This window comes from Sphingomonas lenta (genome assembly GCF_002288825.1).
GTDB classification, from domain to species: Bacteria; Pseudomonadota; Alphaproteobacteria; order Sphingomonadales; family Sphingomonadaceae; genus Sphingomonas; species Sphingomonas lenta.
Window position 1 is genome coordinate 122501 of record NZ_NSLI01000004.1, and the last position, 55983, is coordinate 178483.

57 protein-coding genes and 1 pseudogene (1 of these 58 running past the window's edge) are annotated in these 55983 nt (G+C 70.2%); 36 read left to right on the forward strand and 22 right to left on the reverse strand.

Annotation, left to right across the window (positions count from 1 at the left end):
- Positions 1–246: the start of a phytanoyl-CoA dioxygenase family protein gene (locus tag CKY28_RS12795; protein WP_095998768.1), read on the reverse strand. Its footprint begins 504 nt before the window's first position; 246 of the gene's 750 nt are visible here — the first part of the coding sequence; it begins with the start codon at positions 244–246; its stop codon lies off the left edge, out of view.
- Positions 247–826: 580 nt separating this feature from the next.
- Between CKY28_RS12795 and CKY28_RS12800 the strand changes: the two genes are divergently transcribed.
- Positions 827–2020, forward strand: coding sequence for an MFS transporter (locus tag CKY28_RS12800; RefSeq protein ID WP_176473084.1), 1194 nt, complete (start codon positions 827–829; stop codon positions 2018–2020).
- Between the two features lie 656 nt (positions 2021–2676).
- Positions 2677–2979, forward strand: coding sequence for an acetate and sugar kinases/Hsc70/actin family protein (locus tag CKY28_RS12810; protein WP_141243927.1), 303 nt, complete (start codon positions 2677–2679; stop codon positions 2977–2979).
- A gap of 130 nt (positions 2980–3109) precedes the next feature.
- On the opposite strand, the gene CKY28_RS12815 is transcribed toward CKY28_RS12810, so the two are convergent.
- Positions 3110–5830, reverse strand: a complete 2721-nt coding sequence (locus CKY28_RS12815; protein WP_095998772.1) for a TonB-dependent receptor — start codon at positions 5828–5830, stop codon at positions 3110–3112.
- A 257-nt stretch (positions 5831–6087) separates the two neighbouring features.
- Here CKY28_RS12815 and CKY28_RS12820 point away from each other — a divergent pair, with 257 nt between their 5' ends.
- From CKY28_RS12820 to CKY28_RS12855, 8 genes are all read left to right on the forward strand, one after another.
- Positions 6088–7941, forward strand: a complete 1854-nt coding sequence (locus CKY28_RS12820; RefSeq protein ID WP_141243928.1) for a hypothetical protein — start codon at positions 6088–6090, stop codon at positions 7939–7941.
- Positions 7938–9314: a glycoside hydrolase family 125 protein gene (locus tag CKY28_RS12825; protein ID WP_217989588.1), complete on the forward strand. Its 1377-nt coding sequence runs from the start codon at positions 7938–7940 to the stop codon at positions 9312–9314. The genes CKY28_RS12820 and CKY28_RS12825 overlap by 4 nt, the downstream gene beginning before the upstream one ends.
- 8 nt (positions 9315–9322) lie before the next feature.
- Positions 9323–11758, forward strand: a complete 2436-nt coding sequence (locus CKY28_RS18965) for an FAD-dependent oxidoreductase (RefSeq protein WP_095998774.1) — start codon at positions 9323–9325, stop codon at positions 11756–11758.
- A 196-nt stretch (positions 11759–11954) separates the two neighbouring features.
- On the forward strand, positions 11955–12731 hold the full coding sequence (locus CKY28_RS12835) for an IclR family transcriptional regulator (protein ID WP_095998775.1): 777 nt from the start codon (positions 11955–11957) through the stop codon (positions 12729–12731).
- 441 nt (positions 12732–13172) lie between these two features.
- On the forward strand, positions 13173–14852 hold the full coding sequence (locus CKY28_RS12840) for a glycoside hydrolase 5 family protein (protein ID WP_141243929.1): 1680 nt from the start codon (positions 13173–13175) through the stop codon (positions 14850–14852).
- A 180-nt stretch (positions 14853–15032) separates the two neighbouring features.
- A complete protein-coding gene (locus CKY28_RS12845) occupies positions 15033–16139 on the forward strand; it encodes a glycoside hydrolase family 26 protein (protein WP_176473085.1) in 1107 nt (368 codons plus the stop codon).
- A 177-nt stretch (positions 16140–16316) separates the two neighbouring features.
- Positions 16317–17501: a cellulase family glycosylhydrolase gene (locus CKY28_RS12850; RefSeq protein WP_095998778.1), complete on the forward strand. Its 1185-nt coding sequence runs from the start codon at positions 16317–16319 to the stop codon at positions 17499–17501.
- A gap of 464 nt (positions 17502–17965) precedes the next feature.
- Complete coding sequence (locus CKY28_RS12855) at positions 17966–18334, forward strand: hypothetical protein (protein ID WP_141243930.1); 369 nt, start codon at positions 17966–17968, stop codon at positions 18332–18334.
- Here CKY28_RS12855 and CKY28_RS12860 read toward each other — a convergent pair.
- Entirely contained in the window at positions 18308–18529 is a 222-nt protein-coding gene (locus CKY28_RS12860; RefSeq protein ID WP_095998780.1) for a response regulator, read from the reverse strand. The two genes, CKY28_RS12855 and CKY28_RS12860, sit on opposite strands and share 27 nt — an antisense overlap.
- Positions 18530–18706: 177 nt before the next feature.
- Positions 18707–20173, reverse strand: coding sequence for a helix-turn-helix transcriptional regulator (locus CKY28_RS12865; RefSeq protein ID WP_095998781.1), 1467 nt, complete (start codon positions 20171–20173; stop codon positions 18707–18709).
- A gap of 347 nt (positions 20174–20520) precedes the next feature.
- On the opposite strand from CKY28_RS12865, the gene CKY28_RS12870 reads away from it, so the two are divergent.
- Positions 20521–20790: a GlsB/YeaQ/YmgE family stress response membrane protein gene (locus tag CKY28_RS12870; RefSeq protein ID WP_095998782.1), complete on the forward strand. Its 270-nt coding sequence runs from the start codon at positions 20521–20523 to the stop codon at positions 20788–20790.
- A 317-nt stretch (positions 20791–21107) separates the two neighbouring features.
- On the opposite strand, the gene CKY28_RS12875 is transcribed toward CKY28_RS12870, so the two are convergent.
- Positions 21108–22070: a helix-turn-helix domain-containing protein gene (locus CKY28_RS12875; protein WP_095998783.1), complete on the reverse strand. Its 963-nt coding sequence runs from the start codon at positions 22068–22070 to the stop codon at positions 21108–21110.
- A 227-nt stretch (positions 22071–22297) separates the two neighbouring features.
- On the opposite strand from CKY28_RS12875, the gene CKY28_RS12880 reads away from it, so the two are divergent.
- The 6 genes from CKY28_RS12880 to CKY28_RS12905 all read left to right on the forward strand — a co-directional run bounded on the left by CKY28_RS12880 (position 22298) and on the right by CKY28_RS12905 (position 27455).
- Entirely contained in the window at positions 22298–23641 is a 1344-nt protein-coding gene (locus CKY28_RS12880) for a flavin-containing monooxygenase (protein ID WP_141243931.1), read from the forward strand.
- Complete coding sequence (locus tag CKY28_RS12885; protein WP_095998785.1) at positions 23638–24123, forward strand: hypothetical protein; 486 nt, start codon at positions 23638–23640, stop codon at positions 24121–24123. The genes CKY28_RS12880 and CKY28_RS12885 overlap by 4 nt, the downstream gene beginning before the upstream one ends.
- A 280-nt stretch (positions 24124–24403) precedes the next feature.
- A complete protein-coding gene (locus CKY28_RS12890) occupies positions 24404–24622 on the forward strand; it encodes an AbiV family abortive infection protein (protein WP_095998786.1) in 219 nt (72 codons plus the stop codon).
- A 9-nt stretch (positions 24623–24631) separates the two neighbouring features.
- Entirely contained in the window at positions 24632–25009 is a 378-nt protein-coding gene (locus tag CKY28_RS12895; RefSeq protein ID WP_095998787.1) for a hypothetical protein, read from the forward strand.
- Positions 25010–25470: 461 nt separating this feature from the next.
- Positions 25471–26136, forward strand: a complete 666-nt coding sequence (locus CKY28_RS12900; protein WP_245841836.1) for a L,D-transpeptidase family protein — start codon at positions 25471–25473, stop codon at positions 26134–26136.
- Between the two features lie 107 nt (positions 26137–26243).
- A complete protein-coding gene (locus tag CKY28_RS12905; protein WP_095998788.1) occupies positions 26244–27455 on the forward strand; it encodes a Gfo/Idh/MocA family protein in 1212 nt (403 codons plus the stop codon).
- Between the two features lie 44 nt (positions 27456–27499).
- Here the strand turns inward: CKY28_RS12905 and CKY28_RS12910 are convergent, their stop codons facing one another.
- The 6 genes and pseudogenes from CKY28_RS12910 to CKY28_RS18760 all read right to left on the reverse strand — a co-directional run bounded on the left by CKY28_RS12910 (position 27500) and on the right by CKY28_RS18760 (position 32293).
- The gene (locus CKY28_RS12910) at positions 27500–27844 is read right to left on the reverse strand and encodes a PilZ domain-containing protein (protein WP_095998789.1); all 345 of its coding nucleotides are present in this window, start codon (positions 27842–27844) and stop codon (positions 27500–27502) included.
- 293 nt (positions 27845–28137) lie between these two features.
- Positions 28138–28470, reverse strand: a complete 333-nt coding sequence (locus tag CKY28_RS18750; protein ID WP_176473086.1) for a hypothetical protein — start codon at positions 28468–28470, stop codon at positions 28138–28140.
- Positions 28471–29001: 531 nt separating this feature from the next.
- Positions 29002–29403 (reverse strand): annotated as a pseudogene (locus tag CKY28_RS12920) (TPM domain-containing protein); the annotation flags it as partial.
- A 291-nt stretch (positions 29404–29694) separates the two neighbouring features.
- Entirely contained in the window at positions 29695–29952 is a 258-nt protein-coding gene (locus CKY28_RS12925) for a hypothetical protein (RefSeq protein WP_141243932.1), read from the reverse strand.
- A 9-nt stretch (positions 29953–29961) separates the two neighbouring features.
- Positions 29962–30342, reverse strand: coding sequence for an SseB family protein (locus tag CKY28_RS18755; RefSeq protein ID WP_176473087.1), 381 nt, complete (start codon positions 30340–30342; stop codon positions 29962–29964).
- A 1-nt stretch (position 30343) separates the two neighbouring features.
- Positions 30344–32293, reverse strand: coding sequence for a cell envelope integrity protein TolA (locus CKY28_RS18760; protein WP_176473088.1), 1950 nt, complete (start codon positions 32291–32293; stop codon positions 30344–30346).
- A 27-nt stretch (positions 32294–32320) separates the two neighbouring features.
- On the opposite strand from CKY28_RS18760, the gene CKY28_RS12935 reads away from it, so the two are divergent.
- On the forward strand, positions 32321–33070 hold the full coding sequence (locus CKY28_RS12935; protein WP_176473089.1) for a hypothetical protein: 750 nt from the start codon (positions 32321–32323) through the stop codon (positions 33068–33070).
- A 199-nt stretch (positions 33071–33269) separates the two neighbouring features.
- Here the strand turns inward: CKY28_RS12935 and CKY28_RS12940 are convergent, their stop codons facing one another.
- Together CKY28_RS12940 and CKY28_RS12945 are read right to left on the reverse strand one after the other, a co-directional pair.
- Complete coding sequence (locus CKY28_RS12940) at positions 33270–34142, reverse strand: hypothetical protein (RefSeq protein WP_095998794.1); 873 nt, start codon at positions 34140–34142, stop codon at positions 33270–33272.
- A 74-nt stretch (positions 34143–34216) separates the two neighbouring features.
- Positions 34217–34729 carry a hypothetical protein gene (locus tag CKY28_RS12945; protein ID WP_095998795.1) on the reverse strand — a complete coding sequence of 171 codons (513 nt, stop codon included), beginning with the start codon at positions 34727–34729 and terminating at the stop codon, positions 34217–34219.
- A gap of 383 nt (positions 34730–35112) precedes the next feature.
- Between CKY28_RS12945 and CKY28_RS12950 the strand changes: the two genes are divergently transcribed.
- The 6 genes from CKY28_RS12950 (at position 35113) to CKY28_RS12965 (ending at position 37662) form a co-directional block, all read left to right on the forward strand.
- On the forward strand, positions 35113–35715 hold the full coding sequence (locus CKY28_RS12950) for a hypothetical protein (protein ID WP_095998796.1): 603 nt from the start codon (positions 35113–35115) through the stop codon (positions 35713–35715).
- Between the two features lie 92 nt (positions 35716–35807).
- Positions 35808–36095, forward strand: coding sequence for a hypothetical protein (locus tag CKY28_RS18320; protein WP_141243933.1), 288 nt, complete (start codon positions 35808–35810; stop codon positions 36093–36095).
- A gap of 26 nt (positions 36096–36121) precedes the next feature.
- Positions 36122–36388 carry a hypothetical protein gene (locus CKY28_RS18325; RefSeq protein WP_176473090.1) on the forward strand — a complete coding sequence of 89 codons (267 nt, stop codon included), beginning with the start codon at positions 36122–36124 and terminating at the stop codon, positions 36386–36388.
- Positions 36389–36397: 9 nt separating this feature from the next.
- The gene (locus CKY28_RS12955) at positions 36398–36694 is read left to right on the forward strand and encodes a hypothetical protein (protein WP_141243935.1); all 297 of its coding nucleotides are present in this window, start codon (positions 36398–36400) and stop codon (positions 36692–36694) included.
- Between the two features lie 384 nt (positions 36695–37078).
- Entirely contained in the window at positions 37079–37369 is a 291-nt protein-coding gene (locus CKY28_RS12960; RefSeq protein WP_095998798.1) for a hypothetical protein, read from the forward strand.
- Entirely contained in the window at positions 37369–37662 is a 294-nt protein-coding gene (locus tag CKY28_RS12965; RefSeq protein ID WP_095998799.1) for a hypothetical protein, read from the forward strand. The genes CKY28_RS12960 and CKY28_RS12965 overlap by 1 nt, the downstream gene beginning before the upstream one ends.
- A gap of 11 nt (positions 37663–37673) precedes the next feature.
- Here CKY28_RS12965 and CKY28_RS12970 read toward each other — a convergent pair whose 3' ends face one another.
- Genes CKY28_RS12970 through CKY28_RS13000 form a run of 7 tightly spaced genes read right to left on the reverse strand, consistent with a single transcriptional unit; the run spans position 37674 to position 42219 of the window.
- On the reverse strand, positions 37674–38042 hold the full coding sequence (locus tag CKY28_RS12970) for a LuxR C-terminal-related transcriptional regulator (protein ID WP_245841837.1): 369 nt from the start codon (positions 38040–38042) through the stop codon (positions 37674–37676).
- On the reverse strand, positions 38039–38818 hold the full coding sequence (gene sctT / locus CKY28_RS12975; RefSeq protein WP_095998800.1) for a type III secretion system export apparatus subunit SctT: 780 nt from the start codon (positions 38816–38818) through the stop codon (positions 38039–38041). The genes CKY28_RS12970 and sctT overlap by 4 nt, the downstream gene beginning before the upstream one ends.
- Positions 38815–39087: a type III secretion system export apparatus subunit SctS gene (sctS, locus tag CKY28_RS12980; protein ID WP_095998801.1), complete on the reverse strand. Its 273-nt coding sequence runs from the start codon at positions 39085–39087 to the stop codon at positions 38815–38817. The genes sctT and sctS overlap by 4 nt, the downstream gene beginning before the upstream one ends.
- 15 nt (positions 39088–39102) lie before the next feature.
- Positions 39103–39768, reverse strand: a complete 666-nt coding sequence (gene sctR / locus CKY28_RS12985; RefSeq protein WP_095998802.1) for a type III secretion system export apparatus subunit SctR — start codon at positions 39766–39768, stop codon at positions 39103–39105.
- Complete coding sequence (locus tag CKY28_RS12990) at positions 39768–40754, reverse strand: FliM/FliN family flagellar motor switch protein (RefSeq protein ID WP_095998803.1); 987 nt, start codon at positions 40752–40754, stop codon at positions 39768–39770. The genes sctR and CKY28_RS12990 overlap by 1 nt, the downstream gene beginning before the upstream one ends.
- Entirely contained in the window at positions 40751–41077 is a 327-nt protein-coding gene (locus CKY28_RS12995; RefSeq protein ID WP_095998804.1) for a FliO/MopB family protein, read from the reverse strand. The genes CKY28_RS12990 and CKY28_RS12995 overlap by 4 nt, the downstream gene beginning before the upstream one ends.
- Positions 41077–42219, reverse strand: a complete 1143-nt coding sequence (locus CKY28_RS13000) for an EscU/YscU/HrcU family type III secretion system export apparatus switch protein (protein WP_095998805.1) — start codon at positions 42217–42219, stop codon at positions 41077–41079. The genes CKY28_RS12995 and CKY28_RS13000 overlap by 1 nt, the downstream gene beginning before the upstream one ends.
- Before the next feature lie 425 nt (positions 42220–42644).
- Here CKY28_RS13000 and CKY28_RS13005 point away from each other — a divergent pair, with 425 nt between their 5' ends.
- From CKY28_RS13005 to CKY28_RS13060, 12 genes are all read left to right on the forward strand, one after another.
- Positions 42645–43385: a lytic transglycosylase domain-containing protein gene (locus CKY28_RS13005; protein WP_141243936.1), complete on the forward strand. Its 741-nt coding sequence runs from the start codon at positions 42645–42647 to the stop codon at positions 43383–43385.
- A gap of 10 nt (positions 43386–43395) precedes the next feature.
- The gene (locus tag CKY28_RS13010; RefSeq protein WP_095998807.1) at positions 43396–45378 is read left to right on the forward strand and encodes a flagellar biosynthesis protein FlhA; all 1983 of its coding nucleotides are present in this window, start codon (positions 43396–43398) and stop codon (positions 45376–45378) included.
- Between the two features lie 26 nt (positions 45379–45404).
- Positions 45405–47354: a type III secretion system outer membrane ring subunit SctC gene (sctC, locus tag CKY28_RS13015; protein WP_176473091.1), complete on the forward strand. Its 1950-nt coding sequence runs from the start codon at positions 45405–45407 to the stop codon at positions 47352–47354.
- Complete coding sequence (locus CKY28_RS13020; RefSeq protein ID WP_095998809.1) at positions 47351–48472, forward strand: SctD/MshK family protein; 1122 nt, start codon at positions 47351–47353, stop codon at positions 48470–48472. The genes sctC and CKY28_RS13020 overlap by 4 nt, the downstream gene beginning before the upstream one ends.
- A 46-nt stretch (positions 48473–48518) precedes the next feature.
- Complete coding sequence (locus CKY28_RS13025; protein ID WP_095999216.1) at positions 48519–48833, forward strand: hypothetical protein; 315 nt, start codon at positions 48519–48521, stop codon at positions 48831–48833.
- A 14-nt stretch (positions 48834–48847) separates the two neighbouring features.
- Complete coding sequence (locus CKY28_RS18765; RefSeq protein WP_176473092.1) at positions 48848–49243, forward strand: hypothetical protein; 396 nt, start codon at positions 48848–48850, stop codon at positions 49241–49243.
- A 173-nt stretch (positions 49244–49416) separates the two neighbouring features.
- Positions 49417–50244 (forward strand): type III secretion system inner membrane ring lipoprotein SctJ, encoded by an 828-nt coding sequence (sctJ, locus tag CKY28_RS13035; RefSeq protein WP_217989589.1) that lies wholly within the window; start codon positions 49417–49419, stop codon positions 50242–50244.
- Complete coding sequence (locus tag CKY28_RS13040; protein ID WP_141243937.1) at positions 50241–50789, forward strand: hypothetical protein; 549 nt, start codon at positions 50241–50243, stop codon at positions 50787–50789. The genes sctJ and CKY28_RS13040 overlap by 4 nt, the downstream gene beginning before the upstream one ends.
- Entirely contained in the window at positions 50786–51397 is a 612-nt protein-coding gene (locus CKY28_RS13045; RefSeq protein ID WP_095998812.1) for a FliH/SctL family protein, read from the forward strand. Before CKY28_RS13040 ends, CKY28_RS13045 begins: the two co-directional genes overlap by 4 nt.
- A complete protein-coding gene (locus tag CKY28_RS13050) occupies positions 51387–52706 on the forward strand; it encodes a FliI/YscN family ATPase (RefSeq protein WP_095998813.1) in 1320 nt (439 codons plus the stop codon). Before CKY28_RS13045 ends, CKY28_RS13050 begins: the two co-directional genes overlap by 11 nt.
- Positions 52703–53161: a hypothetical protein gene (locus CKY28_RS13055; RefSeq protein WP_095998814.1), complete on the forward strand. Its 459-nt coding sequence runs from the start codon at positions 52703–52705 to the stop codon at positions 53159–53161. The genes CKY28_RS13050 and CKY28_RS13055 overlap by 4 nt, the downstream gene beginning before the upstream one ends.
- On the forward strand, positions 53128–53787 hold the full coding sequence (locus CKY28_RS13060; RefSeq protein WP_141243938.1) for a hypothetical protein: 660 nt from the start codon (positions 53128–53130) through the stop codon (positions 53785–53787). The genes CKY28_RS13055 and CKY28_RS13060 overlap by 34 nt, the downstream gene beginning before the upstream one ends.
- Before the next feature lie 4 nt (positions 53788–53791).
- On the opposite strand, the gene CKY28_RS13065 is transcribed toward CKY28_RS13060, so the two are convergent.
- Entirely contained in the window at positions 53792–54676 is an 885-nt protein-coding gene (locus tag CKY28_RS13065) for an ankyrin repeat domain-containing protein (protein ID WP_141243939.1), read from the reverse strand.
- A 40-nt stretch (positions 54677–54716) separates the two neighbouring features.
- The gene (locus CKY28_RS13070; protein WP_141243940.1) at positions 54717–55562 is read right to left on the reverse strand and encodes a Tle-like phospholipase domain-containing protein; all 846 of its coding nucleotides are present in this window, start codon (positions 55560–55562) and stop codon (positions 54717–54719) included.
- Between the last annotated feature and the right edge of the window lie 421 nt (positions 55563–55983).

Genomic DNA, 55983 nt, shown 5'->3' on the forward strand with positions numbered 1-55983 from the left:
CGGCTCGATCAGGTCAAGCACTTCGTCGTCCAACAAGAAATCCAGCAGGCGAGGTTCGCGGAAATGCGGCACGTCCAGGTCGTCGGATCCGTATCGTTCGAGAAGCTCCTCGAACAAGGACTTGAGTGCCTCGAATTTCCCCGGCTGCAGTATCGGGCGATGTATCTGGAGAAAGCCGTCCCGCTCGTACCGGGCCACCTCGTCGGCCGAAAGCCGGTTACGCTGAAGAGGATCTGGTTGGTCCACACAAGCCTCCAACGGACAAAGGCGCGTTCCGATCGTCCGGTACGGTGTAGGCGAAGGTGATCGGGATCTCCCGCATAGTCACCCGCCGACCGCAACGTATCCACTGCACTTCTTGGCACTTATGTAGTTCCGCTTCTGCGCGGTCAACCACGCATATGCGGATGGCTGGATAGCGCTACACGACGAAACGCTTTGCGCCGCTGTTACGCGGTCGAAGGCATCGGGGCTGTGTACGACTCCAAGGCAGCTTCCGCTCGGAGCGGGCCGGCCCCGCTCGCGCGCGGTGAGACGGATTACACCTTGACCCCACGCCGAATCGGCACTCATCTAGCGCCAAGTCGCTGCACGGCGATTATCGGAGGAGGAGATGGAACGATGAACTCTGTTCGGGGCACGAGGCAGCGTCGGGGCTATCGCGGTTATCGTCCGGCCTCTATCCGAAACCCGCGGCCTGCGGTCGCTTACCACCTCGCTGATTGTGCCCTCATCAAGCGTACCGCATCCTGCACGACCGCCGCCGAGTTCTGACGTGCCTACGCCCGGCGCGCCGCTTCCACGCAAGGTCTGGTTAATCGTAGCCTTGCTCTTCTGCACCGGCTTCCTGAACTACCTGGACCGGCAGACACTCTCCATCCTGAAGGCGACGCTCAAGTCGGTCTTCGATTTCGACGACTCCGGCTACTCCACGCTGATTGCGGCGTTCATGGTGCCCTACATCATCATGTACGTGGTAGGCGGCCGGATCGTGGACCGGTTCGGCAGCCGGCTCTCCATGACCGTGTTCATCGCGAGTTGGTCGGTCGCGAACGCGCTGGGAGGCCTCGCCCAATCGCTTGGACAGCTCGGTGGCGCCCGAGCACTGCTGGGAGCTGCCGAGGCGGGGACCTTTCCCGCATTCCAGCGTGCGATCATCTCCTGGGTGCCATCGGAGCGCAGAGCGTTCGCCATGAGCTTGGTCGCGCCGAGCACGACGCTGGGTGCCGTGGCGGCGCCGCCGCTGATCGCGGCGCTCACGCTGCATCTGAGTTGGCGTGGCGCTTTCATCTTGCCCGGCGTGCTGGGACTGCTCCTCGCGCTGGCCTGGTGGTTCGCCGATCGCGGGGCTCCCGCCGAGGCGGAAATCCGCGAGTCGGGCGCCGCCTCCTTCGGCGAGGTGCTCCGCGAACGTCGCTTATGGGGAGTGGTCGCCGCCCGAGGCCTGAGCGATCCGGTCTGGTACTTCCACCTTTTCTGGATCCCCGGTTACCTGCAGGAGCGTCTAGGGCTTTCCCTAGCCCAGCTTGGCGCGGTAGGCTGGATCCCGACCGTTACGGCATCGGTCATCTGCATAGCAGCCGCACACCTGACCGATCAAAGGGTTGCGCGGGGGCGTGATCCGATCAGCTCGCGCCTTCTCTTCTTCTACTCGGGCGCGGTACTGGCGCCAATCGGTGCGCTAACGACGCTCGCGCCGAACCTCGCCGTCGCGCTCCTGCTGATCACGATCGTGACTGTGGCCTGCCAGCTCTGGTTTTTCGGAACCGGCCCCCTTCTCGCCGACATGCTGCCTGCCCGCATCAACGCGTCCGCCTTCGGCGTCATCGGCGCGTTCGGCGCAAGCACCGGCTTGATCCTCAACTTCGCTGCCGGACCGATCATCGAGCAGCTGGGCTATGCAGTGGTCTTTGGCGGCCTCGCTCTGCTCCATCCTATCGCCGCGCTCGTCTTGTGGCTCTCTATCGTCGCGGATCGTCGGCGCACCGCCGACCGCGGAGAGCCGCAGGCCGTAGGTTGACGGGATCGGTCGTGCGTGCGGCCGGCGGAGGCTTGGCTGACATGTGGGAGGCGCGGACCCGGGTGGCCATGCCCCTCCTTCTCGGAGGCGCGGGGGCCGGTGGCGCTAAGATCGTGGTCGGAGTCGCACGCGGTCGCACCAAATCTCTGCGAACCGAGCGCATCCCGACGAGAGAGCCCGAGAAGACCCTCCGAGAGGTCATCGACCTCTTCCGCACGGCAGAAATCGACCTGGGCGCGCTGTCGGCCACTGGCGTCGCCAGCTTCGGGCCGCTCGGGGTCAATCCGTCCAGGTCCAGCTGAGGTCGGGTCGGGGCGACCCCAAAGCCCGCCTGGAAAGGCGCGAACATGACCGCACCGTTGCTGCAGGCGGTCAACTGTCCGGTGGGGCTGCATACTGACGTGAACGGGACGGCACTCGCGAAAGGTCCCTGGGGAACCTTGTACCGCACGTCCCGCATCAATCTACTAAACGGTGGGCGCCGGTATCGATCATCCATGGCCACCCGGTTCACGACCTTCGCCATCCGGAGATGGGCCATTGCCGTCTGCGACGACCTCCGGAGGACCGGACGTTCACCGGCATCTGCCCTTTTCATGCTTCCAGCCGAGGGCTTGGCTGGCAGGCCGGCTATCCGAGCACGAAGGGAGACCGACTTGTCCGGGATGTCGCCCGATCGCCGTGCACACGACGTGATCGCGTTCTACCTCACGCAGATCGTGATCATGAACCAGGCGATGCTCGGCCCGGAACAAGTCAACTTGCGTGGCGGGGTGCTCCGCGCGCCTGGGCTGAACGAGCGTGTCCGCGCCCACGCCGCCAGCCTTGTTCGCGGCTACTGCCGCGTATCGGACGATCAATATGAGGCCATCGTCGCGGCGCCGACGCTCAGCGGCCGGGCCGCACCGCTCTGGGCGATGGAACCAGCTCGCCGCGCGCTTTCCGCTTCCCGCGGTTAGCGATCCGTAGTTCGCCGGAGGACCGGGTTCGTCGATCTCGGCCGCGAAATCAGCCCGTCGCCCGGTCAGGCACGCGTCACGCGCCGGAACCGGGCGATGGCGCAGCACACCGAAGTGGCTGGATTGTGCCTTAGAAGCGTATACGCCCACCAAAGGAGATGCGCCTGTCGGTGATGGACAGATCGCGCAGGCGCTCCTCGATGCCGGTGAAGCGGACTTGCTTGGTGCGAAGCAGGTTGACGCCGTCGAGCACGAGGCTGAAGTTCGGGGAGAAGTCGTAGCTTATGGAAGCGTCCAGGTACCCCGCGGGCGCGATGTACTCGAATATGTTCAAGGGCAGGGCTTGGTTGCCGCCTTCGCCCGTCTCCGCGAACCGGCTGCGCCAGCTGTAAGCGACCCGGGTCGAGAAGCCGCCCCGCTCGAAGTAGCCGATCAGGTTGGCGGACTGCTTCGACAGCCCGCCGATCGGTTGCCCGCTGGTCGTCGACGAATCGGAATAGGTATAGTTCGCGATGACGCCGAAACCCCTGACCGCCTCCGGCAAGAACGTGAGGGGCAGCTGTACCCCGACTTCGAATCCCTTGATCTTGCCGCCGCCGGCGTTGACCGGCTGGGTGATCACGAAATCGGTGTCGCCGTCGAGCTGCGTGACGCCCGGGATCGGGCCGGTGAACGTCCGCGCGGCGGTGAAATTCTCGACGTCCTTGTAGAACGCCGCGAACGAGAAAAGCGTTTCCCGAGTGGGGTACCATTCCAGCGAGACGTCCACCTGCTTCGCCAGGAACGGATCGAGCTGGGGGTTGCCCAGGGAAGCCACGCCCGATGACAGGTTGATGTTGTATCCGGTGGCCAGCGACGCCTGCGCCGGCCGTTGCAGAACGCGCGCGGCCGCGATGCGGAGCAGCAGATCCTGACGGAGATTGAAGGTGATGTTCGCGGCGGGTAGCCAGCGTTCGTCGACGTTGCTCCCCTCAACCGGCGTGACGACGCCGTTATTGTTGAACAGGCCGCGGGAGGTGATTTCGGTCCGCACATAGCGCACGCCGGCGTTCGCCCTGAACGGCAGCGATCCGATATCCCCGGAGAAGTCGGCCATGACGTACGCCGCCTGCGTGTCCTCCTTGATGTCGGACTGCTCCGGGACCGAGTTGATCAGTCCGCCGAAGTCGCGGATGTTGAAGGCGTCCAGGTACGCGGTTGATCCGACGTCCGGATCATCGGCCGGGTAGCGGTGGATGAGCCAGCCGCGAGGGAAGGTGCCGCCCTCGTCCTCGAACAGTCGCCACGGATAGGGGGCGTTGAAGGTGTTCAGGGGGGCGTCGGCGATCGTCAGACGCCGGCCGGTTGCCTGGTCGTAGAACGCGGGATTGGCACGGTTGCCCGTTTGGTTGGCCGTCTGGCCGACGCGGAACGTGTCGTCGCGTGTCGTCAGCCTGACGCCGGCCTTGATGCTCTGCAAAATGCCGGACTCGACGCGGTAGTCGAAATCGAGCCTGCCCGCGATCTCCTCGGACGCGCCGTCGAATACTCGATCCTGCGCGAGGTTTGGCACGTACAGCGCCGGCGAGAAAAGGTCGTAAGGGGAGCCGTTCGCGTTGGTAAGCGCAAGCGTCGGCGGTACGTCCTCGCCCGTGAACCTGAAGTCCACGGTTGCCGGCTGGACTCCCTCGAAACGCAGGAACTGCGAAATGAGCTTGAAGTCCGACTTAGCGTAGTTTGCGTCCGCCGTTACGGTGAGGCGTCCGGCCTCCCAACGAGCGTTGCCGCCGAACGTGTACAAGTTCAGCGGCTCCGACTCGTACCGTCCGTCGATCTCGACTCGTTGGTTGGTGAACACGCCGCCCAACAGGCTTCCTTGGTCACTGATCACGAGCGACCCGGGCACGAACGAACCCGGATTGTTGGAGAGCGTGCGAAACCAGGCGTTGCGGAACACGTTTTCGAAGCGGGTGTACGTTCCGTCGAAGCGCACCTCGAAGCGATCGCTCGGCCTCCACTGGATCGTCCCATCGACACCGTAGCGCGTGCGCTCGCCGTCTTGCGTCCGGTATCGCAGATCGGCCGGACGAATCACGTCACGGTTCTGGGCCGTGTCACCGGGGTTGAAGTCGAAGCCCGTGTTCACGGACAGCGTATCGCGCCGCCAGCCGGAGAGCGCCTGGAAGTAGTCCGACCGCACGTGCCGGCGCTGGTATGCCCCGCTGAGCGCGACGCCCAGAGTGTCGTCGGCGAACTGATCGCTCGCGAAGAACGACACCCGCGGATCGAGCTTCTCGGCGTAGTCGGCGTAGAGACCCTCGACGCCGATCGAGACTACCGGCTTGCCGTCCAGCGGCTTGCGCGTGACCAGATTGACGGTTCCGCCAAGAGCGCCCTCGGGTTGGGACGCCAGTGGCGATTTGAAGACCTCGATCGTCTGGAAGAACTCGGCAGCGAGGTTGCGGAAATCGAAGTTGCGAGAGTTGGCGCCGACCTGGACACGGCCGTTGATGGTGGTTTGGGCCGTGAGACCTCTGATGTTGACGCCGCGCCCCTCGCCCTCGTCCCGCGTGATCTGCACGCCCGTGACACGCTGGATCGACTCCGCGATGTTGTCGTCGGGTAACTTGCCGATGTCGTCGGCGGTGATCACGTCGACGACCTGGTCCGCACTCCGCTTCCGGTCGATCGCTTGCGCGAGGCTTGCCCGGATACCGGTTACGATGATGTCCTGAGCAGGCTCGTCGGTCGAGGTCTGCTCGGCCGCTCCGGGTTCAGCCGTTTGTGCCGCCGCCGGGCAGGCCAGCATACCAATCAAAGCCGACGTCGCCGCCACCGAAGCCAGCAGGCGCCCGCGTGCGTGAACCCTCATCAGAGCCTCCCCTTAGTGCCGCGATCACTCCGCGTATCTTTGGTGCTACTAAAGTGCCGTATTACGGGTCCGTCAAGCCCTATTCTCGAGTTGGGACTCGCCTTGGAGAGACACGCGCCAGCGGGCTTTACGTTTCATGAGCGGGGATCGGACGCGCGGTAACTTTCGCCTAGACAGCTCGTCGTTGGTACGCGTACAGTGCCACCAAGCCAGTTGTGGGCAGGTCGCGCCTGACAATGGGAGGGGACAAGACGCGCATGTCGAAGCAGGTTCTATGGCTGCTCGTCGCCAGCGCGCAGGCTCGTGACGTCGCCTACGTTGTCCCGACCGTCGCCTGGATGGCGACGGATGCCGGAGCCCTGCTTGAGGTCTATCTGGAGAGCGAGCGTGACGGTCGGCTTTTCGCCGAGACGGGCAGCACGGTCTTGGGCGGGCAGCATCACCTTCAGTTCAACTACCTGTGCGCCGCGTTCGACGTCCGCGTCGTCCGGTACGGAGCAGGTGCCGTCTTCGACTCGTCGGTCGCCGCTTTCGGGCTCCCCGTCCTGGCGGAGGCCGAGACGCCGTCTGAACTCTACGCGGCGCTGATGCGGTCCGGATCGGTTGGCCGGGTCGAGGCGGTCATCGTCGGTCCGGCTGCGGACGCCGAGCCCGCCCTGGGCAACGGATCGCGCCTACAGGCTTACCTCTTCCCGGAGATGCTTTTTCGCCGGGGACTCGGCGTATCGACAAATGACGCGAAGGAGGCCGCAGAACTCGCCCCGGACGTTCCGGTTCTGAGTTTCTACCGTGGACGATCAGCCGCCGATCGGACGCAAGACGGCCTCGTCCGGTTCGAAGACGTGGATCAGGCGCAACCCGACGACACGCTCGGCTCCGTGACGCTTCGGATCGCGTCGCGCTGGGCCGGAAGCGCGGGCGGGGTTGTCTTCGCAGATCCCCCGGCGGTGCTCGCGCAACTCGCGTCGCACTGCCGTCATCGACGAGTCGCGGTGTACGAACCTTTGACGCCGAAACCGCCGGCCGAGATCGAGTTCTCACATTACACGGAGAACGCGTCCCCCGTCGCCGCGGCGGCGGCCGAGCTCGCGCTTCGAACCGGTAACCGGGTGATTACGGGCCGTCAGACCGGCGATGGCGACATCTTCGAATGGTCCAAGCGGGGCGTCAGCATCCAGATCATCGACCCGAACCGGCCCGCTTTCCCCGTTGTGGAGACCGTGCCCCACCGTTGGGCCGAGCCGCTCCCGGATCCTTCCTCGGACGATCCCGACGACGCGCAACTGCAACAATGGGCCGACGAGGGGCGCGTGCTCACATCGATCGTGTTCCACTCGGGCGAGGTCGCGCATAACGAGGCGATGCTCGCGCTGATCGAGCTGGCCGGATGGTCGGGCCTGAAGCTCGGGATCGGAGCGCATGCGGCACGCTACCAGACCGCTCCGCAGACATGGGAACTCCTGCAGGTTCCTCCCGGTCGCGGCGGAGCTCGTGGACTCGTCGAGCCCGTCCTCCACAGCGGCGGTCTCGGCGTGCTGGCGGAGTGCGAGTGCCCGGCCACGCTGCTTCGGCAGAACTGCACGGAGGCGCTCCACCGCATCCGCGACCTGGCCGGGTCGGGTGGGACGCCGACCGGCTACTACGCGTTCATGGATTCGAATTTCGATCGACTCGATCGGGTTCGCGGCGACCTGTTCAGCGCGATCGCGGACGCAGGCCTCGACTACATCGTCTCCTCGGCGCTTCCCGGGCGCAATCGCATACTGTGGAAGTCGCGGGACGCCGGTACGCTGAGCATCAACCAGACCCCGCGAACCATCGAAGGTGCTTCGCCGTTCGTCCGCGCGACGACGCCGGAGAATATCGGGCTCGCATTGGGGGCATCGGGCGCGGGCTGGATCCTCGCCACCTTCGACGCGCCCGTCATCTCGTTCTCGCCTTACATCTGGCGAGAGGGAAGCCGGTTCATGGCCGTGATAGACGAGCTCAGGCGCGGCGACCGGATCAACGTGCTGCCGCGGACCATCGCGCGCTACGCCCGGGTGCTCGATGGGCGCGGTGTGCTTCCCGCCCCGGTCGCGACCGGCAGCGAAGATGTGCGCGCGGCATGATGATCCGGACCACGAGCGCCACCGACGACCGTCCGGCGGCCAGGGACCGTCGTTTCACGAGCGACGCGGTCGAGCGCTTCATCGACGAGGTCGAGGGCTCGATCGCCGATCCGGAACTGGCCAGGTTGTGGCGGAACTGCTTTCCGAACACGCTGGACACCACGATCACGCACGTTCCCGCCGACGACACCGGGGCGCCGGACACGTTCGTCATCACCGGCGACATTCCCGCGATGTGGCTGCGCGACTCCACTGCGCAGGTTTGGCCGTACCTGCCGCTCGCCTCCGACGATCCGGCGCTCGCCCGCCTGATCGCGGGGGTCGTGCGCCGCCAGGCCCGCTGCATACTGCTCGATCCTTACGCGAACGCCTTCTACCGCGAGGCCGAGCTAGGGACGTGGCGCGACGATCTCACGGAGATGCGACCAGGTGTCCACGAGCGTAAATGGGAGCTCGACAGCCTTGCCTACTTCCTCCGCTTGTCGAGCGGCTACCACCGCGCGACCGGCGACGGCGTCGTGTTCGATGACGCGTGGCTGGAGGCTGCCGAGCTCGTGGCGCGAACGCTGCGGGTGGAGCAGCTTGGGCCGTTTCGCGATCAGGGCTCGACGTACAGCTTCCGGCGCCTCTGCGATTTCGGGGACTCCCTTCCTAATGGCGGTGCCGGCGATCCGTCGAGAGCATGCGGCATGGTGCGCAGCGCGTTTCGCCCTTCGGATGACGCCTGCAAGCTCCCGTTCCTTGTGCCGGCCAACCTCATGGCCGCGACTGCGCTGGCCGACGTGGTCGAGCTACTGGAGACGATGGGGCGGCCGACCCTCGCGACGGAATACCGGTCGCTGGCGCGTGAGATCGGGAACGCGGCCGAGGCGCATGGAACGGTGGAGCATCCGGCACACGGGCGGATCTGGGCTTACGAGGTCGACGGCTTCGGCGGGTCCTACCTCATGGACGACGCCAACGTCCCTTCGCTCCTGGCGCTGCCTTATCTCGGCGTCTGCGATCGGAACGACGATCGCTACCGTCGTACGCGAGCCTTCTGCCTCAGCGCCGACAACCCCTATTTCGCGGCGGGCGGCCAAGCGCGCGGCGTGGGTAGTCCGCACACCGGAGTGGGAACCGTTTGGCCGATCGCGATCACGATGCAGGCCCTCACCTCGGACGACGAAGGCGAGATACTCGCCTGCCTCGGCATGCTGCGGTCCACCCACGACGGCACCGGGTTCATGCACGAAAGCCTGGATCCCGACGCGCCCGCGAAGTTCACGCGTCCCTGGTTCGCCTGGGCCAACACCCTGTTCGGCGAGCTGATCGCCACCGTCTATCGAGAGCGCCCTCAGCTGCTGCGCTCGCCCCTCCCGTCAATGGACTAGCCGAGCGCATGCCCCTCTCGCAGAACGAAGCGGAAATCCGCGAATTCGACCTTGTCGTCGTTGGTGGTGGGCTGTCGGGCCTCTGCGCGGCGATTGGCGCCGCGCGCGAAGGAGCGAGGGTCGCCTTGGTCCAGGATCGACCGGTGTTCGGCGGCAACTGCTCGAGCGAGGTACGGGTGGTTCCGCACGGCGCCAACCACAGCAACGCGTGGGCGGGCCATACGGGGGTGACGCTCTCGCTTCTTCTCGAGGATCGAGCGTCCAATCACGAGGCGTTTCCCGATCACGGGATGATCAACTCGCATTTCGACTTCACGCTGCTCCAAGCGGCGCATCGTGAGCCGAACCTGACGTTCCTGCTGAACACCGTCGTCCGCGCCGTCGACAGCGAGCCCTTGCCCGAATCGTCGGGGAACTCCGAGCCCACCTCCAACGGGCTCGGCCGCATCGGTGGCGGGGACAGGCGTATACTGGCCGTGCATGCGACACAAATGGGTAGCGAGAAGGAGATTCGCCTCGTGGCGCCCCAGTTCATCGACGCGACCGGCGACGGCACGGTGGGCCACCTCGCCGGTGCGGATTACCGCTACGGCCGAGAGGCTCGCGACGAGTTCAACGAGTCCCTCGCGCCGGTCCTTCCGGACGATGTCACCATGGGCGCGACGATCACCATGCGCGCGCGGGATGTAGGCCGACCCGTCGACTACGACCCGCCGCCCTGGATCGAACGCTACGAGACGGCGGCCGACATCGGCTTCAAGCGGACGCTGTACCACCTCAACAAGCCGGTCTACGGTGGCTACTGGTGGCTCGAGGTGTGCAACCCCTTCCACCAGATCGACGACAACCCGGAGGTGCGCCACGAGCTGCACCGGCATGTGCTCGGCATCTGGAACTACATCAAGAACCACTCCGAGCATCGTGAGCAGGCGCGCAACTACGCACTGGACTGGGTCGGCATGATCCCGGGCAAGCGCGAGAGCCGTCGCCTCATGGGCGACGTGATGATGACCGAACACGACTGCCACAATGATCGCGGCTGGCCGGACGCGATAGGATATGCGGGCTGGTGGATCGATCTCCACATCAAGGGCGGCATTCTGAATAAGAAGGATCCCGGCGAACGCGAAAACGCCGACAAGAACTACAAGCACTGGATCCGGATACCGACCTTCACGCTGCCGCTCCGCGCCTTTTACAGCCGGAACGTCGTGAACCTGTGGATCGCGGGGCGTTGCTTCAGCACCACGCACGTGGCGCTGGGCCCCGCCCGGGTTATGCAGACGTTGGGCCAATTGGGCCAGAGCGTCGGCATGGCCGCCGCGGGCGCGGTCGCGGCGGACGTGCTCCCCCGCGAGTTCGCGGCGCACAACGGTCCGCATCTCGCCCCGTATCAACAGCGCCTGCTTCGCGCTGACGTCCGCGTTCCTGGCATCGTCAATCGCGACCCGGCCGACCTCGCCTTGAATGCCAGCGCGACCGCCAGCAGCGAAGCGCGTCTCGATCTTCAGCGCGCGAACGAGACGACCTGGTACTGGTTGGGCGAGGACGCGGGACCGGGGCGCATGGCGTCGCCCGGCCTTGGAATGGTCGTGCCCCTGACCGAGGCCCGACTGGACTCCGTAGAGTTCTACCTGCGCAGCGAGGCTGAAGCGCCGCAGCGTCTGCAGGTGGTCGTGCAGCGTCTGAACAGGATCTGGGACAGGGTCGACGATCTGCCGATCGTCGCTCGCGGCCGGATCGAGATCGAGCCGGGGGCGCGGGGCTGGCACGCCGCCCGTCTGGACGCCGCCGTCGAGCCCGGTCACCCATACCGTATCGCGATCCTGGGCGGCGAACATGTGGGGTGGGCGGAGGCCGTCGAGTGGCCGGCCGGCACGACGCTGCAGTACCTCTATGTCTCCTCGGGCGGGCCGGAGCCGCACAACGCGCATCTCGAGGCCTTCGCGCCGGACGAGGTCCACATCCCCGCCTACCGGCACTGGCGCCAGCTCCGCGCCGCCCTCGCGATGCGCACGTCGCCGGATCAGCGGCCGTTCGGTGCAGGGAACGTAAACAACGGTGTCGCTTGGCCCGAACGGCTCCCGGGCCTGTGGATGTCCGATCCGGAACTATCGATGCCTCAGCGGCTGGATCTCGAGTTCCCCGAGCCGCGACCGGTATCATCCGTGCGGCTGTCGTTTGACACGAACTTGGCGCGTTTCACGCAATCGGAAGCCGCGTTCTTTCGCGCGCCCGAGTGCGTGCGCGACTTCCGCCTTCTCGCCCTGGAAGGCGACGGCTGGCGCGAGGTCCATGTCGAGCGCGGCAATTATCAACGGCACAGGGTCATCGACTTCCCGGAGGTGACGACGTCGGCTCTTCGCCTGGAAGTCGAGGCGACGAACGGTGCGCCCGAGGCTCGCCTGTATGAGTTTCGAGCCTATTCGAGCATATCCGATTAGGTCGCCTCGCCCGCCGCCGTCCGGCTAGGCGGGCCAAGTCCAGGCGAACGCCTCGCGCGCCGTCCGCCCCTCAACTCGACAGTCGAGCGGCTCCCCGCTATGCGGGGCCGACCGCGTCGAGGCTTCCCGCCGCCTCGCGCGGGCGTCTCCGGCGTTCCACCACGTTCCGAAGCGGTGAACAGGTAACAGCATTTCGATGTCGCGCGCCAAGTCTTCAACGCCCGAGAACGGCATCCATGCGCGCGGGCTTCCCGCCCAGCCCAACAACAGCCTGATCACCGGCATCGATTGTCTGCAGCAGCTTGTCGGCGCCGGTGGGCCGATCGGATCGCGCGAGGTCGCGCGACGCATGGGGCTGACGCACACGCGGGTAAACCGCATCCTGGGCACGCTCGCCTATATGGGCCTGCTCGAGCGCGATGCGGACCGCCGTTACCGGCCCGGCCCACGCCTTCACGCGCTGGCGGCCCAGAGCATGATGGCGTCGGGCCTCCTTCCTGCCGCCCTGCCGACCCTCAAGGAACTGCGTAGCGACGGTTATACGGTGGCGCTCGGCACCATATGGAACGGACAGGTCTGCTACCTCTTCCACGAACGGCCGGGTCAATCCATCGAGGGCGCGATCCTGAGGCATGAGCTGTGGCCGGCGGATCACTCGACGATCGGCGTCGCGCTTCTCGCCGCCCAGGACGGTCCGCCGGGGCCGATCCCGCCTGCGCCTGGCAATGTTCCCGAATCGCTGCTTCCGGGCCAGGATATCGAGACGACCGTGGAGGCGGCGCGCAAACGGGGTTACGCCGTGCTCAAGTTCGAAGATGACATCGTGTCGATCGGCACCACGATCGGGCATCCCCCCGTCGCGGGGGTGGCGATCTCGAGCCGTCATATCGGCGACAACTTCATCCCTGACATCTCCAAGCGGCTTCAGGCGGCCGCGGATGCGATCGAGCAGCGACTGGCCAGCGGCGGCTAGATCGGCCGCTAACCCGTCAAGCGCTCGATCTAGGCTAACCTGGTGCGCCTAGAGCACCAGTAAAGGGATGGCTGGTTTCCCTTGTGCCGAACGCGGTTGGGCCGGCTGACATTCTGTTTGCGTCGTTGCCGTGAGAGCGCAGAGGGCGATCGACGCATCTCGAAGCCCCTTGCCGAAACAGATTAGGCTGCTCTATGGTGCGAATATAGTACCGGTTCAGCGTGGCAGTCGACCTGCGAACCAGCCTGGGCGAGGAGCGGAATGGATCGGCGCACTTTCTCGGTCATGCTCGCCGCCTCGGGCGCCGCTCTGATCGGGTCCCGGGCGGCAGGCTTCGTCCCTAGCTCGGGGCGACCGCAGCCGTTCATCAGGCGCGGGCCTCGAGGCGACCTGCTGCGTGACGGTCGCACTTTCCGCTTCATCGGCGCGAACATGCCGGAGGTGACCCACATCCGTACGGATTGGGACCTGGAGCAGGGCGACCGTTTCCGCCTGCCCACCACCGACGAGATCGACTGGATCGTCGAGGCGGCCGCCCAGGCCAACTTCAAGGTGATCCGGACCTGGTGCTTCCCCAGCTTCCTTCAGCCCGAGAACCCGGCGTCGACGCACTACTTCCATCGCAACCCCGACGGGATCACCGTCACGCTGGACGAGCCTCGTTTCAGGCTTTTCGACTATTTCCTCGCTCGCTGCCGGGAGCTCGGCGTCTACGCCCAGGTGCCGTTCGTCTTCCTCATCGGCGTGGATCAATGGGCGGACGCTGCCGGCGACCCGCATCCGCAACTGCTGGACTTCGTGGAAAAGGTGATCGGCCGCGTCAACACGAGGACGGGCGTCCGCTACCGGGACGACCCGACCATCTTCTGCTGGGAAAGCGGCAACGAGGCGAAGCCGACGGCGCGCTGGATCGCGGCGCTCGCCGCCTTCGTGAAGCGGCTCGATCCCAACCACCTGTTCATGGACGGCCGCTGGGGCGCGAGCGACATCTACGATAGCTACCGCGACCCCGCGCTCGCCCGGAACCGCGACATCGACATCGTGTCCGTGCATACCTACGAGCGGCGGCCGAAGGGTTGGACCAACCCCCGGATGATCGGAGAGCTCAACCGGCTGCTCCGCGCCCAGGGCAGGGCGCTCGACGTCGGCGAGATCGACCCGAACACCTCCGTCGACGAACTCGCCGCCATCCTGAAGGCCACGATCGACGGCGGTGTAGCGAGCGCCTCGTGGTGGTCGTTCAAGGGAGCTCGCGCGAAAGGCGGCTACACGCATTGGAACGGCAAGGAGTGGGGGGGCAACGACGACCTGAAGTGGCCCGGTTTCGTGAGCCCGCTCGAAGGGGTGAAAGTCGAGAAGGCGAAGCTCGACCTGCTCTGGAGCGCCGCGTACGCGATCGAGGGTAGGAGGCGGCCCGCGGCCCTGCCGGCGCCCACGCCCGCCAAGCTTCTGCCCATAAGGGACGTCGGCCATATCAGCTGGATCCCCGGCACGGGCGAGCAGGTCGCGGACGTCGAGCGTTCGACGCGCCCCGACGGCGGTTTCGCCGTGATCGCGAGCGCGTTCGAGACCTTCCGCGCGTCGACCTACGACTTGTACTGCGACGCGACCGCAGAGCCCGGACAGCGCTACTATTACCGGATCCGCAGCCGCAACAGCGGGGGCATGGCCCGCTACTCGAACGTGGTCGGCCCGGTCGCCGTGCCGGCCAGGTGGCTCGTCGACGATCTCTGGGACCTTGAAAAGACCAGCAGCCACTCGCGCGCTTGTCGGATCGAATCGGACTACGACCTCGTCCCTTACCACGCCGACTTGTCCGTGCTCACCAGCACCGATGGGGAGGCTTCGGTCATCTATGGTCTGGCGGGAAACCTCTCCACGCTCCGCCTGATCTCAAACCGCGACACCGCCAGCCTGTTCATCGAAGCGTCGGCGGACGGCCGCTCGTGGTCGCCGATCAGGACCCGTCGGCGGGTCCATCCACCGTTCCATGCCGAGTTCAAGGGGCACCCGCGCATCACCCACGAAGCCGACGGGTTGGAAGCGAAAGCCTATACCCATGTTCGCCTGCGCTTCGGGCGCGAGGACGCGATCTCCAGGGTCGAACTGAGCCATGCCTGACCTCGGAGGCGCGATCGGACCAGACGATCGTCCTGGTCACGATGCGCCTCCTGACGAGCACCGACGAGAGGAGTCTTGATGAACAGCGTCCCGCCGTCCCGGAATGCCGCATGTCACGTCGGCGCTCCCTCGAGCCGCTTGCGGCGTCGCCCAGGCCTACTCCGCCACGCGCGGGCCACCTTGGCCGGCCTGGCCGGGGCTCTCGCCCTGTTCGGTGCGGCTCCGGCTGCCGCTTCGGACGCCACTCCGGCGAACCCGAGCGCCATCCCGAAGGCGAGGGAGGTCCAGGCCATGTTGGCCTCGCTCACGCGACGCTCCGCGGACCGCCTGATCTCCGGCCAGTTCGCCGGCTACCCGAACGTGAACGATCTCGGCACGAACAACTTCGACATGGAGTATCTGCACGAGATCCATCGACGGAGCGGGGTCTATCCGAAGCTCACGGGGGCCGACTTCACCGGACGGACCGCCGCGAACGACAGCAACACGCGCACGTTTCGTTATGAAGCCGTCCTCCCGGCCCTGAAAGCCTGGTGGGCCAAGGGAGGCTACGTCACCACCTTCAGCCATTTCCCCCGTCCCGACACCTACGATCCGGCGACGCGCGCCGGTCCCAACATGCGAACCCCGGACGGCGGATACGACATGGCGCGCATCCTTCCCGGTGGCCCGGACCGGGCCAAGTGGGTCGCGATCATGGACCAGGAGATCGCCGCGCTCACCGATCTCCAACGCTCGGGTGTGGTTTCGCTCCACCGGTTGTTCCCTGAGATGAACGGCAACTGGTTCTGGTGGTGCGACCAGAAACCCGAGGTGTTCAAGCAGGTCTGGCGCGACGCCTTCGACTACTACAAATCCAAGGGCGTCAACAACGCCCTGTGGGTGTTCAACACGACGCGCTTGGCCAACCAATACTACCCTGGGGACGACTATGTCGATTTCGTGAGCGTCAATCTCTACGATTTCTACTGGCCGACGCAGGAGCAGTATGAAGGTTTCCTGTCGCTCGGGAAGCCGTTCGGGATCTTCGAGTTCGGCCCGGGCACCACGGATCCGGCGGCTCAGTTGGCCGCTCCGGTGCTGGGTGGAGCGAAGCGGGTGGCGCCACCCAACAACTACGACTGGCGCGACCTCGCGACCAGGATCAAGAGGGACTACCCTGAAACGTCCCTCTTCATGGTCTGGCACGACGGCTTCAAGATCGGCAATGGAAGGTATGTCCGGGAGTTCATGAACGACCCCTGGATGTTGAATCTCGGCGATCCGGTCGAACCCAGGCGTAAATAGCGCAGCGGCCCCCAAATGGATGCGGCGAACCGAAGCGCGCGCCGGGCCGTGAACGACGAACGGGAACGTCCGCGATCGGCGAGCCCTCGCCACGGCGGCGGACACCAAGGCGCGATCGCGGCTATGCCGGATAAGACTGAGATCGTTCGGACGACGCTTACGAGACGGAGAAAGCCGATGAGGCCGCTACTGACGCTTCCTTTGCTCCTTCTGGCCGGAGTTGCGGCTGCGCAGCCGGCGGTCGTCGGGCAACCCGTGGTTTCCGCCCCGGTCGGGCAGGGTCGCTGGACGCCGGAACGTGCCCAGGCATGGTACGCCGCCCAGCCCTGGATCGTGGGCGCGAACTTTCTCCCCTCCACGGCCATCAACCAGCTCGAGATGTTCCAGGCCGACACCTGGGATCCGCGCACGATCGACCGCGAGCTGGCGCTTGCCCGCTCGACCGGCATGAACACGGTGCGCGTGTACCTCCACGACCTGCTCTGGGATCAGGACCGCGCCGGCTTCATCAAGCGCATCGACGAGTTCCTCTCCATCGCGCATCGGCACGGCATTCGGCCTGTGCTGGTCCTGTTCGATAGCTGCTGGGACCCGGACCCGCAGCTCGGGCCGCAGCGCCGCCCGCTGCCCGGCGTCCACAATTCCGGCTGGGTCCAATCGCCCGGGCGACGCAGGCTCGTTGACCGTACCGAGCATCCACGCCTGCTGACCTATGTACGCGGTGTCGTGGGCCGGTTCGCGAAGGATGACCGCATTCTCGTGTGGGACGTTTGGAACGAGCCGGACAATGGCGGCGGAGGCAGCTACGAGGCGCTCCAACTTCCGGATGAGAAGGCGATGGTGGCGGAGCTCCTGCCGCGCGCCTTCGCCGCGGCTCGCGAGGCAGGTGCGACGCAGCCGCTCACGTCGGGCGTATGGACGGGCGGGAGCTGGGCCCCGGACTCGGCGACGCTTGACGAGATCCATCGCATCCAGCTGGCGCAGTCGGATGTGATCAGCTTTCACCACTACGGCTGGCCCGAGGGCTTCGAAGAACGCATAGCGGAGCTCCGGCGCTATGGACGTCCGGTCTTGTGCACCGAGTGGTTGGCGCGGGGCTTCGGCTCAACCGTGGATATGATTTTGCCGATCGCAAAGCGGGAGAGGGTGGCGGTGATCAACTGGGGCCTAGTCGACGGGGACAGCCAAACGCGCTTTCCCTGGGACAGCTGGGAGCGGCCCTACGTCACGCGCGACCCTGCCGTGTGGCACCATGACCTGTTCCGCGTCGACGGCACGCCCTACCGACGTCGGGAGATTGAGCTCTTTCGCGAGTTGACCGGGCGAGGACAGGGGACGCCCGCGGCTTCCACGCGCAGGTGATGAACGCATCTCCTTGCGGGCGGCGATGCGTTCGTCACCTGCGCGCTTACCGGCTCGGCGCGCTCCGTTCGGGTCTTCTCCGACGACGCCGACACGCTATTCGTCCGGGGTCGCGCCGATGGGCGGGCCCGGGATTCCGCGCGTACCGAACGGCTCGTTCAAGCGCCGCTACATGGGGAGTTTAGCGGGCATCCCCGCGTCGTGCTCCGCACTGATCGATAGGATGCCTATCATTCCAGCATCTGCGCCTCCTTCGGGCCAAGCGACGCGTCATCGTGGTTCGAGATCAGCTATGCACAATGTACGTGACACTGCCCCGGCTGTCGTGACGGATTCCGCACATCGGGATGACCACGCTATGCCGGCTGAACGTCACTGCTGACGACTCGCTGAAGCTGGAGCTGACGTGCTCACCCGCCCCATTCTAAGCCGACGCTCGATGACTCGGCTACTACGCCGGCAGCATGGAGTTCGTGCCGAACGACACGCGAGCAATGGCGCAGGACGTCAGTAACGCACTCGCGACGGTCGGCCGCGACCCCGACCGGGTCCAGTGCTTCGCCGCCCTGCCGACGCCCGACTCCGAACGGTTCGTGGAGGGACTGAAGCGCGGGGTGACGAAGCTCAGCGCGAACGGCGCGCTGATGTTTGGCCGCGTCGGACGGGCCCTGGAAGCGAGGCCGCTCGGCGCGCTCCGGGGCACGACGGAGCAGCTCAGCGCGATGGCGTTCGGCGTGGCGAGCGCGACCAATGCCGATCTACTCCGCTTCGGCGTCCTGCACCATCGCTCCCGAGCGAGTCTCGTGTCAGCGGTCGCCGACGGACGAGCATAGCGTGTTTGGCGCGTCCCTGGCCGCCTCCTTCCTGCCTTCGCCGAACGCGCGGTCGGGGCGTCGCTCCCGAAACGCACGCTCCAGCCCCGAGCCGTTCGGGTCGCCCGGCATCCGCACGTCGGTGACGACCGCGCGCACGTCGCCACGGGCGTCAAGCCGCGCCAGCGCCTCCGGCCCGCTCGCCGCCGCGATCACCTCCTAGCCCGCATCCTCGAACATGTCGGTCGTGAGCATGCGCAACGGCGGCTCGTCATCGACCACCAGGATCAGGAGCGGTCGCGGTCGGTGCCGCTCATCCATGCGCGGCGAACGCGCCTAATCAGGAACGGATCTAACCGGGAGAGGAGCTCAACGGCAGCCGTCCTCTCTCCCTCAGTACCCGCGTTCCCGCGCCCAGACCACGGCGGCGCTGCGCTTGTTGACGCCGATCTTGCCGTAGAGGCGGGCAACGTGGTTGCGCACGGTGTTGCGCGATAGGCCGAGCCGTTCGGCGATCGCGCCGTCGTCCAGGCCCTCCCCGATCAGGTGCGCCACGTCCTTCTCGCGGACGCTTAGGTCGACCGGGGTCTGGATCGCGCCTGTCCCACGCGGATTGCGCAGCTCCGCCAGCTTCTCCATGACGGTGCGGCTGAACCAGCTCGCATCCTTCATCACCGCCTCCATGGCATCGGCCAGCTCCAGCTCGCTGTGCCGCCGCGCGGTGATGTCCTGGAAGAGCCAGACCACGCATTCGGTGCCGTGCCGGCAGATACGCTCGGCGGATAGGAGGCAGTCGATCGCGCGACCCTGTCGGTCGAGCAGGCGCATGTCGCGCCCGCGCAGGCCGCCGCGGCTCCCGATCTCGCGCAGGATCGCGTCCCGCTCGGCCGCGTCGCCCCAAACAGGCAGCTCGGCCAGTGGCTCGCCGGAGACGGTCCCTGCGGGGAACGCCGTCATGCGCCCGAACGCGTCGTTCGCGTCGACGATGCGGCCGGACGCGGCTTCCGTGATCAGCATGGGCACGGGCGCCATGCGGAAGACCGCCTCGAAATGCTCCTCGCTGCGCTTGAGCGCCTGCTCCGCGCGCCGGCGCGGCTCCAGGTCGGCGAAGGTCAGCAGCATGCAGGGCTGGTCGGCGAGCTCAATCGGCTGGCCGGCCAGGATGACGAGGCGGGTAGGTCCAGCCGCGGTCGGCAGCTCGGCCTCCATCTGCGGGATCGTCTCGCCCGCTTCCAACTTGCGCTTGGCGAGCCCGGCGCGCTCGGCCCCGTCCAGCACGCCGATGTCGAGGAGGCTGCGCCCGATCACAGCGTCGCGCGAGAAACCGGAGAGTTCCAGGAAGCCGCGGTTCGCCTTGATGTAGCGGTGATCGGACAGGCGCACGATCAGGGCCGGCGCGGGGTTGGCCCCGAACATGGCATCGAACCGGTCCTCGGCCTCGAACCGGTCGGACACGTCCTGGATCACCAGCGCCAGGCAGTCGGGCTCGCCGCCGTCATCGTCCATCTGAACGTCGCGGACATGGTGGACCCAGCGCGGCTCGTTCTGGCCCAGCGGGGCGACCTCGACCACAAGGTCCGGGAAGCTCTCGCCGGCCAGGAGCCGCATGATCGGGTACTCGCGGCGCGGCAGCCGGTGGTGGTTGCGGTAGCGCAGGCAGAAGCGTTGGCAGTAATCATCGGCCGTCGCGCCGATCTCCTCGGGGGCGGTAACACCGTGCATCGCTAGTGCTGCCGGGTTGGCCCAGAGGATGGTGCCGGACGGGTGCACCAGGATCACGCCCGCGCTCAAGCCGTCCACCAGCTGGCGCAGGTGGCCGAGCGTGGCCTCGGACAGGGCAGGGGGCGTTAAGGCGTTCACACCGATACTAGCGCCGCGGGCGAGCTCAGGTTCCTGTTCCGGCCTGATACACAGGGCAGATTGCGCCAAGTAGTTGGTACAACGGCACTATAGATCGGTACCAATCCTGAGCACTTGAATTGAACGGGACGCCGGTGCGGCCGTTGATGCTCCAAACCTCGAGAAGCGCGAGCAACAGTGGGAAGGCGTCGTACCCGCCGGGTGCGCGTACCGGGAGTGCGGCGACACGCGCCGACGAGGTTGATCCCGGCACCCGGCGTGCGTCCCCGGTCCCAGGGGACGAACCTGACCTTCGTGATCAAGCGCCCTGGCGGCTTCGCGACCCTGGGCGAAACAGGAGCAAGACAATGAACCTCGTCATCCTCCTCGTCGTCGGCGGCATCATCGGCTGGGTAGCCAGTCTGATCATGCGTACCGACGCCCAACAAGGCGTGCTTCTGAACGTAGTGGTCGGCATCGTGGGTGCGCTGCTCGCAGGCCTGATCATCACGCCGCTGATCGGCGGCGCGTCGATTACCGACGGCGCGCTCAACATCACCTCCATCTTGATCTCGCTATTGGGGGCGGTGGTGCTGCTGGCGATCGTCAACCTGGTCCGTCGTGGAAGGGTACGCTGATGGATCAAAGCGGCTGCCTAGGAGAGCGCCGTGAGTAGCCGACCGCTCGTGCTTGGTCCGGGGCAGGTTCGCGTCCCGCGGACGCCGTCACGGCGGATGCCGGGGATCGGGCGCATTCGGCCGCGCAACAACAAGGGACAGTTTCTGGCCAGCCCTACGCAGCCGCTGGGAGCAACCGCACCATAGCCGCTGTGGCGACTTCCTGCCGAAGTGACGCTTACGGTCGCCAGCTTACCAGAAGCGCTTACCTGAGAGGTCGTCCTCGTTTCCACTAGCCCAATAGCAGCCCAAGGTTGCGATCTCCTCGAATGGCGGTCCTACCGTGGATCGCCGAAGCGCTTGGCGTACTGCCGCGGGCTCATGCCGACGAGCTCGCCGAACCGCCTCCGGAACGCGGTCTCCTCGGCGTAACCCACGGCCTGCGCGACCTCCTTGACCGCGCGCGACGACGTCTCCAGCAGTTCGCGCGCTTTGGCGATCCGCACGCCGTCGATGAACGGCTTGGGCGCCTGGCCGGCCTCGGCGAGCAGCCGACGCTGGAACGTGCGCTCGGCGAGCCCGAGCGAGGCGGCCAGCGCGGCCACGCTCGGCACCTCCGGGAGCGCGGCCAGCACGGCCGCCCGCGCGCGGAACAGCAGCGGCGTGCCCGCGCGGAGCAGGGCGGGGTCGCGGAACACGCTCTGCGGCGTGAACGCCCGGTCGACGAGCGCATAGCGCGCCACCTGCGAGGCGAGCGCGGGCGAGCGTAGCCGTCCCATGACGGCCAGCCCGAGCTCCAACACCGAGAACGGCCCCGCGGCGGTGACGAGCCGGTCGTCCTCGACCAGCATGGCGTCGCGCACCAGCACCGCTTGGCGGTAGCGCCGCTCGAACGCGTCCTGCGCCCACCAGGTGGTGGTCACCCGGCGGCCGTCGGCCAGCCCGCCCTCGGCCGCCAGGAACACGGCCGAGCAGCTCGCCGCCACCAGGGCGCCGCGGCGGTGCGCGGCCGCGATCGCCGCCACGGCCGTCCGGTGCCGCGGGATCTGCGGCTCGACCTCGCCGCCGTCGGTCAGGCAGCCGGGCACGACGAGCGCGGTCGGCGTGCCGTCCGCCGCACGGCCCACATGGCCGATGCCGGCCGGGTCGGTCACGATCTCGACGGTGAGGGCGGCGTAGCGGTCGCCCCCGACGCCCGCGCCGACATAGTTGGCGATCGAGACCAGGTCCTGCAGCGCCGGGGCGGAGGAGGGGAGCCGCCCCTCGAGCGACAGCACGACGATGTCGGCGGGATTGCCCATGGTGGCGCAAAGTGCCCGAACTTCGTCGGACGCGCCAGTGTCGCACGTGCGGTAATATTCGCATCATCGTGGGCGTTGAGACGGTGGGAGTCAGGACCAGCCATGCCGAACATCGTAACTGCAGCCCGTGCGCGGGCCGGGGTCCGCCTGAGCCGGGCGGCAACTAGCGGGATGTCGCAGGCCTGCGACCGCGGGCGAGCCGTCGACCTCGGCCGGGAAGCCGCGGCGTGAGCGCGCCCGCTCCGGTCGCCGTCGTGGGGGCAGGACCGGCGGGGCTCGCCGCCGCGCGGGCGCTCGCCGCGCGGGCGCTCGCCGGGCGGGGTGTCGCGTTCGAGGTGCTGGAGCGGCACGACGACGTGGGCGGCATCTGGGACTTAAGCAACCCGGGCACACCCATGTACGCGAGCGCGCACTTCATCTCGTCGAAAGGAGTATCCGGCTTCTCGGGCTTTCCCATGCCCGATGCCTATCCCGACTACCCGGACCGCCGGCTGATCCTCGCCTATCTCCGGGCCTTTGCCGACCGCTACGACCTGCGTCGCCACGTCCGTTTCGGGACCGAGGTCGTGCGCGCCGAGCAGGCTGCCGGGGGCAAGTGGACCGTGACCGCGGGCGACGGTTCGGAACGGCGCTACTCGGCGCTCGTCTGCGCGAACGGGGTCACTTGGACGCCCAACATCCCGGACCTTCCCGGCACGTTCGCCGGCGAGGTCAGTCACGCAAATACCTACCGGTCGACCGACGAGTTCAGGGGCAGGCGCGTGCTGGTGGTGGGCGGCGGCAACTCCGGCGTCGAGATCGCCTGCGACGCCGCGCGCGCCGCGGAGAAGGCGTTCATCTCGCTTCGGCGCGGCTACCGGTTCGTGCCCAAGCACGTCTTCAGTGTGCCGACGAGCGAGCTGTTCGGCGAGGACGGCCGGCCCGTCGCCTGGCCGGACTGGGCGGGCGAACTAGCCTCGATGGACGCGCTCTTGGATGGTCTCGTCGGCGACCTGACCCGGCTCGGCCTCCAGGCGCCCGACCACGACGCGTTCGCGTCGCACCCGATCATGAACACCCGCGTGCTGGACCACGTCGCGCACGGCGACCTCACGCCCAAGGGGGACGTGGCAGGGCTCGACGGCGAGGAGATCGTGTTCGCGGGCGGGTCGCGCGAGACGGTCGGCCTGGTGATCCTCGCGACCGGCTACCGCCACGACGCGCCGTTTCTCCGCGCGCCGAGGCTCGTCATGAACGGCGGGCGCCCGGCGCTGCACCTCAACATCTTCCCGCCCGGCGTCCATGACCTCTACTTCATCGGCTTCGTCGAGTTCGCGGCCGGCGCCTACCCGCACTTCGACCGCATGGCGCGCCTCGTCGCCGAGGTGCTGGCGTCGGGGGCCGGCGGGCGGGACGCCGTGCGGTCGCTCCACGTCGGCTACCGTCCCGATACCAGCGGCGGGCGCAGCTTCGTGTCGTCGGACCGGCGCGCGAACTACGTCGACGCGCACGCCTACGCGCACGCGATAGAGGGCGCGATCGAGCGCGTCCGGACCGGCGTTCCCAGTTCATCCAATCGGGAGGCAGCATGATGCGAACCGTTTCCGAACACGCCACACGCTCCGGCGCGCGCGCCACGGGCTCGCCATCGGCCGACACCGGGGCCGGTGCCTCCGGCCTGCAGCTTTTGCGCATCGTGCTCGCGGTCAAGATCGTCGGCACGGTACTCCCGTTCGCGCTGCCGCTGCTGCTGATGTCAGCCGACGCGCTCCGGCAGTCGTTCGGCTACGCGCCCGAGCCGCTCCTCGTCGCGCGGCTGCTGGGCTGGTCCTACCTCGCGATCCTCATCGGCTACGCGGGCGGGTTCCTAGAGGCACGCCGGGGCGTGTTCCCGACCACCGCGGTCGCCATGGGCGTCGCCAGCAGCGCGGGCGCCTCCGCCATCCAGGCGTCTGTCCTGTTCGGGTCCGGGGCGACGCGGGGCCCGGCCGCGTCCGACCTCCTCGCGCTCGGCTTCACCGCGGGCGTGACCGCGACTCTCCTGTTCTGCTGGCGTCAGGCCACTAGGCGGTGACCCGGCGAGGGTGGGCGCGTAGGACCGCCGCGGGGCACGGACTTAGCCCCTTTTGTCGCTGTGCCGTTCCTCGGTCGGCGTTGTCTCCTCCAGCCAGGCTGACGTCGCCGCGTCGTCGGTGGATACGCGCTGCTCGCGCGCGAGCGAAATCGGCGCCGCCTGAGCCCGACGCCATAGTCGCGCTCTGCCGGCTGGCGAGGTGTTCGGCCGGGCCTGAAATTCTGATCGTGCCGAGGTTCGTGTTGAGCGGGACGGAGCGGTTCGGCAGACACGAGCGGCTATGACCGACGATGAAGTTGCGACCATCGCAAGCGTGATAGCGAACGTGGATCGCTTGGTGGACGACGCCACTGCGCTGATCTCGCATGGCCGGCTCCCGAGCGCCTTTGTGCTGAACGTTATCGCGCTGGAGGAGATCGGGAAGGTCGTCCACATCCGGTGGCGGCACCTCGGCAGGAACACGACGAGGCAGGACCGGACCGCACATCTCCAGGAGTAGTGGGCCGTCGTGTGCCTCCTCATCGCCAAGAAGCCGCTGTTTGATAAGAAAATCATACTGGGTCCGGCCGAAGAGCAGCCACTGCGGATGGTCGAGCTGGCCAGCGCTTTCAGGAGCTCCGACGAGCGCAGGTTCTTCGAGAGCGTGATGGCGAAGAACATCAGCCGCGCGAAACAGCTCGGCTTGTACGAAGATGAGAGCGAGTCCCAAACGGGGCGCACCCGTGCGTCCCTCGATCACGCATTCGTTAAAGAAGTGTCGGACGCCATCTCGCGATCCCCGCCGCTTCTTTGGAACGACGTGGTGCTAACCGTCGCAAATGTCTTTTATGACATGATGTCTCCGTTTAAGAACGACATTTTCGCGCAGTCGTCCGTACAGGCGTGAAGCGTACGCCAAGACTCGCTTGACCTTGCTGGCCGGCCGCTTACTCGCTGTGCGGTGGATATAGGGCGTCAGCCTACTCCTAGAAACCTGCCACCAAGATCGTCAAGAGCGCGCACGCCGCCAGCGCGCGAACCGTCGCGTTCATGGCATTTCTCCTCCTTGAGCGATCGGCCGGCGAGCGCCGCCGCGACGCCTATGGGTCGTCGAACGCCTGGTCGAAGGGCCCTTCAGCGGGCCCAATCGTTAATAAGCCCGAAGCGGACCGATTGATTGCATGGAAGCGACGGGGGCGCTCGGTTCGTCGCGTTTTCGTCGCGGCGGCGAGGCGGAAGCGGGTTCGTCGCCCCGTCGTCCGCGCGGTCGCCGGGCGGTCGCGGACCGGGTGAGCGGGCGCCCCGTCCCCCGTAACGGGCGCGCCACAAAGTCGGGCGGTCGTCGCCCGGCGATCCGGGAGGATGGAGATGTCCCCTTTCGCGTGCCCCTTGGCGATGCTGCTCGCCCTGCCCGCGAGCCTGGCCGCGCCCGCGTCGACGCCCGAGCGGGCGGCCGACCCCGCGCCCGCGCCCGCCGTCACGATCCAGGCCGCGCCGCCGGCGGCGGAGCCCGTGCGGGAGCCGGCCGCGCCCGCGGTCCCGCCGGCCGCCGCGGCGCCGCTCGCGCCGGGCGAGTTCCGCTGGGACGCCGACGCCGACGCCGCGCCGGCGGCGGACGGGCCGGTGCTGCTGGCGGTCAGCCTGCCCGACCAGAAGCTCTACGCCTATCGCGGGGCCAAGCTGTTCGCGGTGAGCACCGTGTCCACGGGCAAGCGGGGCCACGCGACGCCGACGGGGGCGTTCCCCATCCTGGAGAAGCGGCGCGAGCATTATTCCAACCTCTACAACAACGCGCCCATGCCGTTCATGCAGCGGCTGACCTGGGACGGGGTGGCGCTGCACGCGGGCAAGCTGCCGGGCTATCCGGCGTCGCACGGCTGCGTGCGGCTGCCCCACGCGTTCGCGGAGCGGCTGTTCGCGGTGACGCGCCGGGGCGGGATGGTGGTGGTCACCGACCGGCCCATCGCCGAGCTGGCGGCGCGCGACGCGCGGTTCCGGGCGGCGGGCGCGACGCTCCCCGCGCGCGTCGGCTGATCACCCGGGCGCCAGACGCGCGAAACGCTGGATGCCGCGCCGCGGGCGTCGTAAGCCTGGACGCGCCGGCCGCGGCGCGCGGGCCGATCGGCGGGCGGGAGGCGAGGATGGCGCAGGACGGCGTGACCCGGCGGGGCTTCATTAAGGTGGGCGGCGGCGCGGCCGCGTCGCTGGCGGCGGGACCGGCCGCGCTGGCGCAGGGCGGCGGCCCCCGCGCGGTCGGACGGCCGATGCCGGGCGGCGTCGACCTGCCCGCCGCGCCGCCGCGCCCCAAGCGGCCGGACAGCGTCGGCTTCGCGATGGTGGGGCTGGGCGGCTACGCGCTCAACCAGATGATGCCGCGTTTCGCGCAGGCGGAGCGGGCGCACGTCGCGGCGATCGTGTCGGGCAACCCCGACAAGCTGCGCGAGGTGGGCGACGCCTATGGCTTGCCGGCGGACGCGCGCTATTCCTACGAGGATTTCGCGAGGATCGGGGCGGACCGGCGGGTCGACGCGGTCTATGTCGTGCTCCCCAGCGGGCTGCACGCGGAGTGGACGGTGCGGGCGTTCGCGGCCGGCAAGCACGTATTGTGCGAGAAGCCCATGGCGCTCTCCAGCGCGGAATGCGCGCGCATGATCGCGGCGGGGCGGCGCGCCCGGCGCAAGCTGATGATCGCCTATCGCTCGCATTTCGAGCCGCACAACATGGCGGCGATGGAGCTGATGGCGCGGGACGCGGTGGGGCGGCTCCGGCTGATCCGGACCGAGCAGTCCTATCGCATGGGCCCGACGAGCCCGAGCGCGAACTGGCGCGTGAACCGCGCGCTGGCGGGCGGCGGGCCGCTGGAGGATCTGGGGATCTACGGGCTGCAGGCCGCGCTGTACCTGTCGCGGGAGATGCCGGAGAGCATCAGCGCCACGACCTTCCGGCCCGAGGGCGATCCGCGCTTCGCCGAGATCTTCGCGCACGTGTCGTCGCAGTGGCGGTTCCCGTCGGGCGCGGTGGCGCAGCTCGCCACGTCCTACGACTCGGCGGGGGCCAATTTCGTCCACGCGCGGGGCACGACGGGCGCGCTGATCATGGATCCCGCGACCAATTATTCGGGCCAGCGGTTGGTGCTGGAGGGGCCCGAGCGGCGCGAGCTCGAGCCGGGCGACCCGGAGGTCCAGTTCGCGCGCCAGCTCGACCATTTCGCGGACGCGATCCGCGACGGCGCGCCCGTCAGGACGCCCGGCGAGATGGGCCTGCGCGACCTGCGCCTGATCGAGGCGATCTACGCGTCGGCGGCGGCGGGGCGGACGGTCGGGCTGAACCCCGACGGCACGATGCGGCGCTGAGGCGGCCGGGGTCCCCGAGCGCTATCCCCGGCGGGAGGGCCGGCTCACCGCCCCGCGCGCGTCGTGAGGAGCATGCCGTGCGCTTCGTGCAGGCGTCGGACGACGGCGGGCGCGAGCGGGCGCGTGAACTTCAGGCCGACGTTCATCCGGTCGACCCAGCGGACCTCGGCCTCCATGAAGCAGCCCGCCTCCAGGCGGAGGATGACGAACGACCCGACGTCCAGCGGCTCGTCGCACAGGCCGGAAGCGCCGCCGCAGGACAGGTTGCGCAGGCGGATCGCGCAGGTCATCCCGCGCGCCCGGACCTCGAAAGGGTAGCCCAGGAAGGGGACGCGCGGGAACACGCGCGGGCCGTCCGACGAGCCCGCGCCGGGCTCGGGCGGGCCCATCCGAGCGGCGGCGCCGGATGATCGTTCGCGGGTCAGGGTCGGTCCTCGTCCGTTCGTTCCGGCAGCGTAGCCGCGGGTTCTGAAAGCTCGGTTAAGGGCGTGGGGCGGGGTGAGGCCCGACGGGGTGCGAACGGTCCGGTCGTTGCGGGCGCGTGATCGGTAGAGAGACGAGCCGACGCGCCGGTCGGAGTTGTGACCGTTCAGCGTATAGCGGTTTTCGGGCAAATGCCTCCGACAGCCGCCCGAGGTGTCCGCTGAGGGTGGAAAGCGGATTTGGGGCGTGCAGCTGACGATCAGTTCATCAGTTCAGAAACATAAACCGCAGCTACTCGGTCGCGCTTGTCGGTTGTCCAAGACAGCTTGGTCGCATGCCACCCGACCTCGTCGTACCACCAGGAAACGTAAGCACAGCGGGAAGTAGTACAGGGGAAATCACCCGCCTCCGCGGTGGAGAATCCTGCCGCTTTCAACTGTGCCACGAAATCACTTTCCGACCCGCCAGGTTCGAAACGGACCGCCAAGCGCCCCGTCTCTTCAACGGCTTCTTCGATAGGCAGGCTTTGCAGCCGCTGGAGCAGTTCTGAACGTGGACTTGGTGTCGCCCGAGACGCCGCAAGCAGGGCCAAGCATAAGCCGGCACCCGCCAGGGTTCGAGAGGTCCGGCCCCGCATGGCGGTTAATCTAGCGCTCGCCCTGAATTAAAGGCAAGACACACACGAATGTCGGATTGAGATGGAGAGCGGACGTTCCACTTCTGTGAGGGAGGCTGGAAAGCTGCCGACGCCTTCCATACCATATCGCGTGGACTTTTCCGGTCTCCTCGTGATTCCACTCGCGGCGATCATATCGGCCGCCTGGATCGTCGGCGCTGCTCTGCTCTCGCAACGCGTGGCGACCTTCCGTCCCCCGTTCCTGCTCTCTTACGCTCTCGGCGTGCTCCCCATGCAACCTTGGCTCATAGCTTCGTGGCTAGACGCCGGAATGTTTGTGGTCATGCTTGTGATGCTGGCGCTTTGGGTTACGGCCGGGTGCACCGTCGGAGCTATGCCTGCGATGGCCGCCGTCGCTCTGGTACGTAGGTTTGCCCGGCCCAAGCAGTAGCTGAACGTCCGCAAAGGGTCGAAAGCGGACCTGCCCCAAATACCCGTTCGATGTGGTTAGCGGATTTCGGCACTGAGGGCCGCCGCAGCATCGACTCGGTCGATCAGGACCGAGACGCCGGCGATTACGCCTTGCTTAAGCTGGCCGCGTGCGAATGCCGGCACTAAGACATGATGCATCAGTTCCTGACAGAATGCGTCCGGCAACTCTCGTCGTAGCCCATCTCCTACGCTGATCCGGGATTTCTGGTCGCGAGGAGCGACCAACAGGATGATCCCGTCGTTCACGCCCTTGCGCCCGACGCCCCATTGATTTCCGAGACGTCTCGTGAACGCGCCCACCTCCTCGCCCCCAAGCGTCGCAACGGTGACCACCGCCATTTGCTGCTTCGTCTCGCGCTCGAGGCGCCCTAATCGATCCGTCAGACGCCGGCGAGTTTCAGGCCCGAGCACGCCGGCCTGGTCGACGACGTAGCCGGTGAACTCCGGTTAAGCGACGGACCCGGCCTGATACGCCTTGCCGGGGCTGCACGACGTCGAACCTGCGACCGCCGAGGCGATCACCACGGTGACGCCGGCCCGCTTGGGCGGTTGGAGGGGTTCGGTCATGCGCCGACCTTCCGACGCAGATATGTCGACCGCCAACAGCGTTGACGTCGGTTGAACGTCAACGTCTGTAATAGGCGGAGAGCGGACGTAAGCGCTCGATCCCGCGCCGCGGTCGGGCCTGCGGACGCCCGTCCCGCGGCGTCAGCCGCCGTGCGCGCGGACGATGGGGTCGAACTGTTCGGGATCGGCGCGGAGGCGGGCGAACTCCTCGGCGGAGATGTCGAAGCGGCGCTCGCGGCCGGCCAGGTCGCCGGTGTCGTATTGGAGCACGAACCCGTCGGCGGTGCGCCGGGCGTGCCAAGCGGGACCCCACAGGTTATCGGCGTCGTTCCCGCGCGCGACCGGCTTGGGCGTCACCTTCCCGCCGAGACGAAGTTCCGCTCGGGTTTCCCGCCGCATGCCGCCACCTTAGACGAACTCGTCGAGGACGCGGCGGAGGCCCGCGGGGTCGATCTCGAAGCCGATGGGCTGGCCGGGGTTCAGGACGAGCCCGTGGTCGGGCGGGACGAGGGGGAGGCAGGTCCGCGCGGGCGCCTGCCAGAGCCAGACGGCGAGGCGGTCGACGTCGCGCACCCGCTCGATCGCGGTGTAGCACGCGACCATGGGGACGCGGTTGCGGTCGAAGAGCAGCGGGCGCAGGCCCGCCCCGTCCGCGGCAACGGGGGCGCCGCTCGGCATCAGCAGCTCGGCGTCGGCGAGCGCGCGGAGCATAGCGGCGATGGGGAGCCGGCCCGCCTTGGCCTCCGCGATCGCGGCCTCGAGCGGGTTGGACGGCGCGGCGTCGTCCACCTCAGAGCCGCCGGATCGGCACCCAGAAGCCGTCCGCCGCCAGCTTGAACAGGGCGGAGGCGGCGTTGAGCGCGGACGCGGCGGCGTCGCCCGCGGCCGACAGGAGCGCCTCCGCCTGCGCGAGCATCGCCTGGCCGGGCCGATAATAGCCGATATTCGCCTCGCCGAAGAAGGAGACGCCGTAATCGTTGGTGCCGTTCGCAGCGCCTTGCGCGACGAGGTCGGCGTCCGTGGTCGCGCCCGCGAGCGCGACGGTCTCGCCCGTCCAGGGATCGCGGAAGAGCACGACCTCCGCGCCGGCGCGGCGCGAGGCGGAGGCGAGGTCGAGCCGCTCCGCCGAGGCTTCCGCCGCCGCGGCCTCCGCGCGGGCGGCGAGCGCGAGGCCGCGGTCCAGCCCCTCGCGTCCGATCGCGCGGACAGCCATGTCCGACCCTCCGCCGCGCAGCGCCGCGAGCAGCGCGGTCGCGACGGCCAGCTGCTCGGCGGTCTCGGGACCGGCGGCGCGCTTGGCTTCCCAGCCCGCCGCGGTGCGGTGGGTCGCCGTCCCCTCCGCCCCCGCGAACCGCGCGAGCGGCGTGCCCGCCTCGCGCGGCGCGCCGAGCGCCGACCGCGCTTCGGCGAAGGCGACGGAGGCGCGGAGGCCGGCCGGGTCGCGCGGCGCGCCGGCCGCAAGGCGCGCGGCGGCGTCGGCGATCGTGGCGCCCGCACGCCCCGCGGGCGCCGCCCAGTCCCCGCCGGCGACCCGGCCGCGCGGCGCGGCGCCGACATCGCCTAGCGGCGGCTTCGCCGGACCGGCGGCGTCGGCGGCCCCGCGCCGGGCGGCCGCGCCCAGCTCGGCGAGCGCGGCGCGCGCGGTGCGGCCGGCATCCGCGGGGGCGGCGGGCTGGAGCGATCGGGCCGTCTCGTTCAGCCCGCGGCCGAGCGCGCGCGCGGCGTCGGCCGCGTCCGATCGCGCGCCGCGCGCCCAGCCCGCCGGGTCCGGGCGGCCGCCCGGCGGGAGCTGGCCACCGCGCAGATCCTGGGCCGCCGCCCGTATCTCGGTCCGGGCCGTCTGCACGGCGTCGCGGGCGCCGGCGCGCAAGGTCTGCGCGGCGTCCTTCGCCTCCGCGCGCGCGGCCGGCGCGGCGTCGCCCGCGCCGCGCGCCGCCTGGGCGACGTCCTTGACGACGGCGCGCGCGGTCTGGGCGGCGTCGCGCAGTTCGGCGCGGGCCGTCTGGACGGCGTTTCCGACGCCGGTGCGCGGGGCTTGGGGGGTGTCGCCCACGCTGCGGGCGGCTTCCCTCGTCTCGGCGCGGGCGGGCTGGGCGGCGTTTCCGACCTCGGCGCGCGAGGGGCGGGCGACATCGCTCGCGTTGCGTGCGACCTCCTTCGCTTCGGCGCGCGCGGTTTGAACCGCTTCCCGCGCCTCGGCCCCCACCGTCCGTGCGGCATCCTTCACGTCGGAGCGGGCGGTTTGAGGCATGTCGGTCGCGCCGCGGGCGGCTTCCTTCAGGTCGGCGCGGGCGCTCTGCGCGGCTTCCTTGACCTCGGCGCGGGCGGCTTGAGTCACGTTCTTCGCCTCGGCGCGCGCGGTTTGCGTCGCTTCGCGCGCCTCAGCGCGCACCGTCCGCGCGGCGTCCTTGACGTCGGAGCGGGCGGACTGAGGCGTGTCGATCGCGCCGCGGGTGCTCTCCTTCGCATCGGCGCGGGCGCTCTGCGCGGCCTCCCTGACCTCCGTGCGCGCGGCTTGGGCCACGTCTTTCGCCTCGGCGCGGACGGTGCGCGCGGCGTCGCGGAGCTCGGGCCCGTTCGCGGGCGCGGCCGCCTGGCGGGCCTGGTCCGGGGCGGGCTTTCCCAGCAGCGCCGCAGCATCCCGCCCGACGTCGCGGAGCACGCCCGCGCCGGCCTCGGCCGCGCGCGTCAGGCCGGGGACGGCGGCGCCGGCGGCTGAGAGGGGGTCGATGCTGGGCATAATGCGCTCCCGACTTTACGCGACCTAATGGCGCGTCGGCGCCCGCCGCGCCATAGTCGCAACGATTATGACGGATCGGGGACAGTGACGGACGGCGCGCGCGCTTGGCGGATCCTGGAGGCGGCGGCCGGGCGGGCGGCGGCGCGCGGCGCCATGCTGTTCCGCCTCGACCTGGCGACCGAGCTGGCGCGCGCGGCGCTGACGCCCGGCGAGCTGGGGGAGGCCGCGCCGATCGCGATGCTGGACGGGGAGGGCTACGCCGTCGCGTGCGTCGAGGACGCGTTCCCCTTGCGCGTCCGCGCGCTGGTGCGCTTTCGGGACGGGCGCGCCGCGGTGTTCCCCGACGCCGCGGAGGCCCCACCCGCGCTGGAGGCGCTGGCGCATGGCCGGCGCACGGTGGAGCGCGCGGCGCTGGTCGGCCGGGGCTTGGCGCAGACGGTGCTGATGATGCCGCTCGCCGGCGTGCTAGAGGCGTACGCGATCCGCCGGGCGGAGCGGGAGGGCGACCTGGTGCTGGGCGTGCACTGGCTCGTGCGGCTGAGCGGCGACGGCCGGGCGCTCATGGGCTGCGAGCCGCTGTCGCGCTCGGCGGCGACGGTGCCGGCCGAAGGCGGGCGGCTGCCCGAGCGGATCGCGGTCAGCCATTTCGGCGCGACGCCCAACGAGGCGCACCATTATCTCAGCCTGAAGCACGGGGTGGCGCTGGACGTGCTGGCGCTCGAGTCGGAGACGTGGTGGCGCGTCGAGGGGGAGCGGAGCGAGCCGGTCCGCGCCTAGGGTGCGCCGAGGTCCGGCGCCAGTAGGTGGGACGCCCGTTCCCCGTCCGCCGTCACCCTGAACTTGGTTCAGGGTTCAGCGGCGTACGCGCGACTCGGGCTGAGTCGTCCGCACCACGATGGATGCTGAAACGAGTTCAGCATGACGGAAGAAGGGGGGTGGTCGGGCGGGCGAGGGCGACGCCGGACGTCGACCCGGCTCAGTCGAGCGCGTCGTCGCCCACCTGATAGGTCATCTCCGCGGAGAAGCGGCGCACGGCGGCCTGGAGGTTCGCCTCCGTCAGCGGGTCGCGCGCGATCGCGTCCAGGGTGGCGAAGGCCTGGGGGCCGTGGCGGCTCTCGAACAGGGGACGCGCGACCTCGACCACGCGCTCGGAGCCGGGCCAGGTCGCGAGGCACGCCATGCCGGTGAGCAGCCCGCGCAGCTCGTCGGGCGCGACGGCGGCGTTCTCCAGCGTCTTGGCGCGGCGATACTCGGCCGGGTAGCTGCGCTCGAAGTCGGCGAGGATCTCCGCCTGCGTCGCGGCGTCCACGCCCGCGGCGCTGCGGCAGCTGGACGGCGCGGGGGCGGCGTAGCCCGGCGCCCCGCCCGCGTCCGCCGCCGGCGCCGCGGCGGGCCGTGCGTCGAGGAGGCGCACCGCCCCTCCCTGATAGGCGAAGCGCACCGGCGGGCCGCCCGCGGCGGTGGCGGGCATGGAGACGACGAGCGCGCCCCGCGAAACGCGCGCGCTGGCGGCGGGGCTGCAGGTGCCGAACGGGTCGGAGACGACGGGGTCGGCGCCGCGCGCGGCCTCCACCACGACGAAGCGGGCGGGGCAGTCGCCAGCCGCCTCGCCGCGGATCAGGTGGAGCCGGCGGCCGTTCACCGCGTAGCTGCCCGCGACCGCGAGCCGGTCGACGAGCTGCGCGCCGAAGGGGCGGGAGAGCGTGACGTCGCCGAGCCGCACCGCCTGCTCGCTGCCCGCCGAGACGATCGCGACGTCGCGGGCGGGGGTAGGGGCGGGACGCCGCTGGGCGTCGGCCGCGGCGGGGGCGAGTGAGAGGGCCAGCACGGCCCCGAGCGACGGCTTCATCGACGATCCTCCCTGGCCGGCCGCGGATCGGGCCGCCGGGGACTTCACGTCGGACGGGGCGAAGGGTTCCCCCGTTAACTGTGATTTTGTCGCGCGAGCATCGCGGCGGCGGCGTCCAGGCGCGCGATCACGCCGTCCACGCCGTCGGGCGCGTCCGCGTTCCCCGCCGCCTCCAGCGCATCGCGGACGCCCGCCACCTGGCGGTCGCCGGGCGCGCCGGCCAGCCCCGCGAGCTGCACCACCGCCTCGCGCGTGAAGTCCTCGAGCGAGCGGCGCAGCGCGCCCTCCTGCGCGGGCGTGCCGCCGAGGTCGCGCGCGATGCCCGCGGCGAGGTCGCCGAGCCCGTACACGTCGCCGCCGCGCGCCAGCTCGCGCGCATCGGGGCGGAAGGCGGCGTCGCCGCCCGTGGCCGCCGCCCAGGCCTGCCGGCCCGCGCCGTCGGTGCGGGCGCTCGCGTCCACCCAGGCGAGCACGCGGTCGCCCACGGTCCCGATCGCCCCCGCCGCGGCCTCGCGCGCGCCGGCGTTCGGCGCGGCGGACACGCCGAGCGGGGAGGGGGCGGCGGAGATGCGATCAATGCCGGTCATGGTTCCAGTCCACTAAACTCGCCGCACATTTGGACCTCCGGGAGGGCGGGCGCCATAGTCGAAGCGACTAGCCGGGAGGGTCGGGGCCGGCGGCGTCGGAGGATGAAGGGGGAGAACAAAGGCGCCTCGGGGTACGGGAACCCCCGAGGCGCACGGCCCCTCAGGGAGGTGGGGCGTCGGCCGCTATGACCGATACGTACACATCCGGACATAATCGGAAAGACTAGGGGGCCTAAGCGTTTCGGGTAGGCGGCCTAGTCGGAACGCTTAGAGCCTTTCGCGTCCGGCCGCGCCATAAAGGGTCGACGGCGGCGGTTCGGCCCCGTTGTCACACGGTTCACGCCTGCGGGCCCCGCGCCGCGCGGCACGGAAGGAGGAAAGAGATGTTCGGCATCGGTGGTTTCAATCCCGTCTCCCTGCTCGCCACGGCCGCGTTCGGCCCGGCCGGCGGCATCGTCGCGCAGCTGGCGACGCAGGTTTATTCGCAATTCGGCCAGCAGCTCATTCAGCAGATGGGCAACAATCTCGGCCTGCCGCAGTCCGCGATCGACATGGCGCAGAGCTCGTTCGCCGGCTCGGTCGGTGACTTCCAGGGCAGCGTGTCGAACTTGGATGACGCGATCGAGCAGCTCGGCCGCGAGACCGGCGCCAGTGGCTTCGACATCGGTGATGCGCAGCGGCAGGCGAGCGACATCCTGAACCAGACCGTGCGCGACCTGAGCGAGAGCGAGGAGTTCAAGGAGGCGAAGTCGTCCGGCGGCAAGGGCGGCGGCTGGCTGATGGCGATGGCTAGGGCACTCGGCGAGAAGCTGAATGCGATGGGCGAAGATCTTGAGCAGCGCGCCAGCACGCTCAGCGGCGACGATCCTGGCGCGTCGGCCGAGTTCGGCGTCGTCTCGCAGCAGTTCAACATGCTGATGAACGCGACGACCAACGCGATCAAGACGATCGGCGAGGCGATGGGCAAGGCCGCCAGCAGGCAGTAAGCCGCAGTTCATCCGGAGGAACGCAAGTGGCGGGGGTTCGTTTTTGTGGCGAACCCCCGCTGCCGTTTCGGTTCACCGAGCAGGAGGCGTAGATGTTGAGACTGGCGTTTATCACCGCATCGTTGATGATCGGCGCGCCTGCACTGGCGCAGGATCTACCGTCCGGGGGGATCCTCGATCTGCCTCAGCACGGGCGCTCGACGGTGACGAGCTACATGCCATATAACCAGACCAAGGCCCGCCGTACCCGATCCCAAGTCAACGCTAACAACCGCACCGCCCGCACGTGCGCCAACGTGCCATCCGTGCGTGCGCGCCTGGGTGCGGACAATCTCAAGGTCCAGCAGCTCGCTCGGCTGTGTCGCCAGGCAGGATATTGATGCGCGCTGCCTGCTTCGCGGCCGTCATGATCGCGGCCGCACCGGCAGCGGCGCAGGACGATTTCTGGATGAACCGGTTCAACGACGCCGCGCAGGCGCAGCAGGATCTCGCCCGGACCACTATGTTGAACAGCACGATGCGTCGTAGCGCCCAGCGGCGTGGCGCAGGGCCGGCGGTCACCAGTCGGCAAGCGGCCGCTTGTGCCCAGAAGACGCGGTTTCACGCGGAACACGGGGCCGGCAATTCGAAGGTGCAGCGGTTGTACAGTCTTTGTCGCGGTGTCGGTCTTTAGGAGGCATTGGTGATCCGGTTCGGTTCCGCCTTCCTGACCTCCGTGATCATGGCGATGCCGAGCGCCGGTTATGGCCAGGACGTGCTCGGGCCTGTGAACCCGGTGACCTACACCCCTGCCATCACCATGAACGCCGCCATCCGGGCGCAAGCGCAGCAGCGCGCGCGGGGGCCGCGCTCGGCGCAAGCACGGACGAGCCGGAGCGCGCAGACCTGCGCCGAACTGCCGCGCTTTCGGAGCCACTACGGAGCCGGTGATCGGAAGGTGCAGGAGCTGACTCGGCTTTGTCGGCAGGCGGGCTATTAATGCGTGCGGCGTGCTTCGCCATCATCCTGATGTCGGCCGCTCCGGCGGCGGCGCAGGATTACGATCCGTCGATGGCGGCGCATGAGCGTATGAGCCAGATGCAGTCCACCACGCAGCAGGGTGAGATCAGCAAACATCTATACCGGAACAGCGCTCGCCGTATTGGTGGCGGTCCGACCGCCGCGCAGGTCAGGGCGTGCGCAGGCAGAGCCAAATTTCGTGCCGAACATGGGCGGACAACCCGAAAGTGCGGCAGCTCGATCGTTTGTGCCGCAGCGTCGGGCTCTGATGCAGCGGGATATGGCTCTTCCCCACCCGAGCCGGGAGGTGCGCTTTGCGGAATGTGCGTTCGTGGCACGTTCTGAGGATGCACGGAGAACGTCGATGCGTCGCTTGCTTCTTGTTACCTGCGCGTCGCTGTTCGCCGCGGCTCCCTCCGTGGCGCAGGACGTGCTCGGGCCGGTGAACCCGGTCGACTATACCGGTGCGATGGCCGCGCAGTCGGCCGCGAACGCGCAGGCTCGTCGGCCGAGCGATCGGACGTCGGCCCGGCGCAGCTCCGCTTCCCGCACCGCGCGCACCTGCGCCAACGTGCCCGCCGTGCGGGCTCGGCTGGGGGCGGACGATCCCAAGGTGCAGGAGCTCGCGCGCTTGTGTCGGCGGGCGGGGTATTGATGCGCGTCGTCCTTTTCCCGGCCGCGCTGGCTTTGGCCGCGCCCGCGGCGGCGCAGGACGGGGTGTATGACGCGACCATCCGGGGCGCGACCGACGATCAGGTGACGATCGGCCTCAACCGCATCCACGCGCATCGGCTGCGGCAGAGCGTGCGCCGCCGGGACGCGGCGCGCGGCGTGACCGCCGCCCAGGCTTCGGCCTGCGCCTCCAAGGGCCGGTTCCGCGCGCGGCACGGGGCCGACGATCCCAAGGTGCGGCGTTTGTACGACCTCTGCCGCCGCGCCGGGCTCTAGGCGCTGGCGGGTCAATCCGCCGGGTAGAAGAGCAGGCCCGCCAGCGCGGCGAGCTCGCGCATGCCGTCCAGTTCGAGCTTCTTGGTGACGTTGGACAGGTGCACGCGCACCGTGTTCTCCGACATCAGCATGAGCGTGGCGATGTCGCCGTTGGAGCGGCCCCAGCCGAGGAAGCGGACGCAGGTGAGCTCGGTGGGGGTGAGGCGGAGCAGCGCCTCGCGGTGGCGCTTGGGGACGCGCGCCGCCTCCACGATATGCTCGCCCAGGGTGACGGGCGCGGGCGCGCCGGGGAGCGCATCGGCGCGGCGGAGCAGCTCGGCGATGGCGGCGACGCGCTCGTCCTCGCTCAGGAAGGGCGGGGCGGCGTCGGCGGCCGTCACGAGCCCGACAGCCCGCGCAGGATGGCGAGCAGCACCTGCGGGCGGCTCGCCAGGTCGCGCACGATCGCCTCGATGAAGGAGCCCACCAGCAGGAACAGGATCACCGTCGCCGCGAACGACTTGATCGACATGGACAGCACGAAGACGTTGAGCTGCTGGGCGAAGCGGTTGACGAGCCCCAGCCCCGCGTCAATCAGGAAGAGCACGGTCAGCACGGGCGCCGCGAACAGCGTGGCGAGCACCATCAAGCGGCCGAACTCCGCCTCGAACAGCGCCAGGCCGCGCGGGTCGAGGCTCGGCATGGGGGCGGCGACGGGCCAGAGCGCGTAGCTCTCCATGATCACCTGGAGGAGGAGCGACAGCCCGCCCGAGAAGATGAACACCACGCCCGCCAACCGGCCCAGGAACGCGCCGTTGAGCGAGGTCTGGTGGCCGGACAGGGGATCGACGACCTGCGCCATGGTCGCGCCGATCTTGGTGTCGATGATCTGGCCCGCCGACTCGAGCGCCCAGAGCACCGAGCCGAAGAAGAAGCCGATCAGGACGCCGACGAACACCTCCTTGGCAAAGATCGTGCCCCATTGGCCGGGGCCGAGCAGCGCCGTGTCGAGCGGCGGCTGAAGCGCGAGCGAGACGATGCCGAGCGAGACGAAGATGGAGTTGCGCACCAGCGTGGGCACCGTCTCCGTCGAGAAGATGGGCATCATCAGGAACGCCGCCGCGATCCGCGCGGTGGCGACGCCGAGCAGCAGGAGCTGATCCGACCAGCCGTTCACCGCGTCCGGATCAGCGCGGGGAATTCGGAGAAGACGCGGTCGCTGAAGCGGTACAGGGAGGCGGCGAGGAGCGAGGCGGTGACGAACAAGGTCAGCACGATCGCGAAGAACTTGACCGTGTATTGGAGCGTCTGCTCCTGGATCTGGGTCGCCGCCTGGATGATCGCGACGACGAGGCCCGCCACCGACGCCACGATGATGGGCGGCGCGGACAGGATGAGCACGAGCCAGAGCGCGTCGTTGGTGAGGCTGATGAAGTCACCGTTCATGACCGGCCCCGCCCGCTAGACATAACTCAACACCAAGCCGTGGCTGAGCTTCACCCAGCCGTCGACGAGCACGAACAGGAGTAGCTTGAACGGCAAGGATATGGTGGTCGGCGACAGCATCATCATGCCCATGGCGAGCAGGATGTTCGATATGACGAGGTCGATCACCAGAAAGGGCAGAAAGATCAGGAAGCCGATCTGGAAGGCGAGGCTCAGCTCCTTCACGACGAAGGCGGGGATGACGACGATGAGGTCGCGGTCGGTCATCTCGCGCACGCGCTCGGGATTGCCGACACGCTGCGCGGTGCGGAGGAAGAAGGCGCGCTCCTGCGCGTCCGAATGCTTGATGAGGAAGGCGCGGAGCGGCTCCTTGCCCGCGTCAAGCGCGGTCTCCATGGTCGAGGTGGACTGGAGCACGCTGCCCGCCTCCGTCCGGCGCTGCTCGATCGCGGCCTGGATCTCCTGGCCGACGGGGTACATGACGTAGAGGGTGAGGATCAGCGACAGGCCGTTCAGCACGATGTTGGGCGGCACCTGCTGCAGCCCCAGCGCGTTCCGGAGCAGGCTGAAGGTGACGACGATCTTGGTGAAGGACGTCACCATCACCGCGACGAAGGGCGCGAGCGCCAGCGCGACGACGGTGACGAGGGCGGTGCCCGGCGTGAAGGTGGACAGGTCCATCAGTCGCCCGCCTCGCCCGCGAGCGCGGTGACGAGCACGCCGAAGCCCTGGCCCACCGCCACGAGCTCGCCGTGCGCGACCACCCGGTCGCCCGCGCGCACGCGCACCGCGAGCGTGCCGCCCTGCGTCTCGACGGGCAGCACGCTGCCCTGGCCCAGCGTCGCCAGGTCGCCCGCGCTGAGCGTCGCGCCCGCGATCTCGACGGTGGTCGCGACGCGCACCTCCTCCCAGCTGGGGTCGCCGTGGCCCGGCGCGGCCGCGACCGCCTCTTGGGAAGCTACATCCTGCTCCAACACCATCATCCCCTGCTGAAAATCGAAGCGCGCACGCGCGCGGTCCCGGCGGCCCGGCAGCGACACGTACGCCACCAGCGGGCCCGTTCCCAGCACCAAGAGGCCGCCGGGCTCCAACCGTCCCAGAGCGGGAAGCGGGACGGACGGCCCCGGCACCGACGCCGTCCAGCGCAGCCCAAGCGCGGCGCCCGCGCCGGCCGCGAGCGGCGGCGGGGCCAGCGGCGCGACCTCCAGGTCGTCGGGCAGCGCCAGGAGGACGCGGTGCAGGTCCGGCCCGCCGGGGTCGCCTGCGCCGAGGCGCAGCAGCAGCGGCTCGTCGGCGGCACCGTGCAGGCCGACGGGATGGAGCTCGCCGCCCAGCGCCAGCTCGACGGCCGCGGTCAGCGGCTCGATCCGCGCGAGCGCGGCGGCGGCGGCGGCGGCGTCCGGCTCGCCGGCCGGATTGGCGACGCGCGCGACCGCGCCGTCGACCAGCAGCGGCGCGAGCGCGACGGCGGGGCCGCGCGCGCCGAGGCGGAAACGGATCCAAGCGGGCGCGCCTTCGCGGTCGCGTTCCGCGCCCAGGCGCGCGCGGGTCTCCAGCCCGTCCACGAGGCGGCGGTTGAGCGCGGCGATGAGGCTCGTCTGGAGCGCGGCGCGGCGCGCGTCGACGGCGCGGAGCCTGGAGCGGAGCGGCGGGAAGGGCGCGTTCATGCGCGGGCGTCCGTCGTGGCGTCGTCGGCGTCGCCGTCCGGCGCGGGACCCCAGTTGCGCAGCAGGGTCACCGATCCCGCGGAGACGCCGATCAGCATGAGCTCGCCCTCGGCCTCGACGAGGATCAGCCGCTCGCGCTGGCCGACGGGGAGCGCGCGGACGAAGCGGAGCCGGCGCTGCGGCCCGCCGTCGGGCGGCCCGGCGAAGCGGTCCTGCCAGCGCCGAAGGAACTTCAGGCTGAGATAGGCGAGGCCCAGCACGAAGGCGAGCGCGATGAGCGTGCCGAGGAGACCCGAGAAGGCCGCCCCCAGGGTGGAATCCATCAATGCGCCTCCAGCGCGGGCTCGGACAGGTCGGGGGCGGGCTGGCCGTCGCGCACGCGCTGCGCCCAGAGCACGATCTGCGCGATCGCGTCGAACATCTCGCGGGGGATCAGCGCGTCGACCTCGCCGTCTTCGTACAGCTTGCGGGCGACCTGGACGTGGCGGATGATGGGCACGCCCGCCTCCTCCGCCGCTTCGCGCATGGCCTGGGCGAGCGGGCCCTCGCCCTTGGCGGACATGACGGGGACGGGGCGCGCGTCCGCGTCGTAATCGAGCGCGATCGCGATGTGCGTGGGGTTGACCACGAGCACGCTGGCCCCGCGCGCCGCGCCGACCGCATTCTGGCTCGCCCATTCCTCGTGGAGCTGGCGGCGGTTGGACTTGATCAGCGGGTCGCCCTCGTTCTCCTTATGCTCCTGGCGGATGTCGCGCATGCTCATGCGCATCTTCTTGAGGTAGCTGTGCCGCTGCCACGCCATGTCGGCGACCGCGACGAGGAGGAACACGCCGAAGGTCCAGAGCAGCACGGACCGGACCAGGCCGCCGGTGAAGGAGAAGACGGACGCCGCCGCGGCGCGCCCGTCCGTCTCGGCGGTGGGGAGCAGCACCGGCCCCATCTTCTCCAGGATCTCGGCGAGCGAGCCCTTGAGCACGAGCCACACCACGAACACGATCAGCGCCGCCTTGGCCAAGGTCTTGGCGAGCTCGACGAGGTTGTCGACGCTGAACATGCGCTTCAGCCCCTCGACGGGGTTCATCTTCGAGAGCTGCGGCTTCACCTTCTCGAAGGTGAACACGCCGCCCGTCTGGAGAAACTCGGCGAGCACGCCGAACAGGGCGGCGGGGATGAGGGCGACCGCGGTGATCCCGAGCAGCGCGAACAGCGCGCGCCGGCCCATCGCCGCGGCGGACGCGGCAAAGGAGCCGTCGCTCTGGAGCAGGCGGAAGCCGTCCTCGAACAGGCCCATGATGGCGCGGCCGGCGAAGGTCGCGCCGAACAGCAGCACGACCAGCCAGACGAAGAGCACCGCGGTCGCGGTCACGTCGCGCGACTTGGCGACGTCGCCCTTCTTGCGCGCGTCGGCGAGGCGCTTGGGTGTCGGCTTCTCGGTCTTGTCGCCGCCGTCGTTCTTCTCGGCCAAGCTCGTCCCCTAATCGCGAACGGCGTTGGCGCACCACGGGGGCGCACCGACGCCGTGCAGGCTCGGAGCCGGAGCCGGACGGGCCGGCGCCGCCTCGGCGGGACGCCGGAGCGGCTGTAGATGTTGGTCGCAGGACCCTAGTTGCGTACCAAGCGCCCGTATTTACTCAAGTTATCCGGCAGGGGTCAACCCGGACATCGCTTACAAATGTGTCCGGAACCGGCACTGCGGATTGCGAAAAATTTCAGAAAACTGCGATGGAACGATTGCAGAGCGGGGTGAGTTGAACCGCTGGTCCCTGAATTGTCGCTTTAACGGGCGTACAGGGGCCGAGCCGAGAGTCGGATCGCAGGACCCAGCGCGATGCCAACGCCGAAGAACGCATCTCCCGCCGGAGGTGCGCGAGGAGCGGAGTGCGGTCGTCCATGCCTTTGATCGGAAAGCAGTTGATTTCATGGCCGGCGGCGTCGCTCGCCGCGCTCGGCCTGCTGGCCCTGTCGACGCCGGCCGCCGCGCAGACCGCGAATTGCGGGGCGGCGGCGATCGACAAGCGTTTCGCCGAGGCCGCCCGGTTCTGCCGGAGCCCCGTGGGCCGGCAGGCGGCCGCCGTTGCGCCCGCGGCGACCGCCCCCGTCCCTACGACGCCGAGCTGGGCGGAGCGTCCGCAGACGGTGTCGGTGAGCATGCCCGGCTATCGCCGGCGGCTGGAGAAGGCGGCGAACGCGGTGCGCGCCAGCCGGGCCGCGCCGACGGACGCGCTGGTGACCGCGATCGCGCACCGGTACCGCATCAACCCGCACCTGCTCCAGTCCATGATGCGCGCCGAGTCGGCCGGGCGGCCGGGCGCGATCTCGCACAAGGGCGCGCTGGGGCTGATGCAGGTGATGCCGGCCACCGCGCGGGGCCTGGGCGTGCGCGACCCGCGCCGGATGCTGACCGATCCCGTGCTCGCGGTGAGCACGGGCGCAGTTTATCTGAAGCAACTGCAGCGCCAGCTCGGCAACAACGTCCCGCTGGTGGTGGCGGCCTACAACGCCGGGCCGGGCGCGGTGATCAAGGCCGGGCGCAAGGTCCCCCGCTACCGGGAGACGCAGGGCTATGTCCGCAAGGTGATGGGCGACTACAGCCGCGCCATGGCGGGCGGCGGTCCGGCCCGGGCGCGCTGAGACGGCGTACATGAGCATCGAACGCTATCTGGCGTCGAGCACGCCCACGGCCCGCGTCAGCATTTCGGGGCGGGTGGCGGACCTGGTGCTCGTGGTGGGGGTGGTGGCGATCGTCGCGTTGATGATCCTGCCGCTGCCGACCCTGCTGATCGACGCCCTGGTGGGGATCAACATCACCTTCGGCGTGATGCTGCTGCTCACCACCCTCTACATCCGCGGGCCGCTCGACTTCTCCAGCTTCCCGTCCATCCTGCTCGTGTCCACGCTGTTCAGGCTGGCGCTGTCGATCGCGACCACGCGCATGATCCTGGTGGAGGGACACGGCGGCCACATCATCCAGACCTTCGGGTCGATGGTGGCGGGCGGCAACATCGTGGTCGGGCTGGTGGTGTTCCTGATCATCACCATCGTTCAATTCATCGTCATCGCCAAGGGCGCGGAGCGCGTGGCGGAGGTGGCCGCGCGCTTCTCCCTCGACTCGATGCCGGGCAAGCAGCTGTCGATCGACAGCGACCTGCGCTCCGGCCTGATCGACAAGGACGAGGCGCGCCGCCGCCGCCGCGTGCTGGAGCTGGAGTCCAAGCTGCACGGCAGCCTGGACGGCGCCATGAAGTTCGTCAAAGGCGACGCGATCGCGTCCGTGGTGATCGTGATCGTCAACCTGATCGGCGGGCTGGCGATCGGCGTGATGCAGCAGGGCATGGAGCTGGGCGCGGCGACGCAGAAATACTCCATCCTGACGATCGGCGAAGGGCTGGTGGCGCAGATCCCCGCACTCCTGGGCGCGATGGCGGCGGGCCTGATGGTCACGCGGTCCACCGACGAGGAGGACGGCAACCTCGGGGAGGCGATCCACCGCCAGCTGTCCGCCAACCCCCGCGTGCTCCTGTTCGTGGGCGCGATCGCGTTCCTCATGGCGCTGGTGCCGGGCTTTCCCGCGCTGGTGTTCGTGGCGCTCGGCTTCTCGTCGACGCTGGCGGGGGCGGCGCTCCACCCCCGGCTGCAGCCGCACGTGCTGAAGCATGCGGGGCCGCTGCGCCGCGCCGTCGCGCGCGGGCGCGAGCTGCCCCGGCCCGCCACGCTGCTCGCCGAGCCGGCGCAGCCCAAGCCGGTGGTGCCGCTGCTGCTGCAGCTGACCGGCCCGCAGCCGCCGGCCGAGGAGGAGGCGAGGTTCACCGCCGCGCTGACGCAGATGCTGGAGCGCCTCCAGTACCGGAGCGGCGTGCCGCTGCCGCGGCTGGCGATCCACTTCATCGCGCCCGACGCACCGCCCGCCTGGCGGCTGCTCACCTATGAGCTGCCGGTGGGGTCGGGCGAGGGCGCGGAACCGGAGGACGTGGTCGCCGGGGTGGAGGCGCTGATCCGCCGCAACCTACCCCGCTTCCTGGGCGTGCAGGAGGCGGTGACGCTGCTCAACCGCGTGGGCGAGGACTATCCGGAGGTCGTCAAGGAAGCCGTGCGCGCGGTGCCCGCGTCGCGCATCGCCGAGATCCTCCGTCGGCTGGCCGAGGAGGAGGTGCCGCTGCGCAACATGCGCGACGTGCTGGAGGCGCTGACGGAGGCCGCCGCGCAGGAGCGCGAAACGGCGCGCATCGCCGACCTCGCGCGCATCGGCCTGAAGCGCTACCTGCTCGACGCAGTGGCGCGGCAGGGCGCGCTCAAGGCGCTGGTGGTGACGCCGGAGCTGGAGGCGGTGGTGCGCGACGCCACGCGCCTGGTCGACGGCGTGGAGCGGCTGGCGGTGAAGCCGGAGGTCGCGCGCGAGCTGGTGGAGACGATCGCCGCGGCGGCCGCGCAGACGGGCGCGGACGCGGTGGTCACGTCGTTCGAGGCGCGGCGCGCGGTGCGCAAGCTGATCGAGCCCGACCTGTTCGACCTGCCGGTGCTCGCGTTCAACGAGATGTCGCCGACGGTCGGCGTCGACGTGGTGGGGCAGATCGGCCTGCCCCCGGCGATGCTGGGGGACGAACAGCCGGCCTTGGCGGCGGAATGACGGGCGGCAGAGTAACGGGAGGACGAATGAAGCTATCGACGGGGGTATCCGCAGCACTGATCACGGCCGGGCTGGCGCTCGGGGCCGCGGGCGCGCAGACGCCGGCGGCGGGGAACCAGCCCGGCCAAGCGGCCGCGGCGCGTCCCGACCTGTCCATCTCCGCGCGTGAGCAGCCCATCGGCGCGTTCCTGCGCGACCTGTTCGGGCGCGTGGGCCGGCCGGTGGTGCCGAGCCCCAACCTGACGGGCACGGTGAGCGGCGTGTTCCGGGGATCGGTCGAGCGCATCTATGCGGACATCGCCCGGGCGTTCAACTTGGTGAGCTACAACGACGGGGCCGCGCTCTACGTCTACGCGGCGAGCGAGCTCGGCACGCGCAACATCCCCGCCGACGGCGACAACGCCGCGCGCGTCGTCCGCCAGGCGCGCGCGCGGGGACTGCCCGATCGGCGCAACCAGGTGCGCGCGTCGAGCGACGGGCTGGTGGCGACGGGCACGCCGCGCTTCATCGAGCAGATCGCGGCGCTGGCGCGCGACGGCGGCGGCGCGGCGGTCGCGGGCGGCGGGGGCGCGAACTCGCCCGTCTTCTCGGGCCTGCCGGGCGCGGTGGCCGCGGCGCCGCCGCCCGTCCAGCCGCTCGAGTTCCGCGTCTTCTACCTCCGCTACGCGCGCGCGGAGGACACGCTGGTGACCGCGGGCGGGCGGCAGACGGTCGTGCCGGGGCTCGCCACCATTCTCCAGAACCTGGTGCTCGACCAGCGGCCGGGCGGGTCGGCGCTGTCCGTCGGGCCGCAGTTCGGTGCGCGCCCGATCCGGCAGAGCCAGCCGCGGCTGAAGGGCACGGGCCTGGCCGCGATCCCGCCCTCGGGCCAGCAGATCCCGCTGTCGCAGCCGCTGACCACCGCCAATTTCGACACGGACGTGCTGGGCGGCGAGGTGGACGGTTATGGCGGCGGCGGGGCGGGGCTGGCCGCGCCGCTGACGCAGGACATCGTGCGGATCGAGCCGAGCTCGTACCTGAACGCCATCATCGTGCGCGACGTGCCCGAACGCATGGACGCGTACGACTCGCTGATCCGCGCGCTCGACGTGGAGCCGCAGATCGTCGAGGTCGAGGCGACGATCATCGACATCAACGTCGACCGGCTCCGCCGGCTGGGCATCAACTGGCGGCTGGGGTCGGGCGGCTTCGGCTTCCTGTTCGGGAACGGCGACGCCAACAGCGACACGCGGCTGCTGCCGACGCCCGGCTCCAGGCGCGGCAACGTCGACAACATCACGCCGTCGGCGCTGGGCGGCACCATCTCGACGATCATCGGCAGCCAGCGCGAGTTCCTAGGGCGAATCACCGCGCTGGAGGACCGGGGCGCCGCGCGCATCGTGTCGCGGCCGCAGGTGATGACCCTGTCGAACGTCGAGGCGATCTTCGACCGGACGCGCACCTTCTACGTGCGCGTGGCGGGCCGCGCGGAGGTGGACCTGTTCAACGTCACCGCGGGCACGGTGCTGCGCGTCAACCCGCACGTGTTCCGCGACCAGGACCAGACGCGCATCCGCATGGTGGTCAACATCGAGGACGGCAGCATCAGCCCCAATTCGGTCGTGGAGAATATCCCCATCGTCGATCGTTCAAGCGTGGCGACGCAAGCCATGGTTCTGGATGGGGAAAGTCTGTTGCTGGGCGGCATGATCACCGACGCGGACCAGAACGACGAATACCGGGTGCCGCTCCTGGGCGACATCCCGCTCTTGGGCGAGCTGTTCAAGTTCCGCAACAGGGCGCGCGCGCATACCGAGCGATTGTTCCTGATCACGCCGCGGCTGGTGCCGCTGGCGTCCCGCGTCGGGCCGACCACCGTGTCGAGCAGCTCGGAGCGGGTGACCACGCCCATGCAGCCGGTGCAGCCCGTCCAGCCGACCCGGCCGCCGGCGTCGATCCCCGTGCCGCCCGCGCCCAATCCGGGTACGCGCCCGTGACGGAGGCGACCGGTCCCGTGCTGCGCGTGCTCACCGGCCGCCTCGCCGGCACGGAAAAGGCGTTGCCGGCGAACGGGACCGTGTCGATCGGCCACCAGTTCTGGCAGGACGTCGTGATCCGCGATCCCGCCACCAAGGGCGTCGCCGTCGACCTGGCGGTGGACGGCGACGGCGCGGCGCAGATCACGGTGCTGAGCGGCGAGGCGACCATGCTCGGGTCCGAGCTGGAGGCGGGGCGGACGGCGATCCTGCCGCCCTACGTCCCCTTCTCGATCGGCGGCGTGGCGCTCGCCTGGGGCGAGCCGGAGTCGGAGCGCTGGGGCGAGGCGGGCGGGCTGGCGCAGGCGACGCCCGCGCCCGCGCTGCCGCCGCCCGACGCCAAGGACCAGGCGCTGGCCGTGTTGAAGGAGGCCGGGTCGGACGTGCGCGGCGTGTTCCGCGGGCGGCGCGCCTGGGCGCTGGGCGCGGCGGGCGTGCTGATGGTGGGCGCGGCCACTGCGCTGCCCGCGATCGACGCGCTGGGCCTACGCGGCGACGAGGCCACGCGCGTCGACCGGGCGCTCGCGGCCGCCGGCCTGCCCGCGCTCACCGTCGCGCCCGATCCCGCGGGCGGCGTGGTGGTGACGGGCGTGGTCGCGCGCGAGGCGGAGCGCGTGCGCGCGCAGGACGTGCTGCGCGATTCGGGGCTGCCCGGCCAAATCAGCGTCCAGACGAGCGCGGAGCTGGCGCAGTCGGTCGCGGCGCTGGCGCGCACCCAGAACATCCAGGCGCAGGCCAGGCCCATGGGGCGGACGGGCGTGTTCCTGCGCACCACGCCGATGCGGCCCGACCAGCGCGCCCGGTTGGAGCAGGCGGTCCGCACCGACCTGCCGCTGGCGGGCCGGCTGCTGCTGCGCGAGGACCTGGTGTCGGCGGAGGACCTGGCGATCCGCAGCGTCGCCGACCTGACCAAGAAGGTGTCCAGCGTGATCGCGGGCGAGCCGGCCTACATCCAGACGGTGGACGGCGCGCGGTACTTCCCCGGCGCGATCCTGCCGTCGGGCCACCGGCTGCTCGCGATCCAGCCGGACGCGGTGCACCTGGAGAAGAACGGGCGTCAGCTCAGGCTGGCGACGTGAGGGAGCGAGTTCACGAACGAATGCGAGCGAAGAAGGAGTGAAGACCATGAGCAACACGACCATCACGACCAATCTCGCGAATGTCGCGGCCACGCCGCTGACGGGCAACCGCATGGGCCGCAGCGGCGGGCCGGGCACCTGGTTCGAGGCGCTGGCCCAGTCCTGGGGGCAGACGCTCGACAACCAGGCGGCGCGCATCGAGCAGATGTCCGATTCGATCAGCAGCCAGGGCCAGGACAACCCGTCGCAGATCACCAAGCTGACCGCCGAGTCGATGCGCATGAGCTTCATGGCGAACAGCTCGTCCACCTCCATCGACAGCGTCGGCAAGGCGCTGGAGACGATGGCGCGGAAGAACTAAGCGGAGAAGAACCCATGTCGATCGAAGCGATCGCGAGAATGGCGGCGGCGGGCGCCTCCGCCCCCCTGCCGCCCGAGGCCGTCACCTTCCAGCCCAGCCCGACGACGGCGGACGTCACCGGCTTCCAGGGCGCGCTCAACGCCGCGGGCGCGCCCGCGGTGGGCGCGGTGGACGCGCTGGAGCCGGCGGTGAAGGCGATGTTCACGCAGCTGGAGAAGGTGAACGGCGAGGCCAAGAGCGTCGCCGAATACGCCAACGCCGCGCAGGCGAGCGGCGCGGAGATGACGCCGGGCGAGGTGGTGAACCTGACCATGCGGTGCCACGAGTTCATGTTCCACTGCCAGCTGACGTCCAACATCGCCAACCGCACGTCCGACGGCATCCAGCAGCTATTCCGCCAGCAGTCGTGAGGGTGGGGAGCGGACCGTCTTTCCCGCACGCCGCCGCCATGGGCGCGTTCGGTGCGACGCCGGCGCCTCCCCGGCGAAGGCCGGGGTCCAGGCACGGTGCGCTTTCGGGCGGGGGCGCCCGCGCTCGCGGACGGCGCCGTGACTGGGCCCCGGCCTTCGCCGGGGAAGGTTAGATGCGCGAAGGGATGCAGGCGTCGGCTTGCTTGTTTGAGGAATGCGAGGGCGAGGACGTGGTGACGAGGGCGGCAGGAGCGACGAAGCGCCGGCGCAGGCGTGCGGGCCCGGTCCTGGTCGGGCTCGCGCTCCTGCTCGCGGCGTGCGGCCAGGCGGAGCTCTACACCAAGCTCAGCGAGGCGCAGGCCAACGAGATGATCGCGGTGCTGCAGAGCGCCGGCATCTCCGCGACCAAGGAGAATGGCGGCGAGGCGGGCTGGACGCTGGTCACCGACAAGGGAAGCTTCGCGCGCGCGGTGGAGGTGCTGCATTCGCGCGGCTACCCGCGCGAGGAGTTCGCCGACCTGTGCACCGTGTTCAAGAAGGAGGGCTTCGTCTCGTCGCCCACCGAGGAGCGCGCGCGGCTGGTGTGCGGGCTGAGCCAGGAGCTGTCGCGCACCATCTCCGAGATCGACGGGGTGGTGCAAGCGCGCGTGCACCTGGCGCTGCCCCAGGCGCAGCCGCTCGCCGAGACGACGCAGCCGGCGTCCGCGTCCGTGTTCATCAAGTACCGGCCGGGCGCGAACATCGACGCGCAGGTGGGCAAGGTGAAGTCGCTGGTCGTCAACTCGGTCGAGGGGCTGTCGTACGACAAGGTGTCGGTGGAGACCTTCCCCGCGCAGCCGCTGCCGACCGCGGCGGCGGCGGGGCCGGCGGGTGCGCTGAGCGGCGGCCTGCCCGCGCTGTTGGCGGTGGCGCTGTTGGGGCTGCTCGGGCTGTTCGCCTATCCGAGCTTCCGCCGGTGGAACCAGCGGCGCGCGATCGTGCGCCGCGGTACGGGCGCGTGAGCGCCGCGCAGAACCACGCCGCCTTAGGGCACGCCGCACAGAGCCGCGCGACGCTGGCCGCGATCGGGCGCGACGTGCTGGCGGGCGGCGGGGACCCGGGCGAGCGCCGGGCGGCGGCGCTGCTCGACCGGCTGGCGGGACGCGCGCCGCCGGCGGCGACGTTGGGCGACCTCCTGGAGACGCCGGGCTGGATGCGGCGGCCCAGGGCGGAGCAGCGGCGGATCGCGGTCGCGGCGGCGCTCCTGTCCATGGGGCCCGCGCTCGCTACGTCGATCGACGGGGGGTGGCTCCGGCGGCTGGCGGACGCGGCGGGCGAGGAGCTGCTCGACTGGGCGATGGAGCGGGCCGGCGACTTGCCCGCGCTGAGCGGGGCGCTGGGGCCGGACGAGCTGGAGGGGCGCGGCTTCGCGCTCCTGCGCGCGCTCACGCCGCCGTCGCTGCGCCCGCATCTGGGCTGGGCGCCGGGCGGGTCGGGGTCGGACGCCGAGGCAGGCGGGGCCGAAGCGCTGGTCGCGGCGGCGCTGGAGGCCCCGGGGGCGTCATGAGCTTCGTCGTCCTCCACGCCGACCGGTTCGCGACCGCGCTGGCCGACGATCCGGTGGTGCCCGCCGCGCAGGTGGCGCGGTTCCGCGACGCGCTGACGCTGCTGGCGGAGGCGGGCCGCTTGCGCGAGGAAGCGAGCGGGTCGGTCGACGAGGCGCATGCGGCGGGCCGGGCGGAAGGCTATGAGGCGGGCAGGCTGGAGGGCCGCGCTGCGGGCGAGGAGGAGATGGGGGGCGAGCTGCTGCGGCTCGCCCGGCAGGCGGCCGAGGAGGAGCCGCGCCGCCGCGCCGAGATCGCGACGCTGGCGCTGGAGGTGGTGCGCCGCATCGCGGGCGCGGTGGGCGAGGAGGCGATGGTGGCGGGGCTGGCCGAGCGCGCGGTCGCGACCGTATCGCCCGACGTCCAGGCCGTGGTGCGCGTTCCGCCCGCCGCCGCCGCCGCCGTCGCCGCGCGGCTCGGCGACCGGCCGGCCTTGAGCGTGGAGGCGGACGCGACGCTCACCGGGGCCGATTGCGTGATCGAGACGCCGCTCGGCCGCACGCATGCGGGGCTCGAGACGCAGCTGCGGCAGATCGAGCGCATCTGGCGGGAGGTCGCTGATGGCGGGTGAGGCGACCGTCGAGCGGTTGCTGGCGGGGCTGCAGCGCTCGGCCACCGTCGAGCGGCGGGGCAGGCTGGTCGAGGTGCTGGGCACCACGCTCAAGGTGACGGGCATCGCCGCGCGCATCGGCGACGCGTGCGAGGTGGTGGAGCCCGCGACCGGCCAGGTCGTGCCGGTAGAGGTGGTGGGCATCGCGGGCAACGCCACCATCCTGACGCCGCTGGCCGACGTGCGCGGCCTGTCGGTCGACGCGGAGGTGATCGTGCGCGGCGGCGAGGCGCAGGTGCCGTACGGCGACGCGCTGCTGGGCCGCGTGCTCGACGGGCGGGGACGGCCGATCGACGGGCTGGGCGAGCTGCCCGCGGGGCTGAAGCGGCGGCCGCTCCACGCGCCCGCGCCCGGCCCCATGGAGCGCGCGCTGATCGACGCGCCGATGGCGACGGGCGTGCGCGCGATCGACGCGCTCCTGACGCTGGGCGAAGGGCAGCGCGTGGGCGTGTTCGCGGCGGCGGGCGGCGGCAAGTCGACGCTGCTGGGCATGCTGGCGCGCTTCGCCCAGGCTGACGTGATCGTGATCGCGCTGATCGGCGAGCGCGGGCGCGAAGTGCGCGAGTTCATCGAGGACGCGCTGGGCCCCGACGGGCTCAAGCGATCGGTGATCGTGTGCGCCACGTCCGACCGCGCGGCGATGGAGCGCGTGCGCGCCGCGCACCACGCCACCGCGGTGGCCGAGGGTTTCCGGAGCGAGGGCAGGCGCGTGCTCCTGCTGATGGACTCGGTCACCCGCTTCGCGCGCGCGCTGCGCGAGATCGGGCTGGCGGCGGGCGAGCCCGCGGTCCGGCGCGGCTTCCCCCCGTCGGTCTTCGCCGAGCTGCCGCGCCTGTTCGAGCGCGCGGGCAATGACGGGACGGGGTCGATCACGGGCGTCTACACCGTGCTGCTCGAGGACGAGGAGGGCGGCGACCCGGTCGGCGAGGAGGTGCGCTCGATCCTGGACGGGCATGTGGTGCTGTCGCGCAAGCTGGGCGCGGCGGGGCACTATCCCGCGATCGACGTGCTGGGCAGCCTGTCGCGGCTGTTCCCGCGGCTCGCCGACCCGGCGCACGCCAAGGCGGCGATGCGGGTGCGCGCGCTGCTCGCCAAGCACCAGGAGATCGAGTTCCTGGTGCAGGTGGGCGAGTACCGGCCGGGATCCGACCCGCTGGCCGACCGGGCGATCGCCGCCAAGCCGGAGATCGACGCGCTGCTGCGGCAGGACGCGCTTCAGCCCGAGGCGTTCCAGTCGTCGCTGATGCTGCTGCGCGGGGTGGCGGGATGAGCGCGGCCGACGGGCGCGCGCAGGCCCGCATGCTGGTGCGGCTGCGCCACGTGCGCATGGAGGCGGCGGCGCGCGCGCTAGAGGAGGCGCGCGCCGCCGCCGCGCGCGCCGAGGCCGAGCGCGCGCGCGCCGACGCGGCCGCGGCCGCGGCCGACGAGCGGCACCGGGCGGCGTGCGAGGACTTGACGCTCGATCCGGGCGAGGCGGAGCGGCTGCTCGCGGTGGCGGACCATCAGCGCTTCCGCCAATCGGTCGCGCGATCGGCGCTGGGCGACGCGCGGGAGCGCGAGCGGCAGTGTGGCGAGGCGGAGCGCGAGCGGCGGCGCCTGATGATCCTGGCGCGCGCGCGGCACGACCGCATCGCGGAGCACGCGGACGCGCTGGCGCGCCGCTGGGCCCGGCGGGACGAGGAGCGGACCGCGTGGGAGATCGACGAAGCGAGGAGGCCGAGATGACGGAGGTGAGCCGAGCCGCGCCGCCGCGCGCGACGCCCGTGCGGGCTGCGGTGCCCGCGAGGGGGGAGCCCGCGCCCGACGACGTCCGCGCGATGCGCGACGCGCTGGCGGGCGCGCGTGGGCGCATGCCGCCGGCCGAGCAGGCGGTCGGGCGCGAGGGCAAGGCGGGCGTTCCCCTGAAGGGTAAGCCGGTCGCCAATAAGGCGGCGGCGGGCGCGCCCGAGCGGGCCGCGACCGACGAGCGGCCGATCGCGGTCCCCGAGCGCCGTCAGGAGCGGCGCGACCAGTTCGAGGGTTTCGCGCTGCCCGGCCAAGCGAACGCGCCCGCGCCGCTGCCCATGCCCGTCATGCCCTCGCCGCAGGCGCATCCGGGGGCGTTCGCGCAGATGCTGGCGGACCTGTGGACGCGCGAGAACGGCAAGGGGTCGAAGGAGGTCACCGTGCGCTTCGGCGAGCGTGCCTGGCCCGCGACGGGCGCGCGGCTGGTGCGCGACGCGGCGGGCGTGCTGGACGTCACGCTGTTCGTCGGCGGCCGAGGCGACGGGCTGGGCGACCTGTCGGACCTCGAGGCCGCGCTGGCGGAGGCGGGCGTGACGCTGGGCGCGCTGGAGGTGGAGGCGGCCTAGCGGCTCACTGCGTCCGCGCGCCGCTCTCGCGCCGGGCGTTCTCCGCCATGACGGCGAGCACGCCTTCGGGCACGGGCGGGGCCTTGGCGTGGGCGGGCGGCCAGCGGCCGTCGAGTGCTAAGCGGCGGATCTCGGCGGGGCTGGGATGGGGCGTGGGCCAGCCGAGCTTGGGGAGCCGCGCGGCGAGCCGCTTCTGCGCCGCCTCGTCGTCGGGATCGTCGCGCATCATCGGCATGGTGACGGCATAGGCGAGATTGCCGCCCGTCACGTCGATCGCCCAAGGATCGGCGCCGCGGTCGAGCAGCAGCTCGGCGATCTCGAAGCGGTCCGCGTCGAGCGCGTTCCCGAGCGGGCTGTTGCCGAGCCTGTCGCGGAACTTGGGATCGAGCCCGAAATCGAGCAGCATGCGGACGCCGCCCATCGATCCCAGCGCGGTCGCGATGTCGACGGGCCCGAGCGGCGACTCGGGCGGCATGGGCTTCGCGCCCGCCTTGAGCAGCGCCAAGGCGAAGTCGGGCTGCTTGGCCATCAGCGCCAGTTGCAGCGTCCCGCCGTCGCCCGTGACGTCGAGCGGCGCGCCGCGGCGGATCAGCAGGTCGACCGCGCGCGGCTCGCAGGTCGCGAGCGCCACGGTCAGCATGCTGTGCCGCTCGCCGACGCGGACGGTGGCGAGCGCGGGATCGGCGGCGAGCAGGCGCTCGGCGCGGGGGAGGTCGCGATCGTACAGCGCCTCGGCCAGGTCGCGCGCCGATTGGCCGAGCTTGGGATCGGTCAGCGTGGCGTCGCGCTTGGGCAGCACGGCTTCGGGTACGAAGCAGCTCGCCTGCGCGTCGTTCTGGCAGGCCGCCGTCACGAGCAGCGCGGCGGCGAGGAGGAAACGGGCGGACACATAAGCGACCATCGCCCTGTCTCAGCCGGGGGTCAACGGATCAACGTCCCGCCCGGGCCGCGGTGCCCGCCAGCACCCAGTCCATGCCGTGCCGGTCGATCGGGTTGCGCGCCTCGAACCAGTTCTTGCCCTCCGGCCGGACGAGCGGCAGGTCATGCTGCGTCCCGTACGCCTCCGGCAGGTCGGCCAGCACCGCGCCGGGGATCCCGCCCAGCAGTCCGCCCGCGACGCGGTCGCCGCCCTCCTGCGCCGCCGTCAGGACCTCGCCGGGGACGCGGTGGTTGTGGACCGCGCCGTGGCGCACCCCCGCGGCGTCGGCGATGGCCCTGGCGCGGCCGATCGTCGCCTCGCTCAGGCCCGCGGCGTTGAACGTGTCGGCGTGCCGGCCCGACGCGAGCGCGGCGGTGGCGGCGAGGCCGCCGCCGAGCGAGTGGCCGGCGAACTCGACGGCCGCGCCGCTTCGGGCGATGCGCTCGCCGATCCGCAGCGCGTTGTAGTAGTGTACCGAGTCGCGGCCGAGGAACTGCTGACCGTTCGCCTTCCAATCGCCCCACTCCTGCGAGCCCCGGAACGCGATCGTGTAGCGTTCCTGGCCGGGGGCGCCGGTGACGTACACGCGGGCTCGGTAGTTCGCGCTCGGCACGTCCAGCATGCCGGGCGTGACGCCCAGCCGGTCCAGCTCCGCGGGCGTCGCCACGCGCGTCCCGGCGGGCGGGGCGGGGACATGGTTGTAGACGTCGGCGGCGAGCAGCGCGTTGCGGTGCGTCTCGGCCGCCGACCGCCCGCCGCCGGGCGCCGGGGCGGCTGGCGCGGCGGCGAGCGCGACGGTCGGGGCGGAGGCCGCGCCGACGTTCCAGTCCGCGCGGTACGCTTGGGCCGCATCCATCCGCGGCGGCTGTGCGGCCGTCGACGAGGTCCCGGGGGAAATAAACGACCGGTCGACGGCGTTCAGCATGGATGCGGCCCTTCCTTGCGGACGGGCCTAAGCTGCACCGGACGCGAGAGGCGCGCCATACTCGTTTCGATTAGGGCGTGGCGGAGATGGCGGGTGAGATCGAGCGCACGCACGGGCGAGTTCGGCAGCTGGTGATGACCCTGAAGCAGGTAGACGCTACGCTTCGGATCGTGGCTCTCGACATCGTATGGAAGCGGTTGAGCCCAAGGTGTTCCGTCAGTCCACTAACTGACCCGATCGAGGTGACGTGAAGCGAGTGGTGCTGCTTATCCTGGGCACGGCGCATGCGGACACGTCCTTACGACCGTTCACAAGGATTACGGTTGCGGCGAGGAGATCAGCATAGGACGCG

Coding starts and splice junctions, on each gene's coding strand:
- CKY28_RS12875 (WP_095998783.1), bottom strand. CDS start 22,070: ATGGGCAATCCCGCCGACATCGTCGTGCTGTCGCTCGAGGGGCGGCTC.
- CKY28_RS13070 (WP_141243940.1), bottom strand. CDS start 55,562: ATGGATGCGGCCCAAGCGTACCGCGCGGACTGGAACGTCGGCGCGGCC.
- CKY28_RS12835 (WP_095998775.1), top strand. CDS start 11,955: ATGTCGCGCGCCAAGTCTTCAACGCCCGAGAACGGCATCCATGCGCGC.
- CKY28_RS13055 (WP_095998814.1), top strand. CDS start 52,703: ATGAGCGCGGCCGACGGGCGCGCGCAGGCCCGCATGCTGGTGCGGCTG.
- CKY28_RS12940 (WP_095998794.1), bottom strand. CDS start 34,142: ATGAAGCCGTCGCTCGGGGCCGTGCTGGCCCTCTCACTCGCCCCCGCC.
- CKY28_RS12910 (WP_095998789.1), bottom strand. CDS start 27,844: ATGGGCCCGCCCGAGCCCGGCGCGGGCTCGTCGGACGGCCCGCGCGTG.
- CKY28_RS12815 (WP_095998772.1), bottom strand. CDS start 5,830: ATGAGGGTTCACGCACGCGGGCGCCTGCTGGCTTCGGTGGCGGCGACG.
- CKY28_RS13010 (WP_095998807.1), top strand. CDS start 43,396: ATGAGCATCGAACGCTATCTGGCGTCGAGCACGCCCACGGCCCGCGTC.
- CKY28_RS13045 (WP_095998812.1), top strand. CDS start 50,786: ATGAGCTTCGTCGTCCTCCACGCCGACCGGTTCGCGACCGCGCTGGCC.
- CKY28_RS18765 (WP_176473092.1), top strand. CDS start 48,848: ATGTCGATCGAAGCGATCGCGAGAATGGCGGCGGCGGGCGCCTCCGCC.
- CKY28_RS12855 (WP_141243930.1), top strand. CDS start 17,966: ATGGAGTTCGTGCCGAACGACACGCGAGCAATGGCGCAGGACGTCAGT.
- CKY28_RS12950 (WP_095998796.1), top strand. CDS start 35,113: ATGTTCGGCATCGGTGGTTTCAATCCCGTCTCCCTGCTCGCCACGGCC.
- CKY28_RS18965 (WP_095998774.1), top strand. CDS start 9,323: ATGCCCCTCTCGCAGAACGAAGCGGAAATCCGCGAATTCGACCTTGTC.
- sctC (WP_176473091.1), top strand. CDS start 45,405: ATGAAGCTATCGACGGGGGTATCCGCAGCACTGATCACGGCCGGGCTG.
- CKY28_RS13050 (WP_095998813.1), top strand. CDS start 51,387: ATGGCGGGTGAGGCGACCGTCGAGCGGTTGCTGGCGGGGCTGCAGCGC.
- sctR (WP_095998802.1), bottom strand. CDS start 39,768: ATGGACCTGTCCACCTTCACGCCGGGCACCGCCCTCGTCACCGTCGTC.
- CKY28_RS12945 (WP_095998795.1), bottom strand. CDS start 34,729: ATGACCGGCATTGATCGCATCTCCGCCGCCCCCTCCCCGCTCGGCGTG.
- CKY28_RS12870 (WP_095998782.1), top strand. CDS start 20,521: ATGAACCTCGTCATCCTCCTCGTCGTCGGCGGCATCATCGGCTGGGTA.
- CKY28_RS13005 (WP_141243936.1), top strand. CDS start 42,645: ATGCCTTTGATCGGAAAGCAGTTGATTTCATGGCCGGCGGCGTCGCTC.
- CKY28_RS18320 (WP_141243933.1), top strand. CDS start 35,808: ATGTTGAGACTGGCGTTTATCACCGCATCGTTGATGATCGGCGCGCCT.
- CKY28_RS12900 (WP_245841836.1), top strand. CDS start 25,471: ATGTCCCCTTTCGCGTGCCCCTTGGCGATGCTGCTCGCCCTGCCCGCG.
- CKY28_RS12995 (WP_095998804.1), bottom strand. CDS start 41,077: ATGGATTCCACCCTGGGGGCGGCCTTCTCGGGTCTCCTCGGCACGCTC.
- CKY28_RS12890 (WP_095998786.1), top strand. CDS start 24,404: ATGACCGACGATGAAGTTGCGACCATCGCAAGCGTGATAGCGAACGTG.
- CKY28_RS12960 (WP_095998798.1), top strand. CDS start 37,079: ATGCGTCGCTTGCTTCTTGTTACCTGCGCGTCGCTGTTCGCCGCGGCT.
- CKY28_RS12820 (WP_141243928.1), top strand. CDS start 6,088: ATGTCGAAGCAGGTTCTATGGCTGCTCGTCGCCAGCGCGCAGGCTCGT.
- CKY28_RS12905 (WP_095998788.1), top strand. CDS start 26,244: ATGGCGCAGGACGGCGTGACCCGGCGGGGCTTCATTAAGGTGGGCGGC.
- CKY28_RS18325 (WP_176473090.1), top strand. CDS start 36,122: ATGATCGCGGCCGCACCGGCAGCGGCGCAGGACGATTTCTGGATGAAC.
- CKY28_RS12825 (WP_217989588.1), top strand. CDS start 7,938: ATGATGATCCGGACCACGAGCGCCACCGACGACCGTCCGGCGGCCAGG.
- CKY28_RS12850 (WP_095998778.1), top strand. CDS start 16,317: ATGAGGCCGCTACTGACGCTTCCTTTGCTCCTTCTGGCCGGAGTTGCG.
- sctJ (WP_217989589.1), top strand. CDS start 49,417: ATGCGCGAAGGGATGCAGGCGTCGGCTTGCTTGTTTGAGGAATGCGAG.
- CKY28_RS18760 (WP_176473088.1), bottom strand. CDS start 32,293: ATGCCCAGCATCGACCCCCTCTCAGCCGCCGGCGCCGCCGTCCCCGGC.
- CKY28_RS12935 (WP_176473089.1), top strand. CDS start 32,321: ATGGCGCGTCGGCGCCCGCCGCGCCATAGTCGCAACGATTATGACGGA.
- CKY28_RS12885 (WP_095998785.1), top strand. CDS start 23,638: ATGATGCGAACCGTTTCCGAACACGCCACACGCTCCGGCGCGCGCGCC.
- CKY28_RS12925 (WP_141243932.1), bottom strand. CDS start 29,952: ATGCGGCGGGAAACCCGAGCGGAACTTCGTCTCGGCGGGAAGGTGACG.
- sctS (WP_095998801.1), bottom strand. CDS start 39,087: ATGAACGGTGACTTCATCAGCCTCACCAACGACGCGCTCTGGCTCGTG.
- CKY28_RS12965 (WP_095998799.1), top strand. CDS start 37,369: ATGCGCGTCGTCCTTTTCCCGGCCGCGCTGGCTTTGGCCGCGCCCGCG.
- CKY28_RS13025 (WP_095999216.1), top strand. CDS start 48,519: ATGAGCAACACGACCATCACGACCAATCTCGCGAATGTCGCGGCCACG.
- CKY28_RS12990 (WP_095998803.1), bottom strand. CDS start 40,754: ATGAACGCGCCCTTCCCGCCGCTCCGCTCCAGGCTCCGCGCCGTCGAC.